This window comes from Lysobacter sp. M15 (assembly GCF_022662515.1).
In the GTDB taxonomy this organism is placed as follows: domain Bacteria; phylum Pseudomonadota; class Gammaproteobacteria; order Xanthomonadales; family Xanthomonadaceae; genus JAKPBU01.
This window is the reverse complement of sequence record NZ_JAKPBV010000001.1, coordinates 1-57,671: the sequence shown is the minus strand read 5'-3', so window position 1 is coordinate 57,671 and position 57,671 is coordinate 1. Positions and strand designations below refer to the sequence as shown.

The window sequence follows — 57,671 nt, the reverse complement described above, 5'->3', positions numbered from 1 at the left end:
GGCTGAAGTTTCCGCTGACGGTTTCGCCGCGAATCTCGCCGCCATTGGCCAGGCCGACCCGCGCACCGATGTCGCCGGACACGCTGCTGGCCGAGAGGCGACGCACCGCTTCGCCGCGACTGTCCACCTCGACGTTGCCCGAAACGGTCTCAAGATCCAGGGCGCCCTTGAGGCGGCCGCGCAACGTGACATCGCCGCTCACGCTCTCGCTGCTGACGTCCCCGTCCGAATTAAGCGTCAGGGTCTGGTTGCCGCTGACGCTGTCGATGTCGGCAGCACCAGGCGCGCCGGCGAACACGATGTCGCCGCTGACGCTCTGGATATCCAGCTGCGGCGGGGCCACGCCGTCGACATGCACGTCAGCCGCGACCGATTCGATGTCGAGCGATGCCTGTAGCGGAACCTGCAGGATCAGCGTGGTCGGGCCGGTCCGGTCGTTGCGGCCCCAGCCGCCGCGCTCGGGATACTTGGCCTTGACCCGCAGGTTGCCGCGATCGCCGTCGATCTCGAGCTTCTCCACGCCGTCACCGAGCGTGCCGGTCACCTGCACCTCGTTGCGGTTCCAGGCATGCACCTCGATGCGGCCTTTGACGTTTTCGATCTCGACCTTGCCACGCGCATCCAGCGGCCGGGTCTGGTTGATGGGCGTGACCGCGAAGGCCGGGGCGGCAATGCCGGCCAGCAGGGCCATGGCGAGCAGGTGGAAGCGGATCATGTCGGTTCTCCGGAAATCGGGCGGGTCGGCGCTCAAGGCGCGTCAACTCAAGGTGGCGCGCTGGGTGAGTTCCAGGCGTTTTTCGTAGGTGCGGCGCAGCTGGTCGAGCAGGAAGCGCGCATCGGGATCGCGCGTCAACGCGGTGCGGATCTGCGCGGCACTCTGGTCGAGCTGCTGCAAGGCGTTGCCAGCCGGCGCGGACGGCGTGCCGGCGGCCTGCAGCTCTCGCAGTGCGGCATCGTATTCGCGGGTGAGCGCATCGGCTTCCCGGTGGATCAGGCGACCGGTCGGGTCGACTTGTCGGGCGCCGAAATCCGGACGCTGCTGCCAGGCCACGCCGACTGCCAGCACCAGCGAGGCGGCCAGCGCAAACGGCGCCAGTCGCGCGCCGCGGCGGCGCAGCGGCACCACGTTGCCGGCATCGCCGGATGGCCTGCCGTGCTGCGCGATGCGCGCGGCGATGCCGGGCCACAGATCGTTCGTGGGCATGGTCTCGCGGCGCAGGCCGCGCAGCTGCCACAGGAGTTCCTGGTCGTTGTGATTGGTGTTCATGCGTGTGCTTCCAGTCTGGCGCGCAGCAGGCCGCGCGCGCGATGCAGCTGTGCCTTGGAACTGCCGACCGCCATGCCGAGCTCGTTGGCGATTTCCTCGTGCTTCCAGCCTTCCACGTCGTGCAGCACCAGCACCGCGCGGGCGCGCGGCGGCAACGTGGCGACGGCGCGCTCCAGGTCCAGGCCCAGCGCGGTGGCATGGCCGGCCGAGTCGGCGCTGCCGAGGGCGTCGAAGACATCCTCGCCATCGTCCTGCTGCGGCCGGCTGCGGCGCGAACGCAGTTCCATGAGCGCGGTGTTCACCGCCAGCTTGTGCAGCCAGGTGGAGAAGCGGCTTTCGAACCGATAGCCCGGCAGCGCCTGCCAGGCGCGCACGAAGGCTTCCTGGGTGAGATCCTCGGCCCGTGCGCTGGCGCCGCCCACCAAGCGCGCGATGACGCCATGCACGCGACCGGTATGACGCCGGTACAGCGCTTCGAAGGCAGACATGTCGCCTGCAGAGGCCAGCCGGGCCAGGGCGTTGTCGGGATCGTCGGCGCCCTGCGGGGCGTCGGTGTCGGCGGGCCAGGTGGTCACGGCGAGAGTCAGCATAGTCCTTGTGATGCGGAGAGACCCCGCAAGGTTTAACCGCGTGCCCCGGGGACGCCATGCCTGCGATCGCCCACCTGCTCCCACATTCCGCTACGACCCAGGCGCGCCGGTTCCACCACGGAACCGCGACCCGCCAGACCGGTCACCGCGTCTGCCAGCGCGTCCGCACCCGGGCTGCCCCAGGCGCACGCGCCGCCAGCCGATCACGCGACGGCCGCTGTCCCGCCACCGGGCGCGGTGCGCCCCTCGACCCTGCGCGCCAGGCGGACGCCGACCACCCCGGCTGCGGCAAGCGCCATCGCCCCCACCACGCCGAAGCCGCCTACCGTCACCCCCAGCGCGCGCAGTGCATTGATCGACAGCGCGCAGACCACGTCGCCCGCACGCCACACGGCGGTATCCACCGCGTTCTTGCCCTTGTAGCGCAGCTCACGCGGCACCCGGGTGTACAGGCTCTCGCGGGCGGGCATGACCATGCCGTAGGCCAGGCCGCGGGTGACGATCATGACCAATGCCACCCAGGGGAAGGCGCCGACGAAGGGCACCACAATGGCCTGTGCATGCGGATCTGCGGACAGCGCCATTGCCAGGCAGGCAGCGATCCCTGCCGCGGCCCAGGTGGCGATCACCGGACCGGCGCCATAGCGCATCAGCATCCAGCGGGTCAGGGTGAGCTGGACCACGATCTGCAGGCCATTGGTGGCCAGATCGATGGTCGCGGCGAAGCGGGTACGGTCCACCGCATTGTCGAACGTGGCCCCCGAGTAATCGGCGATCAGCACGTAAGCCACCGTGCCGATCGCATCGCCCAGGACCATCAGCACTGCCATGGCGCGCATGAACGGGTCGGCGAAGATCTGCTTGAGCCCGTCGAACATGCCGCCGCCGAGCGGCGTACCCTGCTGTGCCTGCTCGCCCTTGGCGCCGTGTCGCTGCACCCACCGCCCCAGCACCAGTACGCAGGCCAGCGCCACGCCCAGCAGACTGGCCGACACCAGCAGCAGCGCCGAAACGCCGATCATTTCCACCAGGCCGCGGGTGAGCAAGGGCCCGGCGATCGCCCCGGCTACGCCGCCGATGCCGATCAGCGGGAACAGGCGGCGCGCCTGTTCGGCGTTCCAGATGTCCGCCATGAAGCTCCAGAACACCGAGACCACGAACAGGTTGAACACGCTCAGCCAGACGAAGAACACGATCCCCAGGGTGCGCGGGCTGAGCACATCGGCGTTGGCGAACAGCGGCAGGAAGCTGACCAGGCAGCCGATGAAGAACAGATAGACCAGCGGCACTACGATCCGCCGCGGAAAGCGCGACACCAGCCAGGCGAATAGCGGCGTGAGCACCAGCATGGCGGCAAACGAGGCGGCGAAGAACCAGGGCAATTGGGTGGAACCCACCGCGGCGGAGAGCTGCTCGCGCACCGGGCGCAGCATGTAATAGGCGGCCAGCACGCAGAAGAAGGCCAGGAACGACCAGCTCGCAGCGCGCCATTCGCCACCCTGCACCCGTTTTCCGGTCGATGGTTCCATGCCGTGCCCGCCTCATGTGCAGCGGGCACGGTAGCCGATCGGGATGTCCGTCGCCATGACGCGCACGATGCCCGGCGCCGTTCGCTGCTCACCGCCCCATCCAGGAAGCGCGCTGCCTCCGCGCCGGAGCATTTGCTCTACCCTCGCCGCCTACCTTCGCCCGACGGCGCTTCCGGAACAGGTCAGCAGTGGCTTTCGACTACATCATCATCGGCGCCGGCTCGGCCGGCTGCGTGCTCGCCAACCGCCTGTCCGAAGACCCCGACTGCAAGGTGCTGCTGCTCGAAGCCGGCCCGCGCGACCGCCACCCCTTTATCCACATGCCTGCCGGCCTGGCCAAGCTGGTCGGCAAGAAGGGCGTGAACTGGGATTACCACACCGCGCCCGAGCCCCAGCTGGACAACCGTACCCTGTGGTGGCCACGGGGCAAGGTGCTGGGCGGTTCGAGTTCGATCAACGCCATGTGCTACATCCGTGGCGTGCCGCAGGATTACGACGAATGGGCCGCCCAGGGTGCCGACGGCTGGGACTGGGAAAGCGTACTGCCATGGTTCAAGCGCAGCGAAGGCAACCAGCGCGTCCTTCGACAGGCTCAGGATGAGCGTGAATTCGATGCGCTGCATGGCGGCGAAGGTCCGCTCACGGTGTCCGACCTGCGCTACGTCAACCCGCTCTCCCATGCCTTCATCGAGGCGGGAACACAGGCGGGCTCCGCGCACAATGCCGACTTCAACGGACCCCGGCAGCACGGTGTCGGCCTGTACCAGGTCACCCAGCGCGACGGCGCGCGCTGTTCGGCTGCGACCGCCTACCTCGGTCCCGAGGTCAGGCAGCGGCCCAATCTGACCGTCCACACCGGTGCACTGGTCAACCGCATCACCTTCGAGAACGGCCGCCGCGCCAACGGCGTGACCTATTCGATGCTCGGCCAGGCCTTCCACCAGGAAGCCGTGCGGGAAGTGATCGCCTGCGGGGGCGCGATCAACTCGCCGCAACTGCTGATGCTCTCGGGCATCGGCCCTACCGACGAACTCGCCCGCCACCGGATCCCCGTGATCGCAGCTTCGCCCAACGTGGGCCGCAACCTGCAGGACCACCTCGACATCTGCACCCTGCAGCACTGCGCGCGCGGCGTGAGCTACGACCGCGTCAGCGACCTGAAGATCGCGTTCGACTACTACCTGCGCGGCCGCCGCGGCCCGGGGACCAGCAACATCGCCGAGGCCGGTGGCTTCGTGCGCTCGCGCCTGGCGCCGGACCAGCGCGCCGACATCCAGTTCCATTTCGTACCGGCGATGCTCGACGACCACGGCCGCCACCGCCTGCGCGGCGACGGCTACACCCTGCACGCCTGCTTCCTGCGGCCGCGCAGCCGCGGGCGCATCTCCCTGGTCAGCAACCGGGGCAGCGACAGGCCCCGGATCGAGGCCAACTACCTCAGCGATGCGGAAGGCTTCGACCTGCGGATGATGGTCGAATGCGCCAAGGTCTCGCGCGAGATATTCGCACAGAAGGCCTTCGATCCGTACCGCGGCGCGCCGATCTTCCCCGCCCGCAACGATCTGAGCGACGACGAGCTGGTCGAGTTCATCCGCGCCAAGGCCGAAACTGTGTATCACCCGGTCGGCAGCTGCCGCATGGGCGGCGATGATGAGTCGGTCGTCGACCCGCAACTGCGGGTACGCGGCGTGGAAGGCCTGCGCGTAGTTGACGCCTCGGTGATGCCGACCCTGATCGGTGGCAACACCAATGCTCCCACGATCATGATCGCCGAGCGCGCCGCACACCTGATCCGCAACCCATCCTGACCGGTTCAGCGAGGCGAATGGCCGCCGATCGTTCCCGCTTGCAGCCAGCGAAACTGAATACGGAGCGGCTGATCACGAACCTTTATGGCGCTTGGTCGAGAACCGTTTTCCTGTGACTAATCTGGCGCAAAATCGGCTCCCCGCTCTCCGCCATGAGGCTTATGCCGTGATCCGATCCATCCTGAGCTTCTCCCTGTTGTCCGCACTTTCCTTCGGCGCCCACGCCGCCAGCAACAAGCAGATCGGCGTGAACGTGCTGCTCAATACCGATGCCACGCCTGCGATCCTCGCCAAGCTCGGCAGCTACGGCACCGTGCGTGATGTCGTGGTCGAGATCGATGCGGTGACCGTGCGCACAACCGAAGCGGGCCTGGCAACCATCCGCACGCTTCCGTTCGTCGTCGCCGCCAGTCCGGACGCCGTGCGCAACGGTGCGCCGGTGGACACGGTCTCGGCAACCAATTTCAGCAATGGCATCAATACCTGGGACCTGGATGCGGTCGACGTCACCAACCGCGGCGTTGCCGGCCGCGTGACGCCCTACGACGGCAGCGGCGTCTACGTTGCGGTCCTGGATACCGGCCTGCTCGACAGCTGGCGCCAGTACTTCCCGCAGCAACGCATCGCCACCGAATTCGCCAAGGCCTTTGGCGGCGGCGGCGGCGAGGCGGGCAACGTGTCCGACCCCACCAACAAATGGGAACACGACCAGAACTCGCACGGCACCCATGTCACCAGCAGCATCCTGGGCTACAACCTCGGCGGCACCAGCGTCAACGGCGTGGCACCGGGCGCACGCGTGATCCCGGTCAAGGTGCTCAACCAGAATGGGTCGGGCTGGTCGTCGGTCATCGCGCGAGGCATCGTCTATGTCGCCGACCTGAAAGCCGACGGCGCACTGGGCCAATGGCCGGTGGTGATCAACATGAGCTTGGGCGGTTCGCGCCTGGATGCGGTGGAGAAGGCCGCGATCGACTATGCCATCGGCAAGGGCGTGGTGATCGTTGCCTCCGCCGGCAACTCCGGCACCGCGGGCATGGGCTATCCGGGCGCGTACGCGCCGGTGATCTCGGTCGCCGCCAGTGGCTGGAACGGGCAGTGGAAGCCGGGCAGCGACGGCAATCCGGGCAACTGGTGGAACGCCGACGATGTCGCCGATCCCACGACGGCCTCCGATTTCCATATCGCCGGCTTCTCCAGCCGCGCCAAGACCGGACAGGACCTGGACGTCGCCGCGCCGGGCTCGTGGGTCGTCGGCCCCTATCAGGTCAACAGCGGCCAGACGTCGTATTACTACCTCAGCGGCACCTCGATGGCCGCGCCACACGTGGCGGGCATCGCCGCGCTGATGCTGCAGAAATCGCCCGACCTGGTGCAATCCGACGTCGAAGGCCTGATGGAGGCGTCGGCGATCGCGCTGCCTGCCGGCTGCGCGATGCTTTCCCAGCCATCGGGACCGGCCACGCAGACCTGCTGGGGCGCCGATGCCACCGGTGCCGGCATCCTCACTGCGGAAGCCGCGCTCGCCAACACGCCCTGAGTGGGACCGCTCGATGAACGACCGCCCGGCGCAAGCCGGGCGGTTTCGTTTATGCGCCAAGCCGCGCGGAGCTCGGCATTCCGTAACCCACTGCGCTCGACACCGGGCATTTTTGCGAAAGACTGACGCGACTTCGTACGTCATCCCATATCGGGTGACCGTCCACTCCCTGTCGATCCCGTTGGGCCACCTGCTCACGGAGCACTTCGCCAGCACGGCCTCGCAACTGTCCAAAAACCCGCATCCTGCGCCGCTCCGGGCGCACACCGCCTGGCGTTGGCAGCCCCGACATGCGTGTTTCAGGCTGTGGACATCGAGTTCGATGGCATTGGGTGATCTCACGAGACGTCTGCTCTCGTGACCCCAACCAGGCGGCTTCACCGGACGAGCGCGCGCGTCCACTACCATCCAGGGTCCGATCCTGCCGACCACCCTGATGCCGCTTTCCCTGACGCGTGGCCTGCGCCGGTTCCTGAGGCGGCTGACGCTGCCCGAGGAGGGGGATCGTCAGGAACCCCCGCTGCGCTCCCAGCTGTTCAGCGCCGAGCAGATGCAGCGGCACGGCCGTGCGTTGGCCAAATCCCACTGCCTGCGCGAGGACACCGCGCGCGACCAGCTGCTGGCGCGGCTGGCCGACAACGCGCTGGTGCTCGACCGTGCCTCGGGCCTGCTCACCGGCGCGGTGCAGTCCGGCCGCAGCCTCACGCCCGCAGGTGAGTGGCTGCTCGACAACTACTATCTGATCGAAGAGCAGATCGGCATGGCGCGCCGGCACTTGCCGCCCCGTTACAGCCGCGAACTTCCGCAGCTTGCCAACGAGAACATGTCCGGCCTGCCGCGCGTCTACGACATCGCGCTCAATGCCATTTCCCACGGCGATGGGCGGGTCGATGCCCCCGGGCTGAGCCGTTACCTGACCGCTTACCAGACGGTGACACCGCTCACCCTGGGCGAATTGTGGGCGGTGCCGATCATGCTGCGGCTCGCCCTGATCGAAAATCTGCGGCGGATCGCCGTGCGCCTGATCGACGATCGCCACGACCGCAACCAGGCCGACCTGTGGGCGGACCGGTTGACCGCGGCCGCGGAGAGCGATCCCAAATCGCTCGTGCTGGTGATTGCGGACATGGTGCGCTCCGAACCGCCCCGCACCAGTTCGTTCGTCGCCGAGTTCGCGCGCCGCCTGCAGGGCAAGAGCGCCGCGCTTGCGTTGCCGCTCACCTGGGTGGAGCAGTGGCTGGACGATTTCGACCAGAGCATCGAACAGCTCGTCCAGGGCGAAAACCAGCAGCAGGCGGCGGCACAGGTGTCGATGAGCAATACCATCGGCAGCCTGCGGTTCCTCGCGACGATGGATTGGCGTGAATTCGTCGAAACCCTGAGCGTGGTCGAACAGACGCTGCGCCAGGATCCTTCCGGCACCCACGGCGAAATGGATTTCGCCACCCGCGACCACTACCGGCACATCGTCGAGCGGATCGCGCGCCGGGGCGGACTGAGCGAAATTGCGGTAGCCGAAAAGGTGGTGGAATTCGCGCAGGCGCGCGCGGCCCTTGCCGGAAAGGACGATCTGGCCGCACATGTGGGCTATTACCTGATCGACGACGGCCGGCCGGCGATCGAGCAGGCCCTGGGCCTGCGCGGCGCGTTGCCGAGAATCCGCCGCACCGCGCGCCGCGTGCCGTTGTTGGCCTACATCGCACCGGGCGTTGTGATCGTGGCGCTGTGCACGCTGGGACTGTTCACGCAGGCACCTACGGCGCTGGGCGCGGGCTGGCTGTGGCTGGTGGCGGTACTGGCGGTGGTGGCGTACAGCGACCTGGCAGTCGCGCTCGTCAACCGCGCTGCGACGATGTTCATGCCGCCTCGGGCATTGCCCCGGCTCGACTTCAGCGCGGGCATCCCCGCGCAGATGCGCACCCTGGTCGCTGTGCCCACCCTGGTCGGCAGCGTCGAAGGCGTCGAAGCGCTGCTCGAGGCCCTGGAGGTGCGCTTCCTCGCCAATCGCGACGACAACCTGCACTTCGCCCTGCTCAGCGACTTCTTCGATGCCGACGCGGAAGTCCTTCCCGAAGACGCGGCGGTGCTGCTCGCCGCCGAGCAGGGTATCGCCTCGCTCAATACACGCTACGCGCCGGAGCACAGCGATCGGTTCTTCCTGTTCCACCGCGCACGCGAGTGGAATCCGCGCGAAGGAGTATGGATGGGATCCGAGCGCAAGCGCGGCAAGCTCGGGGCGCTCAACGCATATCTGCGCGGATCGCGGCGCGACCAACACGGACACCCCCTGTTCCTGCGCACCGCCGGCAACACCGAAGTGCTCGGCAACGTGCGCTACGTGATCACCCTGGATACCGACACCCAGCTTCCGCGCGATGTCGCGCGCGAACTGGTCGGCACCCTGGCGCATCCCCTCAACCGTGCCCGCTTCGACGAACGCCGCCGCATCGTCACCCGCGGTTACGGCATCCTGCAGCCGCGCGTCGGCGTGAGCATGAGCGGCCAACGCCGTTCCCTCTACGCCAGCCTGTACGGTAGCGAGCCGGGCATCGATCCCTACACGCGCGCGGTATCGGACGTCTACCAGGACCTCTTCGGCGAAGGTTCGTTCGTCGGCAAGGGCATCTACGACGTGGATGCCTTCGAGCATGCGCTGGAAGGCCGGATGCCGGACAACCGGATCCTCAGCCATGACCTGCTCGAGGGTTGTTACACGCGTGCGGGCCTGGTGAGCGACGTACAGCTCTACGAGGACTATCCCTCACGCTATGCGGTCGATGTGAAGCGCCGCCACCGGTGGATCCGCGGCGACTGGCAGCTGCTGCCGTGGCTGCTGCCGAGTGTGCCGCTCCGGCGTCCAGCGGATGCGGACGGGGCGCACGTCGCTGCCGGCCGCGCGCCGGGCCGCCGCCGCGAGCGCAATCCGCTGTCGCTGCTTTCGCGCGGCAAGATCTTCGACAACCTGCGACGCAGTCTGGTGCCGGCTTCGCTGACGACGCTGCTGGTCGTTGGCTGGGCCTTCGCGGCCGATCCGCTGGCATGGACGGCGTGGCTGCTGGCGATCGTGCTGGTACCACCGCTGCTGGCCTCGCTGATCGACCTGGCCAACCATCCCGCCGACATCCCGCTCGGAGCGCATCTGCGGCACGCAGCGAGGTCGGCTGGCCGCAACGTGGCGACGGCCCCGCTGGTCATCGCCTGCCTGCCCTACGAGGCGTTCTTCAGCCTGGATGCCATCGCGCGCACGGTGTGGCGGATGGCAGTCGTTCGGCGCCGGCTGCTGCAGTGGAGTCCGTCGAGCGAGGTCGAGCGCACGCTGGGCGATTCGCTGGCCGGATCGCTGCGGACGATGTGGTTCGCGCCTGCCTTCGGTTCGGCGGTCGCAGGCTGGCTCGCATGGATGCGGCCGGACGCCCTGTGGGTCGCCGCCCCGGTCCTGGCGCTGTGGCTGATCTCGCCGCCGTTGATGTGGTGGCTCGGGCGGCCCCGCCCGCGCGCGCATGCATTGCTGGACGACGCGCAGCAGCGTTTCCTCGGTCGGCTGGCACGCCGCACGTGGGCGTTCTTCGAAACCCATGTCACCGCGGACGACCACTGGCTGCCGCCCGACAACGTGCAGGAACACCCTACCCTGCTGGTGGCGCGGCGCACGTCGCCGACCAACATCGGCCTGTCGCTGCTGGCCGACCTGGCCGCATTCGACTTCGGCTACCTGCCCGCAGGTGCGGCGATGCGGCGCAGCGCCAATGCGCTGGCCACGCTGGAAAAGCTGCAGCGTCACCGCGGGCATTTCCTCAACTGGTACGACACCCAGACCCTCGCGCCATTGCCGCCGCGCTATGTCTCGGCGGTGGACAGCGGCAACCTCGCGGCCCACCTGCTCACCCTTCGCCAGGGACTGCTGGCGATGCGTACAGCGCCGGTGATCAGCCACGACGTGTTCCGTGGCCTGTCCGACACGTTCGGGCTGGTGCGCGAAACGGCGCTGCCTGGAGCGCCAGACGATGCCATCGCGGGATTCGCGCAGGTACTGGAGGCGGCGTGCCTGCAGCGGCCGGTAGGCGCCAATGAGGTCATGCGGGCGCTGGCTGCGCTGCAGGCGCATGCCGAAGCGATCGCCGAGGCAATGCCCGCGGCCCAGGAAGAAGCGTGGTACTGGGCACAGGCCCTGGCCTCGCAATGCACCGCGTTCAGTGCCGATGTCCTGCACCTGGCACCATGGCTGGCGAACCCGGCGCCACACCCTCCCGCAGGTCTCGGCCCAGGCATCCCGACCCTGCAACAGCTCGCCCGCCTGGACGGACCGGAAGCCTCACCTGCGCGCGCGCGCATCCGCGAACTCGAGCGGCTGGCGCACGTGGCCGGCCAGTGCGCGCAGATGGACCACCGCTTCCTGTACGACGTCACGCGCCACCTGCTCTCGATCGGCTACAACGTGGACGAACAGCGCCTCGACGCGGGCTACTACGACCTGCTCGCCTCCGAGGCCCGCCTCGGCAACTTCGTCGCCATCGCGCAGGGGCAACTGCCGCAGGAGAGCTGGTTCGCGCTGGGACGCCTGCTGACCGAAGTCGACGGCGCGCCGACCCTGCTTTCGTGGAGCGGGTCCATGTTCGAGTACCTGATGCCGCAGCTGGTGATGCCCAGCTATCCCGGCACCCTGCTCGACGAGACGGCGCGGCATTCGGTCGAACGCCAGATGGAATACGGTCGCCAGCGCGACGTGCCGTGGGGCATTTCCGAATCCGGCTACAACCTGGTCGATGCGCGGATGAACTACCAGTACCGCGCTTTCGGCGTGCCCGGGCTCGGACTCAAGCGTGGACTCGCCCAGGACCTGGTGATCGCACCCTACGCCAGCATGATGGCGGTGATGGTGGCGCCCGAAGCGGCGTGCCAGAACCTGCAGCGGCTGTGGCAGGAAGGGTTCGGCGGACGGCTCGGCCTGTACGAGGCGATCGACTACACGCCCTCGCGCGTGCCACGCGGCCAGAGCTACGCGCTGGTGCGCTCCTACATGGCCCATCACCAGGGCATGGGGTTGCTCGCCCTCGCCTACCTGCTGCGCGACCAGCCGATGCAGCGCCGCTTCGCGGAGGATCCGGAGTTCCGCGCGACCCTGCTGCTGTTGCAGGAACGCATCCCGCGCACGGGCGTGTTCCATCCGCATTCGGCGGAAGTCGCCACCGCCGGTCCGGTCAGCGAGGTCGAAACCGCCCCGTTGCGGGTCTTCCGCAACGCCGACACGGTGCGACCTGCCGTACAGATCCTGTCCAACGGCCGCTACCACGTGATGCTGACCAATGCCGGCGGCGGATACAGCCGCCGTGGCGACATGGCGGTCACGCGCTGGCGCGAAGATGGCACCCGCGACGCATGGGGCCAGTTCTGCTTCCTGCGCGACGTGGACAGCGGCGAATTCTGGTCGACCGCGCTGCAACCCATCGGCATGGTCGTGCCCGGATACGAGGCGATCTTCTCGGATGCCAAAGCCGAATTCCGCGGCCGCCACCGCGGCTACGAATCGCATCTGGAAATCGCGGTTTCGCCCGAGGACGAGATCGAGCTGCGCAGGCTGCACATCTCCAATCGCAGCCGGATCGCGCGTACCATCGAGGTCACTACGTATGCCGAAGTCGTGCTGGCATCCGCGCTCTCCGACGAGCTGCACCCCGCCTTCAGCAACCTCTTCGTGCAGACCGCGCTGGTGCCGGCCAAGCAGGCCATCGTATGCACGCGCCGGCCGCGCGCGCATGACGATGCCGTGCCATGGATGTTCCACCTCGTGGCCGTACACGGCGCCGACATCGACGCGATCTCCTACGAAACCGACCGCGCGCGCTTCATCGGTCGTGGCAACACCTTGCGTGAACCGGATGCGCTGGTGCGCGAAGCGCAGCTGTCCAACTCCGAAGGTTCGGTGCTCGACCCGATCGTCGCCGCTCGCTGCCGCATCACCCTGGGTCCGGGGCAGACCGCGATCATCGACATGGTGACGGGCGTTGGCGATTCGCGCACGGACTGCGACGAACTGATCGACAAGTATCGCGACCGCAGGCTCGCCGACCGCGTGTTCGACCTCGCATGGACCCACAACCAGGTGGTGCGTCGCCAGATCGACGCGAGCGAGGCGGATGCGCAGCTGTACGAACGCCTCGCCGGGATGATGTTGTTCTCGCATCCCGCGCTGCGCGCGGAGCCGACGGTGCTGCTGCAGAACCGGCGCGGCCAGTCGGGACTTTGGGGACAGTCGATCTCCGGCGATCACCCGATCGCGCTGGTCCGCATTACCGATGCCGCCAATATCGGTCTGGTCCGGCAGATGGTCCAGGCGCATGCGTACTGGCGGCTCAAGGGTCTGCCCGTCGACCTCGTGATCTGGAACGAAGACCACGCCGGCTACCGCCAGCATCTGCAGGACCAGATCATGGGACTGGTGGCCGCAGGGGTGGAAGCGCACGTCATCGACCGCCCGGGTGGCATCTTCGTGCGCCAGGCGCAGCAGCTCTCGCAGGAGGACCGGATCCTGCTGCAATCAGTGGCGAGGGTGGTCATCGCCGACAACAACGGGAGTCTGACGGAACAGGTCGGGCGCCGATCCCCTCCGGCTGCGCTGCCGCCCCTGCTCTCCGCTGCCGCAGCGCCGACAGCGCTGCCGCCGGACGACCTCGCTGCACAGCCCGAGCCGCATGTCGACCCGAATGCCGGATCGCGCACGTCTGTGCCTGACGTTGCCGACGCAGATCCATGGCCGTTCGAGCATGCCGCGGCCGAACTGATCCTGGACAACGGTCTGGGCGGCTTCTCCGCGAACGGACGCGAGTACATCATCCGCAACGAGCCGGGCGAGTCGACTCCGGCACCCTGGTCCAACGTATTGGCGAACGCGCAGTTCGGCTGCGTGCTCAGCGACAGCACACCGGGCTATACCTGGTCCGAGAATGCGCACGAGTTCCGTCTCACGCCCTGGCACAACGACCCGATCGGCGACACTTCAGGTGAGGCGTTCTATCTGCGCGACGAGGACACCGGACGCGTCTGGTCGCCGATGCCGCTCCCGGCGCGCGGTAGCGGCGCGTACCGGACCCGCCATGGTTTCGGCTACAGCGTCTATGAACACGTCGAAGACGGCATCGAAAGCGAGCTGTGGATCTACGTGGATCTGAAGGAACCGGTGAAATACAGCGTGCTCAAGCTGCGCAACCGGTCCGGGCGCCCGCGCCGGATCTCCGCCACCGCTTACGTGGAATGGGTCCTGGGCGATCTGTATGGACGCACGCACATGTACCTGATCACCGAGGTGGATGGCGACAGCGACCTGCTGACCGCGCGCAATACCTACAACGCCGAGTTCGGGCAGCGCGTGGCGTTCCTGGACGCCGACGTGCATCAGCGAGCGCGCAGCTTCACCGGGGATCGGACCGAGTTCCTCGGCCGCAACGGCACGCTGCGGGCGCCGGCCGCCTTGTTGCGCGAACGGCTGTCGAACCGCACCGGGCCCGGTCTGGATCCGTGCGCGGCGATCCAGCTGCCGGTCGACCTGGACCCGGAGCAGTCGTTCGAAACGGTGTTCCGGCTCGGGGTGGGACGGGATTGGGGCGACGCCGTCGCCCTCGCGAAGCGATGCCGCGGTAGCGAGGCGGCGCACGATGCGCTCGACGCAGTGCGCCTGCACTGGACACGCACCCTGGGCACCGTGCAGGTGCAGACCTCCGACCCGGCGGTCGACGTTCTCGCCAACGGATGGCTGCTCTATCAGACCATCGCGTGCCGCTACCTGGCGCGGAGCGGCTACTACCAGTCGGGCGGCGCCTTCGGCTTCCGCGACCAGCTGCAGGACACCATGGCCATGGTGCACGCGCAGCCGACGCGTGCGCGCGAGCACCTGCTGCTCGCCGCGGCGCACCAGTTCCCCGAGGGCGACGTGCTGCACTGGTGGCATCCGCCGCTCGACCGCGGCGTGCGCACGCGGTGCTCGGACGATTTTCTGTGGCTGCCGCTGGCGGCGGCGCGCTATGTCGAGGTGACCGGCGATGCCGGCGTGCTGGATCAGCGCGTGCCGTACATCGAGGGGCGGCCGGTCGCGGCCGACGAGGAGTCCTATTACGACCTTCCCACCCGCTCGGCGCTGCGCGAAAGTCTGTACCGGCACTGCGTCCGCGCGCTGCAGCGCGGCATGTCGCGGTTGGGCGAGCGGGGTCTGCCGCTGATCGCCACCGGGGACTGGAACGACGGCATGAACCGGGTCGGAGAGGGCGGGCGCGGGGAAAGCGTGTGGCTGGGCTTCTTCCTGTTCGAGGTCCTCAACCGGTTCGCGCCGCTGGCGCGCGCGCGCGGCGAGATCGTGTTCGCAGAGACCTGCGAGGATGCCGCGGACGCGCTGCGCAGCAACCTTGAAGCCCACGCATGGGATGGCGCCTGGTACCGGCGCGGATGGTTCGACAACGGTGCGCCGCTGGGGTCGAGCGAAAGCGACGAATGCAACATCGATTCGATTGCCCAGAGCTGGTCGGTGCTTTCGGGTGCCGGGGATCCGCAGCGCACGCGCCAGGCCCTGGCCTCGCTGGACCAGCGGCTGGTGCGCCGCGAGGCTGGTCTGATCCAGTTGCTCGATCCGCCCTTCGACAAGACCGCGCAGGACCCGGGCTACATCCGCGGCTACCTTCCCGGCGTCCGCGAGAACGGCGGCCAGTACACCCATGCTGCCATCTGGGCCGTCATGGCATTCGCGCGCATCGGCGATGGCGACAAGGCCTGGGAGCTGCTGCGCATGATCAATCCGGTCAACCACGCGGCGGATGCCGATGCAGTCGCCACCTACAAGGTGGAGCCCTACGTGGTCGCGGCCGACGTCTATGCGGTCGCGCCGCATGTCGGGCGCGGCGGCTGGACCTGGTACACCGGGTCGGCAGGATGGATGTATCGCCTGGTCGTCGAATCCCTGCTCGGCCTGCAGCGGACCGGCCATCTCCTGCGCATCGCACCATGTCTGCCCGCAGAGTGCTCGGGTTACCGGATGCAGTACCGATACGGGGACACCACATACCGGATCGACGTGCGCCGCGATCGCGACGCGGCTGCGACACAGGTCATCCTCGATGGGCAGGAATGCGCATTCGGCGAGATCGCGCTCGTCGACGACCTGCGCGAGCATCAGGTCGACATCGTGCTCGGCCACTCGACGGCGAAGCGCCCTTAGTCCACCGGAGCGGTACATTGCCCGCAGTCGCTATGTCCGCTCCAGCATCGGCGGCAGCGGGCAATGCAGCGCGCCACAGACGGTGCGCAGCAGCTCGGCTTCGGCGATGGAAACGCGGCCGTCGTGGCCGATGGTTGCGACCAGGCCTTCCACCAGCGCCTGCTTGGCCAGTGGATCGAGCGCATCCAGTGGTTCCCACACCGCGTCCAATGCCAGTACGCCTTCGCGGCGCGGCTGGTACGGAAGATGATCGCTGGGCAGTACGCGCTGCATGCCGGCGAGATAGGCGTGGCGGGCGGCGTCGGCCCCGTCGTGACCCGACTGCGCCACCACGCATAGCAGGGTGGCCAGCTCGCTGCGCACGTCGTTGAGCCTGCGCCGGCCGAAGCGCGTGTACCGGCCGGGGTCCAGCGATTCGCGCACCTGCACCTGCAGCAGCCGTCCCAAGCAATATTCGAACAGCGAGACTTGGTTGTCGGCATGCACCAAGGCGAACACCGTGTCCATGAAGGTGTCCAGCTCCGGGCGGGGCCGCATCCGCAGCACCGGGAACGCCATCGCCGCCAGCGGCAGGCGCAGCATCGGATGCAGGTCTGCGGTCAGCTGCTGGTGGATCTCCAGCGCGTATTGCGCCAGCGACACGTCCAGGCGCGCGCGGATCTCAGCGACCTGTTTGTCCTGCACCCTGCCCTCGTTCGCCAGCAGCAGGCCGAGCAGCAGCGGAACCACCGTGTCGCGACGGCTCGCGAGTCCACGCAGCGCCTCGGGGACGCCCGCGGCAATCGCATCCGCGCGCCGGTAGTCGTCGCTGTTCGGATGCGCGACCTGGGCCACCACCATCGGCGGGGTCACGCTGACCTGGGCCGAGGAATCCGGCAGCGCTCCGGCAGCATGCCCGCGCAGGCCCATGCGCAGGTCCTCGTCGAGCCCGTCGGGCGGCGATGCGTACCACTGCGCGCGCAGGCGTTCGAGTTGCTCGCTGCGGAACTGCGGTTCCAGCGCCTGGATGCGCTTGAGCAGCGGAGGATGGGTGGCGAACCACCCGGCAAAGCCGACGCCGTCGCCGAACAGCATGTGGCTGACTTCCTCGGCGTTGCCGCGATCGGCCAGGCGCGAGCCTTCGTTCACCCCGCCGATCTTCTTCAGCGCGCCGGCCAGACCTTGCGTCTGCCGGGTGAATTGCACCGCCGAGGCGTCGGCCAGGGTTTCGCGGCTGCGGCTGACCCCGGCCTTGATCATGCGCCCGAAGAACAGCCCGACGTAGCCGACCACGGTCGCGATCAGCGCGGCGATCACGATCGCTCCCGCGCCCCTGCCGCGGCCGCCGACCCGGCCGTGCTGGAGGATCTTGCGGCCGATGATGCCGAGCATGAGGATGCCGAACAGCACGCCGATCAGGCGGATGTTCAGCCGCATGTCGCCGTTGAGGATATGGCTGAACTCGTGCGCGACGACGCCCTGCAGTTCGTCGCGATTGAGCCGCTCGAGCGCACCGCGGGTCACTGCGACCACCGCATCGGATGGCGAGTAGCCGGCGGCGAAGGCATTGATCGCCGCTTCGTGTTCCAGCACGTAGATCTTCGGCACCGGCACACCCGAGGCGATCGCGATTTCCTCCACCACGTTGCGCAGCCGGCGCAGGCCGAAATCGCGGGTGTCCTCGGGCACGGGCACGCCACCCATCTGCAGCGCCACCGGCTCGCCGCCTCCACGCAGGCTGGCGATGCGGTAGAGCGAGCCAATGCCGATGATCGCGGCGGTCACGATGCCGCCAAGCAGCAGCGCGCCCGGATTGGTGCCCCACACGACGGCAACGGCCAGGTCCACCGCGGCGATGATGCCGGCCACCGCCAGCGCGAAAAGCACCACCAGGCGCACCGACGTGCGCCGTGCCTCGGCCTGGCGTTCGAAGAAATTCATGTAAGGGCGGGATTCGGGATCAGGGATCAGGCATTCGGAATACGGCACCCGGGATGCAGGGCAATGTCCTGCGAATCCCGAATGCTGATTACCAAATCCCGGCTTCTCAGAACTCCACCTTCGGCGCCGCGCGCACCGCCGCCTGCTGGTCGGTCGGGATCTCCAGCAACGCGGCCTGTGCGAAGTTGAACATGCCGGCGACCACGCTGGACGGGAACACTTCGCGCTTGTTGTTGTAGGCCATGACCGAATCGTTGTAGGCCTGGCGGGCGAAGGCGACCTTGTTCTCGGTGCTGGTCAGCTCCTCGGTGAGCTGCATCATGTTCTGGTTGGCCTTGAGGTCGGGGTAGGCCTCGGCCACCACCAGCAGTCGGCCGAGCGCCCCATTGAGCGCGCCCTGGGCGTTGGCCAGTTCGGCCATGGCCGCCGGATCGCCGGGGTTGGCCTTGGCCGCTGCCAATCCGGAGACCGCGGCGCCACGGGCGGCGATCACCGCTTCCAGGGTCTCGCGTTCATGGGAGAGGTAGCCCTTGGCGGTCTCCACCAGGTTCGGGATCAGGTCGAAACGGCGCTGCAGCTGCACATCGATCTGGGCGAAGGCATTGCGGAAGGCATTCCGGGCCCGGACCAGGCCGTTGTAGACGCCCACCACCAGGAAGCCCACTACCACCACAATTGCGAGCAGGATCAAGAAACTAGACATGGAACCTCCCCTTGTTCATGCAAAGACCGGATCACTGGGTTTAGTATCCGGGCAACGAGACGGCACGAAGCCGCAGCATACGAAGGGGGATGACCGATGGAAAGCCGACACCGCGGTTTTCGCAGCCTGATGCGCCCGACCCTTCTTGCCACATTGCTGACACTGACCCTGGGATCCGCTGCGCAGACACCGGTGCAGTGGCAATCGCCTTCGGCCGCGCGCACCACGGCGGGCACGCCCGTGCCACCGCGCACCTTCGTCAACACCGCACAGCGCGCGCCGGTCGTCGACCACGGTCTCGCCTATGCCCCGCCACCCGCTCAGGTCCAGCCGCTGGGCGTGGGCTTCGATGTACGCCGCTTTGAACTCATGGCCCAGGCACTGGTCGCCAACCAGCGGATCCCCGGCCTTGCGGTAGCGATCGTGCAGAACGGACAGATCTTGTCCGCGCGCGGTTACGGCATCACCGACGTCCGCGCCGCCGAGCCGGTCGATGCCCATACCGTGTTCCGTCTGGCATCGCTGTCCAAATCCTTCGCCGGCACGCTCACCGGCATGCTGGTGTCCGAAGGCGCATTGCGCTGGGACAGCAAGGTCGCCGACTTCATGCCGAACCTGCGCTTCGCCGACCCGGCAGCGGCGCAGCAACTGACGGTCGCCGAGGTGTTGAGCCACAGGGTGGGCCTGACCCACAACGCGTTCGACCGCGACATCGAAGGCTATGCCGACTATCGCGACGTGGTGCAGCGCTTCGCCAACGCGCCGATGAAGTGCCGGCCCGGCGAGTGCTATGCCTACCAGAACGTCGCCTTCAGCCTGATCGGCGATGTCGTCTATGCCTCCAGCGGGCAGTTCTACAACGAGGCCGTCGCCAGCCGCATCTTCAAGCCCCTGGGCATGAACGACGCAAGCGTCGGACTGGAAGGCATCCAGGCCAGCGCCCGCTGGGCCAGGCCGCATGTGCGCGGTCGCGGCGGATGGGCGTCATTGGCGCCGAAGCCGACGTACTACCGCGTCTCGCCCGCCGCCGGCGTCAACGCCAGCATCAGCGACATGGCGCAGTGGCTGCTGGCCCAGACCGGCCATCGCCCCGACGTGCTGCCGCAGCCGCTGCTGGCCACGCTGCATGCGCCGGTGGTGACCACGCCGGGCGAACTGCGCGGTTCGCCCTGGCGGCGTGAACGGCTCAATGGCGCAGGCTATGGCCTGGGCTGGCGCGTCTACGACTACGCGGGACATCGCGTGGTGTTCCATGGCGGCGCCGTGCAGGGCTATCGCGGCGCGGTGGCGCTGCTGCCAGGACGTGACCTGGGAATCGCGATCCTGTGGAACAGCGAGAGCTCGCTGCCCTCGGGCCTGGTGCCGACTATCCTCGACAGTGCGATCGGTCTGCCCTATCAGGCATGGCTGGATCTCGACCTGCCCGAACAGATCGATCGGCCCGAGACGATGTATGCCGGCCAGACGCCGGCCAGCGGCATCGACGGCTCGACCGCCACCGCCGCTCCCGAATAAATCGCTGGCGCTGCCGCTGGCGCGTCGCGCTTCCTCGCCGACGACCCGGCGCGACCTGTGATGGGTCGATATGAGTGCTCGTTGCGGGTTGTGTGCCCGAGATCGGGCACGCGAGCCATCGGGACGGCAGCGCGAGGGCAGCGCGAAAGTGCCCATGCCGCGCTGCGGCGCGCTGGGTTGGCATCGCGCCCGGCCTAGGCCGCGGCGCCCCATAAAAAAACTCCTTCTCCGCCTGGGCAACGCGGAGAAGGAGCTTGATACGGCTAATCGGGTTTTTCTTGTTGTTACATCATCGGTGCGGGGGCCGAAGGCATGGCGACTGGCGCCGCCTTCTTTGCCCGCTTTGCCGACTTTTTAGCTACTTTTTTTTTAGCAGCCTTCTTCGCCGCCTTCTTGGCCGGACGCTTCTTGGCGGCCTTCTTCGCCGCCTTCTTGGCTGGACGCTTCTTGGCTGCCTTCTTCGCAGTCTTCTTCTTGGCGACCTTCTTCTTGGCGGCCTTCTTGGCAGGACGCTTCTTGGCTGCCTTACGCACGGCCTTCTTGGCTACGCGCTTCTTGGCGACCTTCTTCTTGGCGACCTTCTTCTTTGCGACCTTCTTGGCCGCCGTCTTGCGCTTGGCGACCTTCTTCTTCGCCGCCTTCTTGGCGGCGGGGCGTTTCTTTGCAGCTTTCTTCATGGCCATTTGATGGCACTCCTCGTCAGTGGACTTCAGGTACAGCAGCCCAGTGAAAACCCCCGCGGGTATCGGACCCGCGGACAACCGCCAACGCGCCAGGCGCGTCGGTGCGGATGCAGTACGCCGGCCTGGAGACCGGCGGATTCTGATGGCGCCGACCCCGGCTCGGGAGCCGGTGCTGGCGCATGAAAAAGCCCGCATCGCCAGGCGATGCGGGCCGGTGTCCGTGAGTGTGCCGCGCTTTTTCGAGGGAGACGACGCCTGAGTCCACCGTTGAATCCATCCGGGCGGAGCACGTTGTTATGCGGTGCGCTGTCTGTTTGATCGAACCCACTCGTTGAGGCGGTTACCCGTTTATGGGGCGAAACCTAATCACGGTTTTTTCCACTGTCAACACTTTGGCGCAAATATTTTTACGGTACCGAACGCGCGTCTGCCGGCCCCAGCCCGGTGCGCGTCGGCGCCGGCGTCGGGCGTGCGCACCGCGCCATGCCGCGCACGCATGCACATGCGCGACGCAAACGGCTTGTTTTAAGCAGTTTTTCCGACACGCATGCGCGCGCGTCGTGCACACCGCTCGCCGCGCAAGCACGGCAACCTTGCGTCGACGGCGCGCCATCGCGCGACGTCGACGTGCCTGAATCCGGTCCGCAGCCGGCCGGGTTTTTCGCGCCGCACAAGCGCCGATTGCGCGGAACTGCGCAGGATTTCGGGTCGTGTGCAGACGCCACGAACCCGGCTGTGACGCGTCGTGCGAGCGTTTTCGCCGGCTCGCAATCGGCAGATCTGCACGGCTACGAAGCCTGGCGGCTTCGACCAGAACACGCCGACGCGGCGGTGGCGTCAAAACAAAACCGGCCGCACGTGGCGGCCGGTCGGCAATTCGCAGCAAGCGACGCGGGGCGTCAGTGATCGTCGTCCTCGAGCAGCTCGGCGTAGTCGTCCGGTCCGAGCAGTTCGTTGAGCTGGTCGGGCTCTTCCGCCTCCACCACGAAGATCCAGCCATCGCCGTAGGCGTCCTCGTTGATGGTCTCGGGCTTGTCGGCCAGCGCCGAGTTGACCTCCACCACCGTTCCGCTGATCGGCGCGTATACGTCTGAAGCCGCCTTCACCGACTCCACCACGGCGCAGGCGTTGCCGGCTTCGACCCGGTCGCCGACGTTGGGCAGTTCGACGTAGACCAGGTCGCCGAGCAGGCCCTGTGCGTGGTCGGAGATGCCGACTGTGACCTTGCCATCGCCTTCGACGCGCGCCCACTCGTGGGATTTGAGGAATTTCAGATCGCCGGGAATATCGCTCATCGTGGGCTCCGGAAGTGCAGGCAGGGAAGGCGTGGATAGTGTATCCAAGCGCGGCGGGTACGGATCAAGCGCATGGCGATCAAACGCCGTCCTGCACCCTGCCCTCGCGGACGAACGGGAACTTCACCAGGCGCACCGGCACTTCGCGGCCGCGGATGTCGACCCGCACATCGCCGGTGGCGCCGGCGGGAATGCGCGCGAAGGCGATCGCCTTGCCGATGGTCGGGGAAAACGTGCCGGACAGGATCTCGCCTTCGCCCGCATCGGTCAGCACTTTCTGGCCATGGCGCAGCACGCCCTTGTCGTCCATCACCAGGCCGACCATCTGTCGCGGGGCGCCATCGGCGTGCTGGCGTTCGAGCGCTTCGCGGCCAATGAATGCGCGCGGTCCGGATTCCGGGCCGCCATCCAGCGCCACGGTCCAGCCGAGCGCGGCTTCGTAGGGCGATACGGTTTCGTCCATGTCCTGGCCGTACAGGTTCATGCCCGCCTCGAGCCGCAAGGTATCGCGCGCGCCCAGCCCGGCCGGCTTCACCCCCGCCTGCAGCAGCCCATTCCACAGCGCGACCGCGTGCGGCTGCGCGACGACGATCTCGAAGCCGTCCTCGCCGGTGTAGCCGGTGCGGGCGACGAACAGCGGCGTGCCGTCGCGGGTCATGGCTTCCGCCGCCGAAAACCGGGTGAGCTTGCCGGCGGCCTTGGCGCCTGCCGCATCGAGCAGGCCAAGCACGCGCTCACGCGCGTTCGGACCCTGCACCGCGATCATCGCCAGCTCGCTGCGCTCGGTAACGTTGACATCGAAGGCCCTCGCCTGCGCCTCGATCCATGCCAGGTCCTTGTCGCGGGTGGCCGCGTTCACGATCAGGCGGAACTTGTCGCCGTGCCGTCCGCCCTGCTCGAGGAAATAGACGATCAGGTCGTCGATCACCCCGCCCTGGGCATTGAGCATGCAGGTGTAGAGCGCCTTGCCGGGCTTGACCAGCTTGTCGACCGAGTTCGCCACCAGGCTGCGCAGGAACTCGCGGGTACGTGGCCCTTCCAGGTCGACCACGGTCATGTGGCTGACGTCGAACATGCCCGCGTCGCGCCGGACCTGGTGATGCTCCTCGACCTGCGAGCCGTAATGCAGGGGCATGTCCCAACCGCCGAAGTCGACCATGCGGGCGCCGAGTGCGCGGTGGGCTTCGTTGAGGACGGTCTTCTGGGTCATCGGGACGGCCTGTGCGTGCGGAAAGCGGCCATTATCCCGCGCCGCGCAATTCCCCGCTCGTCATGGACACCCAACGCCCGGCACGCGCCGCGGCGGTGCGTTCAAGGGACGAAGTCGAGTGCTGCTTCCGGTCGTCCGCTGCGCACCCTCAACCGTCGTAGCCGTAGCCCTCGTTGAGGCAACGCACGCCGGTGGGGGCAATCGGCTGGAAGCGGCCGCTCTCGTCCAGCCGCCACACACCGTCGAAGCGGGTGTACCACTCGGTGTCCACGTCCGGGCGGATGACCGCCACGATGCGGCTGTCCGGCTGCGCGTCGCTCTGGCACAACCCGATCGACACGTCGTTGCGCGCATCGTCCAGCGCCTCGGGCTCGAGCGCGTCGGTCACCAGCCCCAGCGGCCTGTCGCCGCCGACCGCGCTGCCGTCGAAGTGATGGAGCCGGCGCATTGCGACGACGGTCCGCGTGCCGCTCTGCTCGTCCTTGAGCACGGCGACCGAGACCGCACACATCGCATCGCCGGAAGTGCCCTGGCCGATGCAGCTTCCGCCCAGTTCGTGCACCCCACTGGGATACGGTGGCACCACCACGTCACGCCACTCCGCGGCCGATTGCGCCTGCGCCATCGGCACCGCGCCCACCACTGCGCAAACCAGTACCCCTGCCGTGATCGTGCGCATCTTCATTGTCCTCAGGCCGGTTCCACCAGCAGCGTCATGCCCTCTGCCCCGGTAATGCGCACCGGCGTACCGGCGGGCAGCTCCGGGCCGCTCACATCCCAGAACGCATCGGCGATCTGCACCCGTCCCCGGCCCTGCACGATCCCATGGTCGAGCCGCACCACGCGTCCGACCAGGGCCGCGGTACGGCGATTGAGCGCCGGCTGGTCGCTCTGGCGCTCGCGTCCGCGAAACCATTTCCGGTACACCTGGATGGAGATGAAGCTGAGCACGATGAAGGCCGCCGCCTGCGCCAGCACCGGAATCCCCGGCACCAGCAGCACCGCCAGGAACACCGCGACCGCGGCGAACCCCAGCCACAGCATGAACGCGCCCGGGGCGAGCGCTTCGGCTGCGAACAGCAGCAGCGCGATCGCAGCCCAGGCGAACACGTCCCAGCGCATGGCTCAGGCTCCCCCGCTCTTGGATGGACTGGTCGGCGTGGTCGCCAGCACCCGGCCGCCGCCCGACTGCCGCTCCAGCGCTTCCTTCGCCAGCTCGGCGATGCCGCCGAGCGAGCCGATCACGCCGGCGGATTCCATCGGCATCATCACGAACTTCTGGTTCGGCGCCTCGGCCAGGGCCTTGAACGCTTCTATGTATTTCTGCGCCACGAAGTAGTTGATCGCCTGCACGTTGCCGGCCGAGATCGCATCCGAAACCATCTGGGTCGCCTTGGCTTCGGCTTCGGCCAGTCGTTCGCGCGCCTCGGCTTCGCGGAACGCGGCCTCGCGCTGGCCTTCGGCTTCCAGGATCACCGACTGCTTCTCGCCCTCGGCCTTGAGGATCGCCGCCTGGCGGAAGCCTTCGGCCTCGAGGATGTTGGCGCGCTTCTCGCGCTCGGCCTTCATCTGTCGCGCCATCGAGTCGACCAGGTCGCGCGGTGGCTGGATGTCCTTGAGCTCGATGCGGTTGACCTTGATTCCCCACGGATGGGTCGCCTGGTCGACGGCCACCAGCACCTTGGCGTTGATCTCGTCTCGCTTGGACAGCGATTCGTCCAGGTCCATCGAGCCGATCGCGGTGCGGATGTTGGTCATCACCAGGTTGAGGGTGGCGATCTCCAGCTGTGCGACCTCGTAGGCGGCCTTGGCCGCGTCGAGCACCTGGAAATAGACCACGCCGTCGACCTTGACCACGGCGTTGTCCTTGGTGATGACGTCCTGACTCGGCACGTCCATCACCTGCTCCATCATGTTGATCTTGCGGCCCACGCCGTAGACCACCGGCACCAGGAAGTGCAGTCCCGGGGTCATGGTGTGGGTGTACTTGCCGAAGCGTTCCACCGTCCACTCGTAGCCCTGCGGCACCATGCGCACGGTCTTGAACAGGATGACGATGCCGGCGACCAGCAGGACCGCGGCGAGCAGTGTTCCAGGCATCTTGGTGTCCTCCCCTGACGATGAACGGAGTATAGGGGGGCGCGGGCCCGTCGGCCCCAACGGAGTTGTCGCGCAACCCGCACGGCCGGCGGCGTAAAAATGACACCGCCGCTGCGACCCTTTCCCCGCCTGCGACATCCAGAGGTAGGAATGCCCGCCACCTCGAGCCCTTCGACTTCGACTTCGACGTCGCCTGCGGCGCCTGCTCCGCTCAGGACAGGCTTCGCGATCGATGTTCCGGCCACCCTGCTCGCACGTGCGCGGGCGGGCGACCGCGCCGCGTTCGAGCAGCTCTACCGCTGGTTCGAGCGGCCGGTGTTCACCCTGGCCCTGCGCATGCTCGGCGGCAGGCACGGCAACGGGCGGGACGAAGCCCACGAAGTCTTGCAGGACACGATGCTCAAGGTGATCGACAGGATCGGGGAATTCCGGGGCGAGGGCGCCGGCGGGCAGAGCCCGTTCTGGGCGTGGCTGCGCAAGATCGCCATTAACGAGGCGCTGATGCGGCTGCGCCGCGGGCGCCGGCTCGAGGCCGAGGTGTGCACCGGCGATGAAGCCGATTTCGCCGAGGACCACGGCCCGCTGCCGCCGGCCGCTGCCGACGCCGCGCTGCTGCAGAGGGCGCTGGCGGCGCTGCCCGCCACCACCCGCAGCGTGCTGTGGCTGTACCACGCCGAAGGCCACACGCATGAGGAGATCGCGACCCTGATGCACAGGACCCCGAGTTTCTCCAAGTCGCAGCTGGCGCGCGGCACCCGCCGCCTGCGCGGCCTGCTCGATCCACAACAGCTCATGGAACGCGAGGTGGCCAATGCCTGATGACCGCAGTCCGTCGCCCGCACCGCCGGCCAGCTGGAGCGAGGCCTTCGCTGCGCTGCCGCTGGAAACGCCCGATGCCGGCGGCTGGCAACGCATCGAGCGCGCGCGTCCGCGACCGAAACGGGCCCGCTGGCCGGCATGGACGGCGGCCATCGCCGCGGCGCTGGCGGTCATCGCACTGTTGCCCATGCAACTGTCGCGGCAGGAGCGGTCTGTCGGTCCTCAGCAGGTTGCGCCATCGCCCAGGCACATGACATCGGTGGTGCGGAGCGAATCTGCAGACGCAACCGGCGACCAGGCGGCGATCCGCACAACTCCCGTCGAGTCGCGTGCCGCGACCGTTCCCGCGCAGCAGTCCGGAGCGACGAGTCCTGCACGCCGTGTGGACGCCGGCTCGCGCGCCAGCGAAACCACGACATCCGCAACCGGTACGGAGGCGGCGATCGCTAGCGCCCAGGACAGCGCGGAGACATCGACCAGCCAGCCGGCGGTCAGTGCCGGCAGCGCGACCCAGACGGCCGCCACGGACGAACTCGAGCGGCTGTATGCCGAATCGGCGCAATTGGAGGCGTTGCTGAGTCTGGCGCGCGACGAACGCGTCTCGAGCGGCACCGCGGCGGCGCTGGCCAGCGACTTCGACGCACAGGTCGCGGGCATCGATGCGGAGTTGGTCCAGCCGGGGATCACCCGGGATCGACGCACGCAATTGTGGCGCGAGCGCGTCGACGCCCTGCGCCAGCTGACCGCCTTCGAATCCACCCAACGCCTGCTCGCCGCGCAAGGCGAACGCTACGACGCCAGGCTGGTCAGCATCGACTGACCGGCCCCCACCACACAGCAGCCTCCGAGGAACATCTGATGAAATCCCTTCGTTACCAGGCCCTCGCCCTTGCGGTGCTTGCCGGCCTCTCCCTTGCCGGCGTCGTCGTCGCGCAATCCGCCGCCCCGACACCCGCGCAGCAGAAGGAACTCGATGCCGCCCGCGCCGAACTCGACCGCGCGGCGAAGCGCTACGGCGAACTGGCGCGCAAGTATCGCGGCCTCGACGGCAAGCCGATGAATATCGAACACCATCTGCTGCGCAGGCCGGTGCTGGGGGTGTTGCTGGCACCGGACGCGACCGCCGGCGTGCGCATCGCCGGCGTGACGCCCGAAAGCGCGGCTGCGGAAGCCGGGCTGAAGAGCGGCGATCGGCTGTTGGCCATCGACGGCAGGCAGATCCTCGGCAGCGATGCCGAACTGCGCGTCGACAATGCACGCAGCTTGCTGCGCGCCCTCGAGTCCGGAAAGCAGGTGAAGCTGGACTACCAGCGCGGCTCGGGCAAGGCCAGCGTGAGCGTCGCCCCGCGGCCTGGCAGCCGCATGCTGTTGCTCCCAGAGGGAGATGCCAGGGACCTGGCCATGGGGCAGTTCGACGTCGAGATCGATCACGAGGCGATTCGCAATGGCGTGGACGACGCCATGCGCATGGTGTCGATGCAGGGGCCGCATCTCGACAAGGAGCTCTTGCGGCTGGGCCAATGCAAGGACAAGGACGGTGATTGCGACTTCCCAGTGCTGACCGAGGCCTTCCGCTGGAGCGGGCTGAATCTGTCCTCGCTCGATCCGGAGCTGGGCCGTTACTTCGGCACCGACGATGGCGTGCTGGTGCTGAGCGCCGGCGATGAACTGCAAGGCCTGCGCGCCGGCGACGTGGTGCAGAAGATCGATGGCAGGAAGGTGGAAACGCCGCGCGAGGCAATGGCCGCGCTGCGCGCCAGGCCCGCCGACAGCAGCGTGCGCGTGGATTATCTGCGCGACCGCAAGCCGGGCACCGCGCAGGTCAAGGTGCCCAAGGTCACGCCGTTCCGCATCCCCATGCCACCTGCTCCTCCCGCGCCGCCCGCACCGCCCGCCGCTCCACCGTCACCCTCGACATCGGCCATACCGCCTGCGCCGCCCGCCGCACCGCCACCGCCCGACGCACCACGGGCCATGCAGCAGCGCCGGATCGTGTTGCTCGACGATGAAGCCATGGCCGGGCGCGAGGTCGAAATGCGACGCATGGTCTTCGTCGATCGCGACGGTAAGACCACGGTGCTGGAAGGCGACGATGCGCCACCGCCGCCGCCGGCTCCCGCACCGCCGCCGCCGCCAGCCCCTCCTGTCCTGGACTGAAGCTGGCGAATACGCTGCGGTGCGCGTCGTGGGCAGTCACTCTCCTGCGAATTCTCCGGCGCGCAACGTCTCCGCCTGGCGTCTGACCCAGGCGGTGACCTCGGTGTCGGGCACCAGGCCCCGGCCGTCGGCGACGTACTCCAATCCCTGCAGCACCTCGGCATACGGGCCGAAACCCTGCACGCGGAAGGGAATCACGATCGCGCGCCCGCCTTCGCTGGCCGCACGTTGCACGTAGCTGCGGATTCTGGCGGTGGCCGCCGCGCGCTTGTCAGGCCAGTCCTCGCGCAAGGTCATGACCTGGACGCGCCGGAACGGCAGCGCTTCGCGCACCGCATTGGCGCGCGCGTCGATCCGCGCCAGCCAGCGCTCGTTCTCGGCATCGTCCTCCGGGCCATGCGCCAGCACCAGCACATCCTCCTGCCCGGGCTCGCGGCTGAGCGCGCGGGCACGCTCCACCAGCACGGCGCCCATCTCGGGCGCGTCGGCCAGACCATCCCTGCTGACAGCGAAACTGGCGTCGCTGTCCAGCCGCCACAACGCCATGCTGTGTCCGCCGTGCTGCGCATGCGCCGCATCGTCCGCTTGCGGCTTCGGCGGTGCGCCGGGCTCCAGGCCCAGGATCTGCCGGGTGCGCTGGTACCAGCTCTCGCCGCTGATGAACAACCGCACCACGCCGATCCGCTTCACGCCCTGCCGCTCCAGCGCATCGACTCCCGTCTGCAGACTCGCCGCATCCGCCATGCCGAAAGCGATCCGCATCGGAAACTCGGCCTGCAGCGGAGCCAGGGCCTGGGTGACTTCGCTGTTCCAGGTGTCGCCGCCACCGTGCGCCATCACCAGCACACCGTATTCGTCTGTCTCAGCTGTGGCTGGCAGGACGGCCGCATCGGTCGCACGGGGAGCGGACGCACAGGCGCCAAGCATCGCCGCACCAGCCAGTGCGAGCAGGGCGCCGCGCATGCGCGATGCGCTCGCAGGTCGTCGCCTATCTGAAGTCATGAGGTTCTCCTGCCCGGATGACAGCCGGGGTGGGTGGGCGTTGGATGCGGGATCGATGCCAGGCTGATCATTTGTCGTCACCACTCCACCGCGACGCTGAGCGCGAGATTGCGTCCCGCTGCGGTGTAGCGATCCAGCTGGACGCTGTCCGCAGCCACCAGCGGCACGTCGCCGGCATAGAAGTATTTGCGGTCGCCAAGATTGAACAGGCCGGCATCCAGGCGCACACCGGGCGCAAAGCGCCAATGCGCATACAGGTCGAGCACGCCGTAACCCGGGCTTTCGAACGCGCGCACCGGTTCCGCACCCGGTTGCGGATCGGACGCCGACGGCAGGCGATCGCGGCGACCCACGAACCGCGCTGCCAGCTCCGCACCCCAGGCTTCGCGCTGGAAGGCGATGCCCAGCGAGGCGGTCGGCGGCTCGACTCCATCCAGCGGCACGTCCTCGGTCTCGTTGTCGCCACGCGACCAGGCCGCCGCGCCACGCAGCGACCAACCCTGCAGCGCGCCCGACAGCGCACCCAGATCGAGACCGGCCCTGGCCTCCGCGCCGTAGATCGTCGCTTCGGCGACGTTGCGCGACTGGAACACAAGCAGCTGACGCACCGGATCGAAGCCGACCACGGCCATCGATTCGATGAAATCGTCGTATCGGTTGTAATACCCGGTCAGTTCGGCAAAGAGGACGCGGCTGCCGTAGCGCAGCCCCGCTTCCAGCCCGTCGCTGGTTTCCGGACGCAGGTCGGGGTTGGCGATCGCGGTATAGCCGAACTGCACGTTGGTGAAGCCGATATTGACGTCGTTGTACGGCGGCGCACGGAAACCGCGCGCATAGCCGGCGAACAGCGACCAGCCGGGCGCGAAGCGCCAGACCGCGCCGAGCTTGGGCGACACGCTGGTCTGGCTGATTTCCGCGACCGCGACACCGGGATTGTCCTCGGCGAAGATCGCGTCGACCTCGGGCTGCAGCTGGTAGTGATCGATGCGCAGCGCCGGGATCAGCCGGAACGCGCCGCCTGCGAACCCGACTTCGTCCTGCAGGTACAGCGCCGCATTGCTGGTTTCGCTGATCGGGAAATCGCGCACCGGAAACGCGTCCGGCAGCATCACCGGCGTGGTCGCGCCGGTGTCGAGGAAGGTGCGCAGGCCATCGCGCTTCTGCCGTATGCGCGTGCGCGACAGATCGATGCCATAGGCCAGGTCGTGACGCACGGCGCCTTCGAAGGCCTTGCGGAAATTCGCCTGCAGCCCGTACACGCGCTGATCGAAATTGAAGCGGCGGTCGCGCCGGTCGCGCAGCGCCGGCGAGAACAGCGATGCGGGCACCTCGCGCACTTCGCTGGTGTCCTGGGTGGTCTCGCTGTCCTGGCGATAGACCTGCCAGTCCAGGCTGTCGGCGAAGCCGGCGTCGACCATGTCCATTTCGTGCACCACGGCTACGCGGGCGCGCGTCTGGTGGTCGTCTGCGGTCACCGACAGGTTGTTCGCGCCGGTCATCGGCTGCAACCCGCGCAGGGTCAGCAGGTCGGTATCGGCGCCGTCCTCGTTGCCTTCGACGACCAGCTTGAAGCGCTGGCCTTGGTCCGGTGTGTACACCAGCTTCGACAGCAGGCTGCGCCCGTCGCGCTGCTGCGGATTGGGTCGGGTGCGCGCGGCGCCGCTGCTCCCGACTTCGCCCTGGTTCTCGGTTTCGGTGCCCTGGCGATGGCCCACCGCCACCAGACCGGACCAGCGTTCGCCACCGAGGGCCGCGGTGGCGCCGCCGAACAGGCCGTTCCAGTCGCTCTCGAAGCCGAGCTTGAAGTCGAAGTAGGCGTCCTTGCCGTCCTTCAGATAGTCCGAAGGGTCCTTGGTCAGAAACGAGACCACGCCGCCGAGCGCGTCCGAGCCGTACAGCGAGCTGGTCGGACCGCGCACCACCTCGACCCGCTTCAATGTGTCGAGGTCGACGAAGTTGCGGCTGGCATTCGAGAAGCTGCCGATGGCGAAGGCATCGGGCACGGCGATGCCATCGGTCTGGATGCGTACCCGGTTTCCGCCCAGGCCGCGAATGCGGATGTCGCCGATGCCGAAGCGGCCGATGCTGCTGCCCACACTGATGCCCGGTTCGTGGCGGAACAGATCCTTGAGATCGCGCACGAGCAGCTCGTCCATGCGCTCCCGACTGATGATGTCGACGGTATTGGGCACGTCGGCGAGCGCCCGCTCGGTCCGCGTTGCGGTGACCGTGATGCGGTCGAATTCGGTGGCCGTGGAATCGGACGGATCCGCCGGATCCGCCGGATCCGCAGGATCCGGATCCGGCGATCCTGCATGCACGGGCAGCAGCCCGGTCAATGCCAGCGACAGGGCGGCACAGAGCAGTGTGGGACGCATGGAAGACTCGACGAAAGAAGAAGGCTTTCGGCGGGCTGGCTTCCGGTGCGACCGGGACGGCTGGCAGCCGGGAGAGAGGGTGCGGTCCGACTATTGGCCGGGCCGGATTACTTGGTGAGGATCAGCTTGTCGTTGCGGGTATGACGCAGCCGGTAGCACTCGCCGCCATGACGGATGAGCAGTTCGCGCTGGCCTTGCAGGAGCCGGGTACTGTCGACTTCGGCAACGCGGGCATCCGCTGATCCGACGCTCGACCGGACGGCCACGCGATCGTCGGAGAATGAATTGGACGGGACATGCAGCATCGCGGCGGGCTCCGGTGTCGACTGGATCAAATGATATTGATTCTCATTTGAAAGTCAATCGCATCTAGCCATCGGCGCAGGCCATGCCGCCGTCTCCCTATAATGTCCGCCACCCCTCCTCCGGGGAGTAGCCCGAAGCGGATTCGCCGAATCCACCGGTGGCGCGTCAACACACTTGGCCGGCAGGCCATGGCGCGCGAACGGCCGCACAGCGGCCGTGGGCAAGACCGAAGGCAGGCACTGCGCAACCCGGGCCGGGCGACGCAGCGCCTTGCTTTCGCGTCCACCGCTCGTCCGGCCCCGGAATCCCCAATGCTCGACCTGTTGGCAGGACGCGACTTCCCCTTGGCCGCGGCCCTGGTGTCGGCCGGCGCCGTCGCGCTGGCGGAGATCGGCGACAAGACCCAGCTGCTCGCGCTGCTGCTGGCTGCCCGCTTCCGTCGCCCGTGGCCCATCATCGCCGGCATCCTGGTCGCCACCCTGCTCAACCATGCGCTGGCCGGATGGCTCGGCGCGCTGGTCGCGGATTGGCTGACACCGGGCGTGCTGCGCTGGATCGTCGCGGGCAGCTTCGCGGCCATCGCGCTATGGACGCTGATGCCCGACCGGATCGACGAGCAGCAGCCATTGCCCGCACGCGGCGCCTTCATCGCCACCACATTGGCCTTCTTCGTGGCCGAGATCGGCGACAAGACCCAGGTCGCGACGGTGTTGCTGGCCGCGAAATACAGCCCGCTGTGGGAGGTGGTCGTCGGCACCACCGCAGGAATGCTGTTGGCGAATGTACCGGTGGTCCTGCTGGGCAGCCGTTTCGCGGATCGCCTGCCGCTGAGCACTGCGAGAGTGGTGGCGGCTGTGGTGTTTGCGGCCCTGGCAGTCTGGGTGGCACTGCGTGGGGTGGGATGAGCCACGCGCGGGTGTCGAGTCAGTGAGGACGTTGCCGGCGATCGTGCGCCACCGGCGCGGACAGGCCCTACACTGCGCCCGGACCCGACCAGGGATAGCCGATGCGGTGGTTGTCGATGCAATGGCTGCGCGAACTCTATGCGCGTGCGCTCGCACGCCCGGACGAGTTGATGCTGCAGGTCGGCGCGGATGGGGAGCTGCTGGTGGCGCGCGTACGCGCGCTGATGTCCGCCCTGATCCTGCTGCTGCCGCTGGTACACGGCCTGAGCGGCGGCAAGACCAGCGAGATGCTGATCGGTCTCGGCGCAGCGGTGGTCGTGAACATCGCGGCCCAGATCTGGCTGGCGCTGGCACGGCGGCGGCGCATGTACCGCTGGTTGCCGTACGCCACCGGCACCTACGATGTGACCGTCACCACCGGGGTGCTGGTGTTGCTGGCCTTCGGCGACCGCGCTGCGGGCCTCAACAGCATGGTCGTGTGGGGCTTCTACCTGCTCGCGGTCGCGATGACCGCGCTGCGCAACGACGGGCGCCTGACCGTCTACGTGGGCGGGCTGGCCATCGCCCAGTTCGGCCTGCTGGCCCTGGTCGTGCTGCAGGGCGCGCAATCGCCCGAACAGCTGATGTCGATCGATTACGGAACCGCATCCGCTTCCAACGTACTGCAGCGCCTGATCCTGCTGCTGCTGATGACGCTGCTGACCGGCGCCGTCGTGTTCCGGATGCAGCGATTGATCGAGCTCTCCGGCAACGATGGCCTCACCGGGCTCCCCAACCGCTCGTGGTTGCTGCAGCGCATGCCCGGCCTGTACGAATCGCTGCGCAGGGACGGCGGATCGTTGACCCTGGCGCTGCTGGACATCGACAACTTCCGCCGCGTCAACGACGCCGCCGGGCATCTCGATGGCGATCGCGCCATTCGCCACGTCGCCGCGCTGCTGCGCGGCATGCTGCAGGAAGACGAGCACGTGGTGCGCCTGGGCGGCCAGGAGTTCGTGCTGGTGCTGCGCTGCCCGATCGGCAGCGCCTGGGAGCGCGTGGAGCGAACCAGGCGCGAACTGGCGACCAAACCGTTCGCAGTGGAACGCGGCAACGACAGCTTTACCCTGACCTACAGCGGCGGTCTGGCCAGCTGGCCGCAGGACGGCAGCGACACGGCAGCGCTGCTCGGTACCGCCGACCGGCGCCTGCAGGGGGCCAAACATGCCGGCCGCAACCGGGTGCTGGCGCGCGATCTCTGATCGTGCGCGCGGACTGGGCCGCGACGGTCGCGCCCGCTTCCGGCTGAAGGTCAAGAGCAGGCGCGGCGTCCGCTCCCCACACACGTCTGCAGCCCCAGCCGCGCAGCGGAGGCGGAAAGCGCGTCGCGCGCGGTTGCCCGCCTTGGACGGGTGCCCTACCCTGCGCCGGACTACGACGAACCGGCAGGCGGGGATCGATGGAAGCTCTTGGACGGATCGGCTTCGGCCTGTTCGGATTGGCGGTGCTGCTCGGCATCGCCTGGTTGTTCTCGAACAACAAGCGTGCGGTCGACTGGAAGCTGGTCATTGTCGGGGTCACCCTGCAGGTCGCCTTCGCCGCGCTGGTGCTGCTGGTGCCGGGCGGACGCGAAGTCTTCGACGCGCTCGGGCGCGGCTTCGTCAAGCTGCTCGAGTTCACCGGCGTCGGCACGGCGCTGGTGTTCGGCGACCTGTCATTGCCGGCGAAGTTCGGCTTCATCTTCGCCTTCCAGGTGCTGCCGACGATCATCTTCTTCGCCGCCCTGATGGGCATCCTCTACCACCTGGGCGTGATGCAGTGGATCGTGCGTGGCATGGCCTGGGCGATCACCAAGGTGATGCGCGTATCAGGCGCGGAAACCACCAGCGTGTGCGCCAGCATCTTTATCGGCCAGACCGAGGCGCCGCTCACCATCCGGCCCTATATCGGACGCATGACCCAGTCGGAACTGCTGACGATCATGGTCGGCGGCATGGCCCATATCGCGGGCGGCGTGCTGGCCGCCTACGTGGGCATGCTCGGCGGCACCGACCCGGTGCAGCAGGCGTATTACGCCAAGCATCTGCTGACCGCATCGATCATGGCCGCGCCGGCGACGCTAGTGATCTCGAAGATCCTGGTCCCGGAAACCCAGGAACCGCTGACCCGCGGCCAGGTCAAGATGGAAGTCGAGAAGACGACCGCGAACGTGATCGACGCCGCAGCGGGCGGGGCCAGCGACGGGCTCAGGCTCGCGCTCAACGTCGGCGCCATGCTGCTCGCCTTCACCGCACTGATCGCACTGATCAACGCGCCGCTGATCTGGCTGGGAGATATCACCGGCATCGCCGCGATGCTCGGCCGGCCAACGGATCTGGGCAGCCTGCTGGGCTACGTGCTGGCGCCGCTGGCCTGGGTGATCGGAGTGCCCTGGCAGGATGCGACGGTGGTCGGCGGGCTGATCGGACAGAAGATCGTGCTCAACGAATTCATCGCCTACCTGCAGCTGTCCGACATCATCCAGGGCAAGGTGGCGGGCGTGACCCTGAGCGAGCACGGGCGGCTGGTCGCGGCGTATGCGCTGTGCGGGTTCGCGAACTTTTCCTCGATTGCGATCCAGATCGGCGGCATCGGCGGCCTCGCCCCCGAACGCCGGCACGATCTGGCCAAGTTCGGGCTGAAGGCGGTACTGGGCGGATCGATCGCCACGTTCATGACCGCCACCATCGCCGGCGTGCTGAGCCGCTTCGGGGCCTGACGCCATGGGCGGGCGCGTGGTCGTCGTCGGTTCGTTCAACGTCGACCATGTCTGGCGCTGCCAGGCGCTGCCTCAGCCGGGCGAGACCGTGAGCGGTGCGTACGCGACCGGACCGGGCGGCAAGGGCTTCAACCAGGCCATCGCCGCGCAGCGCGCGGGCGCGCCCACCTCATTCCTGTGCGCGCTCGGCGAAGATGCCGGCGCACAGCTGGCACGTTCTCTCGCCGAAGCCGACGGGCTGGACCTGCGCGACCGCCGCAGCCACGCGCCGACCGGCAGCGCCGGGATCTATGTCGATGCGCAGGGCCGCAACAGCATCGTCATCGGGCCGGGAGCGAACGATGACCTGGATCCGGCATTCATCGCCGACAGCGCGACGTTGCTCGCGTCCGCGTCGGTGGTCCTCGCCCAGCTCGAAGTTCCCGCTTCCACGGTGCTGGCCGCGTTGCGCGCGGCGCGCGATGGCGGGGCGACCACGGTACTCAATCCCGCACCGGCCAACGTCGCCTGCGATGCGCAGCTGCTGGCGCTGGCCGACGTGCTGACGCCCAACGAGACCGAATTCGCCGCGCTCGCACGCGTCCACCTGTCCGAACCGCTCCAGGCGGACGCGGTCGCAGGCCTGCCCGGCGCGCAGCTGCACGCGCTGTGCCGCGCGTTGCTTCCCGCCGGCAGCGTGGTCCTGACCCTGGGCGCGGCGGGCAGTTTCGTATCCCACGCGCCAGACCGCACGCATGGCGACGATGCGCCCTGGTACCGGGTGCCGGCCGAACGGGTGGCGACGGTCGACACCACGGGTGCGGGCGATGCCTTCAACGGTGCGCTTGCGGCTTCCTGGGCGACCCGCGCACAGGCATTCGCCGAACACGTGCGCTTCGCCGGGCGTTTTGCCGCGCTGTCGACGGAATTGCACGGCGCCGCGGCCGCCATGCCGCGCAGGGCCGAGGTCGAGGCGCGCTTCCCTGGCTGACGGACCGTGCGCTCCGACCCGAGTCCGGCCTCGGTTCAATTGTTAATGCGAATAATTCGCATTAACATGACGGGCTTTCCGAACAACCCTGGCCCATGCCCCGTATCCGCCTGCTTGCCGCCGCCATCCTCGGCGCCTTCGCCCTGCCCGCCCTCGCCGACGACCCCGTCAACACCCTCGACAGGGTGACGGTCTCGGCCAGTACCAGCCGCATACCGGATTCGGCATCGGCGCTGCCCAGCACCATCACCGTGATCGACCAGGAACAGCTGCAGCAGCAGCTCGCGGTGACCCAGGACATCTCGCAGGTGCTGGCGAACCTGGTGCCTTCGTTCGCGCCATCGCGGCAGAAGCTTACGAACAGCGGCGAAACCCTGCGCGGTCGCAAGCCGCTATACCTGGTCGACGGCGTGCCGCAGTCCACGCCGCTGCGCGACGGCGGCCGCGACGGCCACACCCTCGATCCGGCGATGATCGAGCGCATCGAAGTCATCCACGGCGCCAATGCGCTGCAGGGCCTGGGCGCGTCCGGCGGCATCATCAACATCATCACCAAGCGTGCGCCTCGCCAGGATGGCAACAGCTTCCAGGACGTGAGCATCGCCGCCAGCACGGCACTGCCGCACGAGAGCGACAGCACTGGCTATCGCGCTTCGTACCTGTTCGGCACCCGCAGCGGGGCGTTCGACTTCGTGGGCGGCGCGTCCTACGCCAGCGAGGGCCTGTACTACGACGGAGACGGCAAACCGCTGGCCATCAACGCCGTGCAGGGCGACCTGATGGACTCGCGCAGCTACAACCTGTTCGCCAAGGGCGGCTGGAACATCGACGCAGACCGTCGCCTGCAACTCACCGCCAACCGTTACCAGCTGCAGGGCAACAACGATTACGTCGTGGTCGAAGGCGATGCCGTCAGCGGCATCCCCGCCAGCTCCGAACGCGGCGATCCGGAAGGCGAAGGCCCGCGCAACCGCACCACCTCGGTGGTGCTGGACTACACCGACAAGTCGCTCGCCGGCGGTTACCTGCAGGCGCAGGTGTACTGGGTCGACTTCGCGGCGCTGTACGGCGACAGCGACTGGGGCGACTTCTGGGGCGACGGACGCGACCCGGATTGGCACGACCAGTCGCAGAACCTGTCGGAAAAGACCGGCGGGAAGTTCAGCTGGTCGCGCGGCGATCTGTTCGGCCTGCGCCTGCGCGCGACGCTGGGCCTGGACCTGGCCCGCGACACCACGTCGCAGGAACTGATCCGCGCAGGCCTGGACTGGGTGCCGGAAACCACCTACGAATCCCGGTCGCCATTCGTGCAGGCCGAGTGGTGGCTGACCGACACGCTGATGCTGACCGGCGGACTGCGCCACGAGCGCGGCAAGCTGCAGGTCGACGACTACACCACGATCCCGGCCAACGCCGGCGGCAGCCGCTTCGTCGAGGGCGGTTCCCCGACCACCAGCGAAACCCTGCCCAACATCGGCCTGGTCTGGGAGGCCACCGATGCGCTGAAGTTGTATGCATCGTATTCGGAGGGCTATACCGTCGCGGACATCGGCCGCGTGCTGCGTGCGATCAACCAGCCCGATCAGCGCGTCGACAGCCTGGTCGACCTGTCTCCGGTGGTTGCCGACAATCGTGAGATCGGCCTGGACTACGGCGATGACCGTTGGCTCGCCCACCTCGCCGCCTACTGGTCGGATTCCGACCTCGGCTCGCGCCTGGCCTTCGATCCGGCGACCGCGACCTACAACGTCGCGCGCGAGCGCACCGAAATCCGCGGCATCGAAGGCAATCTTGCGTTCCGCTTCTCCGAAGCCGGGCGCATCGGTCTGGGCTACGCCACCACCCACGCCCGCTACGACAGCGATGGCGACGGCCACGTCGACAGCGATCTGCCCGGCATCAACGTCAGTCCCGACCGCGTGACCGCGTTCTGGACCCAGGCCTGGACGCCCGGATTCGATACCCGGCTGCAGGCCGGTCGTGCGTTCGATCGTGATTTCGACAGCTCCGACAACGACTTCGACGGCTACACCACGGTCGACCTGCTCGGCCGCTTCAGGCTGCCGCTGGGCACGCTCAGCATCGGCATCGAGAATCTGCTCGGCGAGCAGTACATCGCATACAACTCGCAGACCACGCCGCCGCGCGACGACACCTATACCGCCGGGCGCGGCCGGGTGCTGACGCTGGGCTGGTCGCACCGGTTCTGATCCGGGACGCCATGCGCGCATGACGGCATCCGCATCGCCCCGATCCCCGCGCCGCCGCCTGCGGGCGGCGTTGTCATGGCTGCACCTGTGGTGCGGGCTGGTGGTCGGCAGCGTGTTCGCGCTGGTCGCGCTGGCGGGCACGGTGTTGGTGTTCCATGTCGAGCTGCTGCGTCTGCAGCATCCGCAGATCACCGCTCACCAGCCAGTCGCCGACGGCCGGGTATTGGCGCGCATCGTCGAGGAGTGGCGGCCGCACGGCCTGCGCTCGCTCGACCTGCCGCGCACGGAACTACCGGTCTGGCAGGGCTATTTCGAGGATGGACACCGCGGCTACTTCTCGCCTGAGGACGGCAGCCTGCTGCTGGCGCGCAGTCACCGCGACGACTGGCTGCTGTGGCTGCACGAGCTGCATGTCGAACTGCTCGGCGGTGAGGCCGGCAAGGAGGTGCTCGGCATCGCCGGCTGGATCGCGCTCGGCCTGCTGCTGACCGGCCTGTATCTGTGGTGGCCGAAGCGCAACTGGCTGGCGCAGCTGAAATTCCATGCCGGCCCGCCGACCCGACGCTGGCTCAGCTGGCACCGCAGCAGCGGCGTGGTGCTGTTGCCGCTGGTGCTGCTGATCGCGCTGACCGGGGTCGGCATGGTCTATTCGCAGGGTTTCCGCACGGCGCTTACCGCGCTGTTCGGCGGCGCGACCCACGACACACCCCTTGCCGTCGGTACTGCCCACGCGCCCGATTGGAGCCGGGTGCTTGGCGAAGTCCAGGCCGCACTGCCCGGCGCCCAGGTGAATCGGCTGTCGGTACCCACCCGCGGCGACGGCATCGTTGGCTTCCGGGCACGCGCCCCCGGCGAATGGCACCCGGTCGGCCGCAGCGAGATCCACCTAGATGCGACGGGATCGATCCTGCAGGTCGTCGACGCCACCGCCGACCCGTTGGGCACGCGCATGCACCAGGCGATCTATCCCCTGCACATCGGCGCGGTTGGTGGCTGGCTGTACCGGATCGCGGTTGCGATTTCGGGACTGGTGCCGGCGTTTCTGCTGTGCACCGGCTTCCTGTTCTGGCGCCGCCGCCGCGGCAAGCACTGAGCCAGTACGCGTTCGTCAATCCGACAGCGGTATGGACGACTGCGCGAAGCTGTACTGCCAACCCGTCGGCGTGCACAGGTATACATCGCTGAACCAGAGCCGGTAGTCCACAGGCTGCCCGCGTTCACGGCCCTTGACATGCAGCAGCGCGCTGATTACGGCGATCTCTCCGATGAAGCGCACGCTCTGTTGCTTGTCGTGCTGACGTTCGTAGTGTGCGGCCTGGGTGCGCGCCTCCATGACCAGGTCGGCCTTGCGCGCCTGCTTGCCACGACCGGTGACCAGGGCGAAGTCGTCGGGCAGCAGCCGTTCGATCGAATCGGCATCGTTGCGTAACACGGCATCCTGGTACTGCCGGTCCAGTTCGATGATGACCGCGGCGTCGCGTGGACACCCGGCCACCGCCTGCGCGGTCCATAGCACGGCCATGGCCGCGGCGATTAAGCGTTGAGGCATCACGATGCTCCCGATCCATATCGGCGCCAGCCTGCCTCGTGGGAGCAGCGAATGCTCGCTGTTTTCGGACTCCGTAGGCAGATCCGAACCGATGTTTCGCACGCGGGCCGTGATGGCGCGCATTGCCGATCGGCCGCCTCTACAATGCGCAGCATGCGCATCGGCACCTATCGCATTGAGCCCAGAGTGATCCTCGCGCCCATGGCGGGCGTCACCGACAAGCCGTTCCGGCAGCTGTGCAAGCAGCTGGGCGCGGGGCTGGCCGTGTCGGAGATGACCACCAGCGATCCGCGCTTCTGGAACACGCGCAAATCGCTGCACCGGATGGATCACGCCGGCGAACCGGATCCGGTCAGTGTGCAGATCGCCGGCACCGTGCCCGCCGTCATGGCCGCGGCCGCGCGCTACAACGTGGAGCACGGCGCACAGCTGATCGACATCAACATGGGCTGTCCGGCGAAGAAGGTCTGCAACGCCTGGGCCGGCTCGGCGCTGATGCGCGATGAAGCGTTGGTGGCGCGGATCGTCTCGGCGGTCGTGGCTGCGGTGGACGTGCCGGTCACGCTGAAGATCCGCACCGGCTGGGACACCGACCACCGCAACGCGCCGTGCATCGCGCGTATCGCCGAAGACTGCGGCATCGCCGCGCTCGCGGTGCATGGACGCACGCGCGACCAGCAGTACACGGGGACCGCCGAGTACGACACCATCGCCCGGATCAAATCCGAACTGTGTATTCCGGTCATCGCCAACGGCGACATCGGTTCGCCGGAGAAAGCTGCGTTCGTACTGCACCACACCGGCGCCGACGCCGTGATGGTGGGCCGCGCCGCGCAGGGAAGGCCGTGGATCTTCCGCGAGATCGCGCATTTCCTCGCCACCGGCGAGCACCTGCCCCCGATCGCCGCGGCCGAAGTGCGCGACATCCTGCTCGGCCATCTGCGCGCGCTGCACGCGTTCTACGGCGAGCCGGCGGGTGTGCGCATCGCCCGCAAGCATCTGGGCTGGTACGCCAAGCAAGCGGAAGGCCCTGTCGATCAGCAGATGGCCTTTCGCAACGTGGTGAACCGCGCCGACAGTGCGCAGGCGCAGCTTGAACTGACGCGGCATTACTTCGACGGTCTGATCGCCGGCGACCACGGCCTCCGGGCGGCCGCGTGATCGCAGCGATGCTGCCACGGCGCCTCTGGTCGCGTTACCCCAACGCATGAAGGAACACTGCATGGCCCGGTCTTCCCGCCCCGTCTTCCGCGCGGGCATTTCGCTGCTGCTGGCATTCCTGAGCCCCGCGTTCGCGCAGGGACAGAACGTTGCGCCTGCTGCGCCCGAAGCGCGGGCGGCGACGCTGGTCGCCCGCATGACCCGCGAGGAAAAGATCTCGCAGCTGGTCAACGCCGCGCCGGCGATCCCGCGACTGGGCATCCCCGCCTACGAATGGTGGAACGAGGGTCTGCACGGCATCGCGCGCAACGGCCATGCCACGGTGTTCCCGCAGGCGGTCGCGCTCGCAGCCACCTGGAACCGCGACCTGATCCAGCAAGTCGGCACCGTCGTGTCGACCGAGGCGCGCGCCAAGTTCAACCTGGCCGGCGGACCGGGCAAGGATCACCGCCGTTACGAAGGCCTGACCATCTGGTCTCCCAATATCAACATCTTCCGCGATCCGCGCTGGGGCCGTGGGCAGGAAACCTACGGTGAGGATCCGTACCTCACCGGACAGCTGGGGGTGGCGTTCGTGCGCGGCCTGAAGGGCGCCGATCCGCGGCATCCACGCACGATCGCGACGCCCAAGCACTTCGCGGTGCATAGCGGTCCGGAACCGGGCCGGCATGGCTTCAGCGTCGCCGTCTCACCGCACGATCTGGAGGCGACCTACACCCCTGCATTCCGCGCCGCGGTCATCGAAGGCGGCGCCGGCTCGGTGATGTGCGCCTACAACGCCCTGCACGGCACGCCTGCGTGCGCGGCCGAGTGGTTGCTCGACGGGCGCCTGCGCGGCGACTGGGGTTTCACCGGGTACGTCGTGTCCGACTGCGATGCGGTCAGCGACATGACGGCATTCCACTACTTCAGGCCCGACAACGCGGCGTCGGCCGCGGCGGCGCTGCAGGCCGGACTGGATCTCAACTGCGGTTCAGCCTACCGCGCGCTGGGCGAGGCGCTCGCACGCGGCGACATTGCCGAAGCGCTGCTGGACCGGGCCCTGGTGCGGCTGTTCACCGCGCGCTACCGGCTGGGTGAGCTCGATCCACAACAACCCGATCCGTATGCCGCACTCGGAGCGGCCGACATCGACAGCCCCGCGCACCGCGCGCTCGCGCTGCAGGCGGCCGTGCAGTCGATGGTGCTGCTAAAGAACGACGGCGATACGCTGCCGCTGCGTCCGGAGACGCGCATCGCCGTGATCGGACCCAACGCCGACGCACTGGCGGTGCTGGAAGCCAATTACCAGGGCACCTCCCGCGACCCGGTCACCCCGCTGCGCGGCCTGCGCGAGCGCTTCGGCGACGCGCGGGTCCGTTACGCGCAAGGCGCGCCGCTGGCCGCCGGCGTGCCGACCACCATCCCGGAAACCGCGCTGCGCCACGGCGATGCCACCGGACTGAAGGGCGAGTACTTCGCCAATCCCGACCTGCGCGGCACCCCGGCACTCGTGCGACAGGATCGCGTGGTCGGCTTCAACTGGGACCGGGTCGCGCCGGCCGACGGCCTTCCGAGAACCGGATATTCGGTGCGCTGGACCGGCAAGCTGCTCCCGCCCGGGCCGGGCGAATACACGCTTGCGGTGCGGATGGCGCGCTGCTTCGACTGCAGCGGGCACGACCCGGTCAGGCTGTACGTCGACGACAGGCTCGTCATGGCCGGCGACGCCAATGGCAAGCGCACCACGGCCGTCGCCCACGACACCGGCGAGCAGAGCCTGGAGACGGTGCTGCGGTTCGACGACACGCGCCCCCGGAACATCCGCCTGGAGCTGGAACATCGCGGCGAGGACCAAGGCCTGCGTCTGGAGTGGATCGCGCCGCCCGAGCCGCAGCTGGCCGAGGCCGAACGCGCGGTGGCGCAGGCCGACACGGTGGTCGCGTTCGTCGGCCTGTCGCCGGATGTGGAAGGCGAAGCGCTGCAGATCGACGTGCCCGGCTTCGACGGCGGCGACCGCAACGACATTGCACTGCCGGCGCCGCAACGCGCGCTGCTCGAGCGCGCCAAAGCCAGCGGCAAACCGCTGGTGGTGGTGCTGATGAGCGGCAGCGCGGTGGCCCTGACCTGGGCGCAGCAACATGCCGATGCGATCCTGGCCGCGTGGTATCCAGGCCAGGCCGGCGGCACGGCGATCGCGCGCGTGCTGGCGGGCGACGACAATCCGGGCGGACGTCTGCCGGTGACGTTCTACCGGTCCACCCGCGATCTGCCGCCCTATGTCAGTTACGACATGAAGGGCCGGACCTACCGCTACTTCACCGGCAAACCGCTGTATCCGTTCGGCCACGGCCTGGCCTATACGCAGTTCGCCTACGAGGAGCCGCGCCTTTCCATATCGGCGCTGAAGGCCGGCGACACGTTGCGCGTAAGCGCCCGGGTGCGCAACGCCGGCGCGCGCGCGGGCGACGAAGTAGTGCAGGTCTATCTGGAATACCCCGACCGGCCGCTGTCGCCCAGGCGCGCACTGGTCGACTTCGCCCGGGTCAGCCTGCAGCCGGGCGAATCGCGCGAGCTGAGCTTCGAACTGGATGCACGCCGTCTCAGCGACGTCGACCGTGCGGGCAAGCGCGCGGTGATGCCGGGCGACTATCGCGTGTTCGTCGGTGGCGGCCAGCCGGGAACCACCGCGCCTGGCGGCATGGGGGCGTTCTCGATCACCGGCGAGGTGACGTTGCCACGCTAACCAAAACCAAGCCGGCGCAGGTGCGCGAGTCCTTTCATGCTCGGCCATCTGCAGACGCTGGACGACGCCGACCCGGGACTGCTTCGATGCGCTGATCGCACGCGTCGTATCGGAGCTTCGCATCGCATAAAGCACGGACGCAGTTCTCGCCCGCGCTCTAATGCGAACGCGGGGCAAGCAAGGCGCGGACCACCTCTTGTCGGAAAGGCGCCAGGACAGGCAAAAAAGCATGTCGAAAGTCATCGCATCCAATGGGCGATGCGCGAATCCTTCTCACACGCTGCAATGCATCTCGCCGGATGCACCCGAGTCGATGCAAGTCTTTGCAACCGCCGTCGCCGCCTGCCGTAAGTCATCAGTACCGACGACACGGCCGCCTCCCGGCCCGCACCGGCATCCACTGAGGAGAACGCCATGAACCCCCGACATGCTCTTGCCCTCATCCTGTCGTGCGTTGCCGCCCCGGCCGTTGCTGGCGACGACACGCTCCAGGCCCTCGCCCACCACTCCGGACTGACCGAGCACAAGGTCGCCATCGTCCTTGGCCAACCGATGTCGCAGCTCGACCAGCGCTATGTCTACAAGGAAGCGAAGCATCGTCTGGAACGCGCGATCGGACGCGACACGGTCCGTCAACTGCAGGATGGCGAAACTGTGGCGATCCGGCTCCCGACCGAAGGCCAGGTCGGCGAAGTCATCCCGATCGCGGCGCGTTGACCCGTTGCGCCGCGGCGCGACTTCGCGCATCGACACGAACCCCCACGGCTGCCAGCGGGTGGCGCAATGACCACGGCATGAAGGGTCCCGGGACATGCAGTTGATGCGCGGCGTCCCTGGCTCCTTCCGCCGCTTATGGAGAAAGGTAGGGTGGAGGCAGCGAGGCGCGTGGTGCCGAGCTCCCGGCCGAGCGCCCCCTCCCCAGCCCTCCCCCGCAAGCGGGGGAGGGAGTCGGAGAGCTAGCACGAACGAAAGAACCTCTTTTGAAACCTCGCAGTTAGGGAGCGGGGCGCCGCTCTGCCGGCGCGTTCCAGATCCGGGACCACGTCGTCCGCCACAGCGCGCCGGCATCGCGGGAAGCTGGCAGTTGCCGCGGCGCGATGGCATGCCAGCCGCTGCCGTGCCGTGCCACCGCGAAACGAAAAAAGTACTCCGGCTCGCTGCCCATGCGCAGGTCGCTGAGCACGAGCTCGTCGCCGACCACGCGCGCCTGCTGAAAGCCATGGTTGAACCAGGCGAGGCGGCGCACGGCGGGTACGTGACCGGCCTCAGCCAGCGCTTGTGTGTTCGAAGCGTAGCCGCGGAACTGCATGGTGCCGCGATCGGCCGCCAGCGAGCGATAGCCTTCGACATAGCCACCCGGCGTCATTGCCACCACTCGCCAGAGCAGCGTATTGAGCGGCATCGGCACGGAGAAGCGCGGCGCGCCCTGCAGCCCCATCGCCGCCAGGGCGCGATCGGCCTCGCGTTCGACCATCGACTTCGCCAGCAGCGACCAGCCCAGGTAGGCCGTGCTCAGCACGAGGCCCGCGACCAGTGCGCGCTGCGCCGCGATCCGCTCGCGCAGGAAGAACGCCGCGATGCAGGCCAGCAGCAGCCAGAGCGTGTACAGCGGATCGATGATGAACACGCTCGACCACATCACCGGCCGCAGCGGCAGCGGCCATAGCAGCTGGGTGCCGTAGACGGTGAAGGCGTCCAGCAGTGGATGGGTCATCAATGCCAGCAGGATCGCCCACCACCAGCGTCGCGGCGCCTGCGCAACCCGTTTGCCGCGCGACCGGCACCACGCCCAGATCGCCCACGCCAGCAGCGGCAGGACCAGCAGCGAATGGCTGGCGCTGCGGTGCCAGGTCATCAGTGCGACCGGATCATCCGTGAGCAGCGCGATCGGGATCGAATCCAGGTCGGGCAGCGTGCCGAGCACCGCGCCCGCCGCCAGCGCCGCACGCCGATGGCGCGCAGGCGCGATCGCAGCCGTCACAGCCGCACCGAGCAGGATCTGGGTCAGTGAGTCCATCGGCCGATGCTAGCAGCCCATGCGGGCGCACCTGGGGCGCGATGCGCTTCGCAACCGACGTAAGCGGCGCGCGGAGCAGCGCTCGTGCAACCCGTCAGGCCGCGCGACGCACTGCGTCCTGCTGCACCAACCGCAACCGCGGAGGCACGTCCGCCAGGGTTTCGCCCCGATGCGACAGCAAACGCAGACCGCCGTCGTGGCCTTCGGCCAGCGCGGTCAGGCTTTCGACCCAGTCGCCGTCGTTGGCATAGACCAGGCCGTCGCGCTGGATCAGCGCAGCGCGATGGATATGACCGCAGACGATGCCGTCAAGTCCGCGCTGCTTCGCATCGTCGAGCCCGGCCTGCACATAGCGCGCGATGTAGCGCTCGGCCGCACCGCTGCGGCGCTTGAGGAACTCGGCCAGCGACCAGTAGCGCTGGCCCAGGCGCTGGCGCAGCAGGTTGAGCCAGCGGTTGCCGCTGAGGATGCGGTAGTAAAGCCAGTCGCCGAACCGCTCCTGCAGGCTGCCGAAATGGGTGATGGCGTCGTAGTCGTCGCCATGCGTCACCAGCAGGCGGCGACCATCGGCAGTGGTGTGGACCGCGCGTCTGCGCACGCGCATCGCCGGCAGTACCAGGCCGCAGAAGCGGCGGATCGGGCGGTCGTGGTTGCCCGGAACATAGACGATGACGGTGCCGGCGCGGCGCAACGCATGCAGCGCCTCGACCACGCGGTTCTGCGCCTGTCCCCAAGCCGCGCGCCGCTGCGCCATGTACCACAGGTCGACGATGTCGCCCACCAGGTACAGGCGCTCGCACGACGTCGCTTCCAGGAAGCCTGCGAGCTCGGCCGCGTGGCAATGGCGCGAACCCAGGTGGATGTCGGAGAGAAACAGCGTCCGGTGCTGTTTCGTGCTCATGCCAGGGTCGCTCCGGGTTCCAGATAGCGCCTGCGCTTGCGCGGCTGCAGACGCCCGAGGTCGACTTCGATCAGGCCGTCGATGCTGTCGCTGAAGGCCGGATCCACGCCGAAGGCGAGGAAGCGCGCGCCTCCGGGCTCGCACAGCTCGGTGTATTGCTTGTAGAGCATCGGCACCGCCGTACCGAGCGCGGCCAGGTTCGCTTTCAGCACGTCGAAAGCAGTCCCGGCATCCATGTCGCCGAAGCGCGTCAGGGCGGCGAAATAGGCGAACGGACGCAGCGCGCTGGCGTAAACCGCCTCGCAGCCGTAGTAGCGCTGGTAGTAGGCGACGATCTGCTCGCGCGCCTGCGCCGGCAATGCCGCGCTGATCGAGACCGCGCCGAACAGGTAGCGCACGCCCGGGTAGCGGCGAAGATAGGCGCCAATGCCCTGCCACAGGTAGTCCAGGCTGCGGCTGCCCCAGTAATCGGGAGCGACGAAACTGCGGCCCAGTTCCATGCCCTGCGCGATGCGTGGAATCGCGTCATCGGCGTAGCGGAACAGAGAGGCGGTGTACAGCCCCGCCAGGCCGCTACGCGCCAGCACCCGCGCACCGCGCGCGAGGCGATAGGCGCCGGCGATGCAACCTGCGTCTGCGTCCCAGACCAGCACGTGCTGGTAGTGCCGGTCGTAGACGTCGAGGTCGCGGCTGCGTCCGGTGCCCTCGCCGACCTTGCGGAACGCGTATTCGCGCAGTCGCCCCAATTCCTGCAGCAGGGCTTCGCCCAGCTCCGGCGCGCAGGCTTCGGGGTCCAGCAGCCGGATCTGCTTGCCGTCGCTGGTCCCGCCCAGCAGTTCGGTCGCCGCGATGGCCCGCCGCAGGATCCGGTCCTGGATCGCATCTGCGATCGGTTCGGGCCAGGTCGTCTGCCGCTGTCCTAGGCCCAGCCGATACAGCGCCTGACGGACGCTGCGGACCGCTGTCGCGATGTCGGCTCCATCCTCGAGCCTCATCGGCTTGCCGATATGCAGACGCAGGGGCCGGTTGCGGCGCGCGAACATTTCCCGTGCCAGCAGCGCGGTGCCCGCAGGCTTGAAGATCGCCGACGTGCCGTAGAACAGGGCCGAATTGCGCGCTGCGATCCGCACCGGCAGGACCGGCGCGCCGGTCCTGCGCGCGAAATGGGCGAAGCCCTTGCGCCAGCGACGGTCGCGCACGCCGCCCGGCCCCAGCCGCGAGACTTCGCCCGCAGGGAACACGATCACGCATTGCCCGTCGTGCAGCGCCTGCTCGACCGCGCGCAGGCTGTCCGGATCGGCGCGCCCGCCGAACACCCGCACCGGCAGCATCAGGCCGGCCATCGGCGCCAGCATCGACAGGACGTCGTTGGCGACGATGCGCACATCCCGCCGCACGCGGCCGACCGCATGCAGCAGGGCCAGGGCGTCGAGCGCGCCGGACGGATGGTTGGCGACGATCAGCAGGCGTCCGCGGGTCGGAATGGCCGCCAGGGCCGTCGGGTCCACCTCATAGCGCAGCTGCAGAAAATCGAGGGCGGCATCGAGGAAGGCGGCGTCGCGCAGATGCCCCGTCCGCTGCAGGAAGGCTTCGATCGCGTCGAACCTCGACCAGCGCGCGACCCCGCGCAGCAACGGCCCGGCCATCCTGCCGCGATGGCCGCGAAACCAGTGCGGGAAGCGCTGTTGCAGACGGTCTTCGAGCAACGGCATGGCTAGGGCCTGTCCGGCGTACTCCAATAGCGTTAAGAGGCCTTGTGGGTCGGCCCCGGTTGGCCGGCAGCCTGCGCCGGCCCGGCGACAGGTCCGTTGCGAAATTCGGGCAGTTACGTGACAGGCCCGGCGCTTGTGGGAGCGGCTTCAGGCGCGAATGCAGTTCACCGGAAGTCGGCCCGGGGCATTCGAAACCAGGAACCTGCCCAGGACTTGATTCGGGGCGCTCCCTACCAGACAGCGCATTCGCGACCGAGGTCGCTCCCACAGCCCGGTCGCGCGAGGGTTTAACCGCCCGGAAACGGGCGGGCCGGCACTATGCGAGCCCTGCCTCGGCCTGTATCATTCGCGGCCATCTTTTCATCCAGATTGAAGGATATAGCCGATGTCCAGCTACCTGTTCACCTCCGAATCGGTGTCGGAAGGCCATCCGGACAAGATCGCCGACCAGATCTCCGATGCCGTGCTCGACGCGATCCTGGCCCAGGACAAGCGCGCGCGCGTGGCCTGCGAGACGATGGTGAAGACGGGCGCTGCGATCGTCGCCGGCGAGGTCACCACCAATGCCTGGGTCGACATCGAAGAGCTGACCCGCAAGGTCATCAACGACATCGGCTACGACAATTCGCGCGTCGGTTTCGACGGCCATACCTGCGCCATCATCAATATGCTCGGCAAGCAGTCGCCGGACATCGCCGCCGGCGTGGACGGCACCAGCAAGAAGGCCAAGAAGCCCGAGGAACAGGGTGCAGGCGACCAGGGCCTGATGTTCGGCTATGCCTGCAACGAGGCGCCCGAGTACATGCCGGCGCCGATCTATTACAGCCACCGCCTGGTCGAACAGCAGGCCAAGGTGCGCAAGAACGGCAAGCTCAAGTGGCTGCGCCCGGATGCCAAGAGCCAGGTGACGCTGCGCTACAACGACACCGGCAATACCATCGTCGGCCTGGACGCGGTGGTGCTGTCGACCCAGCACGATGCGGACATCAAGCAGAAGGACCTGATCGAGGCGGTGCGCGAGCACATCCTCAAGCCGGTGCTGCCGAAGAAGTGGTACGAGTCGCTGCCCAAGAACAAGGTGCACATCAACCCGACCGGCATCTTCGTAATCGGCGGCCCGGTGGGCGACTGCGGCCTGACCGGGCGCAAGATCATCGTCGACACCTACGGCGGCATGGCCCGCCACGGTGGCGGCGCATTCTCGGGCAAGGATCCGTCGAAGGTCGACCGCTCGGCTGCCTACGCCGCGCGCTACGTGGCCAAGAACATCGTCGCCGCCGGCCTGGCCGACAAGTGCGAGGTGCAGGTGTCCTACGCCATCGGCGTCGCCGAGCCGACCTCGATCTCGGTCACCACCTTCGGCACCGGCCATATCCCGGACGACCAGATCGAGAAGCTGATCCGCAAGCACTTCGACCTGCGCCCGTACGGCATCGTCAAGATGCTCGACCTGATCCACCCGATCTACCAGCGCACCGCCAGCTATGGCCACTTCGGGCGCAAGCCGCAGGAAGTCAGCTACACCGACGGCTCCGGCAAGAAGCACACCGCCACCGCGTTCTCGTGGGAGAAGACCGACAAGGCAGACGAGCTGCGCAAGGCGGCGAAGTTGAAGTAAGCGTAGGGCGGGCCCAGGCCCGCCATGCGTGCGTAATGAAACAGCGTCGGGCCCAGGCCCGACCTACGCCCGTCGAGGGGCGCTGCAACTCCGGGGCCATCGCGTTCCGGAACCAGGCTCGGCGAGGTCGACGCACCAACGGCGCCCGTTAATGCAAGTCCCCGATGCGCGGACTTCCAACAACGGAGCAACACTGATGAACGCACAGCTGAAGACCTTCTCCCAGGACGGCGACTACAAGGTTGCCGACATCTCCCTGGCCGACTGGGGCCGCAAGGAAATCGACATCGCCGAGCACGAGATGCCCGGCCTGATGTCGATCCGCCGCAAGCACGCCGCCGCCAAGCCGCTCAAGGGCGTGCGCGTGACCGGCTCGCTGCACATGACCATCCAGACCGCGGTGCTGATCGAGACGTTGAAGGACATCGGCGCCGACGTGCGCTGGGCCTCTTGCAACATCTTCTCGACCCAGGACCACGCCGCCGCCGCGATCGCCGCCTCCGGCACGCCCGTGTTCGCATGGAAGGGCGAGTCACTGGAGGAATACTGGGACTGCACGCTCGACGCGGTGACCTTCCCCGGTGGCAAGGGCCCGGAGCTGGTCGTCGACGACGGCGGCGACGTGACCTTGCTGATCCACAAGGGCTACGAGCTGGAACAAGGCTCGAAGTGGGTGGATGAGCCGGCCGCCTCGCACGAGGAAGGCGTGATCAAGGCCCTGCTCAAGCGCGTCGCCAAGGAACGCCCCGGCTTCTGGACCAATGTGGTCAAGGACTGGAAGGGCGTGTCGGAAGAAACCACCACCGGCGTGCATCGCCTGTACCAGATCGCCGAGCAGGGCAAGCTGCTGGTGCCGGCAATCAACGTCAACGATTCGGTCACCAAGTCGAAGTTCGACAACCTCTACGGCTGCCGCGAGTCGCTGGCGGATGGCCTGAAGCGGGCGATGGACGTGATGCTGGCCGGCAAGGTCGCGGTCGTGTGCGGCTATGGCGACGTCGGCAAGGGTTCGGCGCATTCGCTCAGGGCCTACGGTGCGCGCGTGATCGTCACCGAGATCGATCCGATCTGCGCGCTGCAGGCGGCGATGGAGGGCTTCGAGGTCAAGACCGTCGAGGACACCCTGGGCACCGCCGACATCTACGTCACCACCACCGGCAACAAGGATGTCCTGACCTTGCAGCACATGCAGGCGATGAAGGACCAGGCGATCGTCTGCAACATCGGCCACTTCGACAACGAAATCCAGGTCGATGCGCTGAACGCGTCGGGCGCCACGCGGCTCAACATCAAGCCGCAGGTCGACAAGTACACCTTCGCGGCTCCAGATGGGAGTGCAGGTAACTCGATCTTCCTGCTGGCCGAAGGCCGCCTGGTCAACCTGGGCTGTGCCACCGGCCATCCCAGCTTCGTCATGTCCAACAGCTTCTCGAATCAAACGCTGGCCCAGATCGACCTGTGGGCGAACAAGGACAAGTACGAGAAGACCGTGTACCGGCTGCCCAAGGCGCTGGACGAGGAAGTCGCGCGGCTGCACTTGGAAAAGATCGGAGTGAAGCTCACCAGGCTCACCAGTGAGCAGGCCGATTACCTGGGCGTAGCGGTGGAAGGCCCGTACAAGCCGGATCACTACCGCTACTGAGTCACGCCTCGGCAGGGGCCGTTGCCTGCAACGGCTCTGCGGCCGCCGGGACCGCCTCGACGCGGTTCCGGCCGCCGACCTTGGCCCGGTACAGGGCCGCATCGACATCGCGATACAGCGCGTCGCCATCGGCATGGCGTCCTGGGTCGAACGCCCCGCATCCGATGCTGACCGTCACCGCGGCTTGCCCCCCTTCCGGCAGCGGCAGCGGCACGCGCTCCAGGTCATGGCGGAAGCGTTCGCCCCGCACGCACGCGGCGGCTCCGTCGGCTTCCATCACCACACCGAACTCCTCGCCGCCCAGACGCACGCACAGGTCGCCATCGCTGGCGAAATGCTGGCGCAGCCTGTTCGCCACCGCGACCAGGCAGGCGTCGCCGGCGTGATGGCCGAGGCTGTCGTTGATCCGCTTGAAGTGGTCGATATCCATGATCAGCAGCGACACTGCCCGCTGGCCAGCGCGTTCGACTCCGCGCGCCAGCGTGTCGGCGAATTCGCGACGGTTCGCCAGGCCGGTCAAGCCGTCGATGCGGCTCTGTTTCTCGAACAGATCGCGCTGCTGGCGCAGGTCCTCTTCCAGTTCCAGGCGCGTGCGGTACTCGCCGTGGCTGCGACGCATGACCAGCAGCATGTACGCGGTATAGACCGCCCACATGCCCGCCACGCTGGGCGCGACATCGCGCCATAACAGCACCAGGCTGGGCAGCATCACGCTGGCGATGGCCAGCACGGCGGGCAGGCGCCGCATGCACAGCGTATGCGCGACCGCCATGCCGAACGCGCCTGAGAACAGCAGCGCCACCAGCGGCGCAGGCTCGGGCAGCTTCGCGGAGGCCCAGACGCTGAAGATGCCCCAGGCAATGGTGGTCGCCAGAACGACTGACCAGATCTTGCGCAGGCCGTGAAGGCTTGCGGCTTCGTCGCTGGATGCGGGCGCTCGTACTGCAACGCGCAGCAGCGCAAGCGCCACAAACGCCGCAGTCGCCACCATCGCCGCGACGCCATGCCCAGGCCCGCCGGCGATGAAGGTCAGCGCGACCGCGACCGGATAGAAGAACCCGCCCAGCCGGGCGCGCTGCCGCGTTTCCAGCGTCTCCTGTGCGAGCAGGTTGCGCGAACGCAGCGCGGCGCGGGCCTGGATGAATGCGTCGAGTGGCATCGTGAAAGAACAGAGCGTGGTCGGTGGCCTGTGAACCAAAGCAAGAACCACGCCAAGGCCTCACTGCCCTGCCCGCGCAGGGTGCGCAGGCAGGCCGCCGAAGTGTTTCTATTCATCGCGATGAAGAGATAGACTATGGCCATATTCCGGGCAAGGCGCCTGCATGATCCCGATCAGTTTCGAGTTCTTCCCGCCCAAGACCGATGAACAGCGCGCCCAGCTCGACAAGGTGGCGCAGAAGCTCAAATCGATCGGGCCCGAATACGTCTCCTGCACCTTCGGCGCCGGCGGCTCGACCCTGGACTACACCCCCGAGACCATCGACCGCCTGCACAACCAACACGGCCTGGACGCAGCGCCGCATATCTCCTGCGTGGGCGGTACCCGCGCCGAGCTGGGCGCGCTGCTCGACCGCTACCGGCAGATGGGATGCCGGCGCCTCGTCGCGCTGCGCGGCGACCTGCCGTCGGGCATGGGTCATGCGGGGGAATTCCGCTATGCCAGCGAGCTGGTGAGCTTCATCCGCAAGGAGCACGACGGCTACTTCCACATCGAGGTCGGCGCCTATCCGGAGACGCATCCGCAGGCCGAACACGCGATGGCGGACCTGCAGGCGTTCAAGGCCAAGGTCGATGCCGGTGCCGATGGAGCGATCACCCAGTACTTCTACAACGCCGATGCCTACTTCCGCTTCGTCGACGACGCACGCAAGCTGGGCGTGGCCATCCCGATCGTTCCCGGGATCATGCCCATCTCCAACTTCATCCAGCTGCGTCGCTTCTCGGAAGCCTGCGGCGCCGAGATCCCGCGCTGGATCGGCAAGCGCATGCAGGCCTACGGCGATGATGTCGATGCCATCCGCGAGTTCGCCGCCGACTTCGTCGCCCAGCTGTGCCAGCGGCTGATCGACGGCGGTGCACCTTCCCTGCACTTCTACACCCTGAACATGTCGAAGCCGACGCTGAACGTCCTGACGCGACTGGGCTGAATCGTGGCGCGAGGCGCCTGCGACGCCTACTTCCTCTGCCGAAGCCGCGGCGCTAGGCTGCGGCAATGCCGCCACCGGAACTTCTGCTGCGCAGCCTGCTGCTGCCCTTGCTGCTGGCGGGAGCGTTGTGGCCCGCGCATGCACACGCCCAGGTACGCCGCTGTGCAGGCCAGACGGGCGAGGCGATCTATACCGACCGCAACTGCACCGATATCGGCGCCGTCGATCGCCTGATGCGCGCACCCGGCGCAGGCTATGCGCCCAGCGCCTATCGCGGCGGCTGCTCACGACGGCTAAACGAACTCGTCTACGGCCTGAGCAGCGCGATCGATGCGAAGGACGTCAACCGCCTGGCCCTGCTGTACGACTGGGCGGGCATGTCCACGCGCCAGGGCTACGCCGTCATGGGGCGGCTGGAAGGGATCGTGAGACGCCCCTTGGTCGACATCCTGCCGATCTATCCACGGCCGCCGCCGATCATGGCCGAAGACGGCACGGTGTTCGACACCAACGCCGATGGCTATTTCCCGCAAACCAGGACACACCAGGCACCAGTCGGCCTGCGGCTGGAACAGACCTTCGGCAATGGCGTCACGCCATCGCGCACCGTATTCGGCCTGCGCAAGCGGCTGGGGTGCTGGTGGCTCAGCCTGTAGCGCACGCTCACAGCAGGGACACCAGCCGGTCGAGCGCTACCTGCGTCTCCTTGCGCTCGAGATGGGCCTCGGCAGTGCGGCGCAGACCCATGAGGTTGGTCTGGTCGACGCTGTCGAAGTCATCGTAGCCGCGGGTGAGCGGTGTCTGCAGGCGGAAGTAGGCCCCGTTGCCGAGAATCTGGCCGGCGATGTAGTCGACCGAATCGGCCGAACCGTCGAACAGCACGTCGATGATCGGGATCGCCCATTCCAGCGGCCCCCAGCTCGTCGCCTCGCGCTCGGAAATCGGCCGCGTGGCCTGCCCGGTACCCACGGACAGCAAGACGATGTCCTTGAGGCTGGCGTCGTCGTTCAACCGCACCGCCTCGGCAATGGCGCAGGCGGTCGGGTTGTTGGCGACCACGCCGCCGTCGATCAGTGCACGCCGCCTGCGTTCGATCGTGGCTAGGTGCGCGGGAAAGTAGGTCGGTGCGGCGGTCGCGGCGCGACACACTTCCCACAACGGAATGTCCGCATGCTCAGGCTTGAAACTCTTGAAGAACAGCGGAGTGCGCGCGACCGTGTCGTAGGCAATGGCCATCGCGCGCGGGGCGACGCTACCAAGGGTGCGATCGGAGAACACCCGCTTGAGCACCCGTTCCAGGCCCTTTGGTGAATAACGTGGCGCGGACAGGCCCTGGGTAAAGCTGCGGGTCACGCGCGACCACAGGCGTTCGGCAGCGCCGGGGAACACGTCGTCGCCGAAGTGCTCGTAAAGCGTCGTGATGTCCTTTGCAGGCATGCCGCTCGCCAGGCCCATCGCGATCAGGGCACCCGTCGAAGAACCGGCGATGAGGTCGAAATGTTCGTGCAAGGCCCCCTTGCCTGCCGCGTGCAGTTTCGCCTGCAGCGCCTCCAGCCAGATCGCGCTGACCAGGCCGCGGATGCCACCGCCATCGAGGGTCAGGATGCGTTGCACGCGCATCGTCGGGGTTCCGGCTTGCGTCGTTTCCGGGGTTCTGGCTTGCATCTTTTCCATGGATTCGAGTCTAGGGCTCGGCCGACGCACGGACTGAGACGCAAGCTAGAATGTCGCGCTCACGTGAGGAGGCTCCATGGCCCAGCCCTACCCCGAGAAGATCTGGCATAACGGCTCGATCAAGCCGTGGGCGGAGGCCACCACCCATGTGATGGCGCACGCGCTGCATTATGGCTCGTCGGTGTTCGAGGGGATCCGCTGCTACCAGACGCCAGAAGGCCCGGCGATCTTCCGGCTCAGCGACCACAACCGGCGCCTGTTCGCCTCGGCGAAGATCTACGACATGGCGATCCCCTATTCGCTCGACGAGATCAACGCCGCCTGCCGCGAAGTGCTCAGGGCCAACGACTTCAGCACCGACTACCTGCGCCCGGTGGCATTTCGCGGACTGGGCGGATTCGGACTTTCCGCCGATACACCCACCGACGTTGCGGTGGCCACCTGGAAAATGGGTCAGTACCTGGGCGCCGGCGTGCTGGAGGAAGGCATCGACGCCTGCGTCTCGAGCTGGCAGCGCTTCGCACCCAATACGATTCCGGCGGGTGCCAAGGCCGGCGGCAACTATCTGTCCGGGCAACTGGTCGCGCGCGAGGCCCGCCGACTCGGCTTCGGGGAAGGCATCGCGCTGGCCTCGACCGGACTGCTGAGCGAAGGCGCCGGCGAGAACCTGTTCCTGGTATTCGACGGCGCACTGCACACCACGCCGGTCAGCGCGGCCCTGCTCAACGGCATCACCCGCAACAGCATCATCGCGCTGGCGCGCGACGCCGGCATCGAGGTGATCGAACGCGACCTGCCGCGCGAATATCTGTACCTGTGCGAGGAATTGTTCATGTGCGGCACGGCGGCCGAGATCACCCCGATCCGCTCCGTCGACGGGCGCCAGGTCGGCGCCGGCCGGGCCGGGCCGGTAACCCAGCAGCTGCAGCGGCTGTTCTTCGGTCTGTTCGACGGTACGACGCCGGACAGGCATGGCTGGTTGGAGCCGGTCTAAACCGCTTCTCGAGGTCCGTGATTCGGTAGGTCCGAGGTTGCTCCGCTCTGACGATCGTGCCACTGGAGATCTGAGGCTTTCGCCTTACGGCGCCCTGCTCTCTTTGCTGGTGCACTGCGCCGAAGGCGCAAACGGCGAAGCCGGGCCGAAGGACGAGCACCGCAAGTGCGTCAAGAAAGTAGGCAAAGAAATCCGGCGGCCAAAGACGTAACTCTGCGCTTACGAAACCAGCACAATTCGGCCTTCGGGCTAAGAGCTTTCGCCTGAAGGCGACCTACTTTCTTTGCTGGTGCCAAGAAAGTAGGCAAAGAAGGCACCCAGTGGATCCAGGACGCTCAAGGGATGTGGATGCCGAAGGAATTTTCGGACTCGCCATCCTGGCCCGATCCGAAAACGGCGGCCATCCATGGCCGCCGCCCCTCCGGGGTTTCGAACGTTAGTGGCGACTGGCGGAGCAAGAAAGTCAAAGGCTGAAGAGCCGAAACGACTCGCTCATCAAAACGCGCCTGCGGCTCATGGCTCTACCATGCTTTTGACCTTCCCAACGCTGCGCATGCGACCCGCATCCGAACACCCGGAGGGCGGCCGGCATGGATGCCGGCCGTTTTCGGATCGAGCCATGGATGGCGAGTCCGAAAATGGCGATGGGTTCCGGCCGGCTTGAATGAAGTGGATCCACCTGGGTGCT

43 protein-coding genes and 1 riboswitch (1 of these 44 running past the window's edge) are annotated in these 57,671 nt (G+C 67.8%); of the genes, 22 read left to right on the top strand and 21 right to left on the bottom strand.

What is annotated here, in order from left to right; translation table 11 throughout:
* The 4 genes from MC380_RS00220 to MC380_RS00205 form a co-directional block, all read right to left on the bottom strand.
* On the bottom strand, positions 1–715 hold the 5' portion of the coding sequence (locus tag MC380_RS00220; protein WP_242162364.1) for a DUF4097 family beta strand repeat-containing protein. 191 nt of this gene lie to the left of the window's left edge; the window shows 715 of its 906 coding nt (coding positions 1–715); the start codon lies at positions 713–715; its stop codon lies off the left edge, out of view.
* 42 nt (positions 716–757) lie between these two features.
* A complete protein-coding gene (locus tag MC380_RS00215; protein ID WP_242162362.1) occupies positions 758–1,267 on the bottom strand; it encodes a hypothetical protein in 510 nt (169 codons plus the stop codon).
* Positions 1,264–1,857, bottom strand: a complete 594-nt coding sequence (locus MC380_RS00210) for a sigma-70 family RNA polymerase sigma factor (protein WP_242162361.1) — start codon at positions 1,855–1,857, stop codon at positions 1,264–1,266. Before MC380_RS00210 ends, MC380_RS00215 begins: the two co-directional genes overlap by 4 nt.
* A 203-nt stretch (positions 1,858–2,060) precedes the next feature.
* Positions 2,061–3,386 carry an MFS transporter gene (locus MC380_RS00205; protein WP_242162359.1) on the bottom strand — a complete coding sequence of 442 codons (1,326 nt, stop codon included), beginning with the start codon at positions 3,384–3,386 and terminating at the stop codon, positions 2,061–2,063.
* A 188-nt stretch (positions 3,387–3,574) separates the two neighbouring features.
* Between MC380_RS00205 and MC380_RS00200 the strand changes: the two genes are divergently transcribed.
* From MC380_RS00200 to MC380_RS00190, 3 genes are all read left to right on the top strand, one after another.
* Positions 3,575–5,194, top strand: a complete 1,620-nt coding sequence (locus tag MC380_RS00200; protein ID WP_242162357.1) for a choline dehydrogenase — start codon at positions 3,575–3,577, stop codon at positions 5,192–5,194.
* Positions 5,195–5,360: 166 nt separating this feature from the next.
* Positions 5,361–6,734: a S8 family serine peptidase gene (locus MC380_RS00195; RefSeq protein WP_242101284.1), complete on the top strand. Its 1,374-nt coding sequence runs from the start codon at positions 5,361–5,363 to the stop codon at positions 6,732–6,734.
* A gap of 436 nt (positions 6,735–7,170) precedes the next feature.
* Positions 7,171–15,933, top strand: a complete 8,763-nt coding sequence (locus tag MC380_RS00190; RefSeq protein ID WP_242162355.1) for a glycoside hydrolase family 94 protein — start codon at positions 7,171–7,173, stop codon at positions 15,931–15,933.
* A gap of 30 nt (positions 15,934–15,963) precedes the next feature.
* Here MC380_RS00190 and MC380_RS00185 read toward each other — a convergent pair whose 3' ends face one another.
* On the bottom strand, positions 15,964–17,853 hold the full coding sequence (locus MC380_RS00185) for a M48 family metallopeptidase (protein WP_242162353.1): 1,890 nt from the start codon (positions 17,851–17,853) through the stop codon (positions 15,964–15,966).
* A 106-nt stretch (positions 17,854–17,959) separates the two neighbouring features.
* Entirely contained in the window at positions 17,960–18,556 is a 597-nt protein-coding gene (locus tag MC380_RS00180; RefSeq protein ID WP_242101287.1) for a LemA family protein, read from the bottom strand.
* A gap of 129 nt (positions 18,557–18,685) precedes the next feature.
* On the opposite strand from MC380_RS00180, the gene MC380_RS00175 reads away from it, so the two are divergent.
* Positions 18,686–20,071 carry a serine hydrolase domain-containing protein gene (locus MC380_RS00175; protein ID WP_242162351.1) on the top strand — a complete coding sequence of 462 codons (1,386 nt, stop codon included), beginning with the start codon at positions 18,686–18,688 and terminating at the stop codon, positions 20,069–20,071.
* Between the two features lie 284 nt (positions 20,072–20,355).
* Here the strand turns inward: MC380_RS00175 and MC380_RS00170 are convergent, their stop codons facing one another.
* The gene (locus tag MC380_RS00170; RefSeq protein ID WP_242102996.1) at positions 20,356–20,754 is read right to left on the bottom strand and encodes a hypothetical protein; all 399 of its coding nucleotides are present in this window, start codon (positions 20,752–20,754) and stop codon (positions 20,356–20,358) included.
* A 483-nt stretch (positions 20,755–21,237) separates the two neighbouring features.
* On the opposite strand from MC380_RS00170, the gene MC380_RS00165 reads away from it, so the two are divergent.
* Positions 21,238–21,660: a hypothetical protein gene (locus tag MC380_RS00165; protein ID WP_242101289.1), complete on the top strand. Its 423-nt coding sequence runs from the start codon at positions 21,238–21,240 to the stop codon at positions 21,658–21,660.
* On the opposite strand, the gene gcvH is transcribed toward MC380_RS00165, so the two are convergent.
* From gcvH to MC380_RS00140, 5 genes are all read right to left on the bottom strand, one after another.
* Positions 21,654–22,049: a glycine cleavage system protein GcvH gene (gene gcvH, locus MC380_RS00160; protein WP_242101290.1), complete on the bottom strand. Its 396-nt coding sequence runs from the start codon at positions 22,047–22,049 to the stop codon at positions 21,654–21,656. The two genes, MC380_RS00165 and gcvH, sit on opposite strands and share 7 nt — an antisense overlap.
* Positions 22,050–22,128: 79 nt before the next feature.
* Positions 22,129–23,259 carry a glycine cleavage system aminomethyltransferase GcvT gene (gcvT, locus tag MC380_RS00155; protein WP_242162349.1) on the bottom strand — a complete coding sequence of 377 codons (1,131 nt, stop codon included), beginning with the start codon at positions 23,257–23,259 and terminating at the stop codon, positions 22,129–22,131.
* A 148-nt stretch (positions 23,260–23,407) separates the two neighbouring features.
* Positions 23,408–23,938 (bottom strand): hypothetical protein, encoded by a 531-nt coding sequence (locus tag MC380_RS00150; RefSeq protein WP_242101292.1) that lies wholly within the window; start codon positions 23,936–23,938, stop codon positions 23,408–23,410.
* An 11-nt stretch (positions 23,939–23,949) separates the two neighbouring features.
* A complete protein-coding gene (locus MC380_RS00145; protein ID WP_242101293.1) occupies positions 23,950–24,381 on the bottom strand; it encodes an NfeD family protein in 432 nt (143 codons plus the stop codon).
* A 3-nt stretch (positions 24,382–24,384) separates the two neighbouring features.
* Positions 24,385–25,359 (bottom strand): SPFH domain-containing protein, encoded by a 975-nt coding sequence (locus tag MC380_RS00140; protein ID WP_242101294.1) that lies wholly within the window; start codon positions 25,357–25,359, stop codon positions 24,385–24,387.
* A 150-nt stretch (positions 25,360–25,509) separates the two neighbouring features.
* Here MC380_RS00140 and MC380_RS00135 point away from each other — a divergent pair, with 150 nt between their 5' ends.
* From MC380_RS00135 to MC380_RS00125, 3 genes are read left to right on the top strand one after another with little or no spacing between them, the layout of a single operon-like run.
* Positions 25,510–26,178, top strand: a complete 669-nt coding sequence (locus MC380_RS00135; protein WP_242162347.1) for a sigma-70 family RNA polymerase sigma factor — start codon at positions 25,510–25,512, stop codon at positions 26,176–26,178.
* Positions 26,171–26,998 (top strand): hypothetical protein, encoded by an 828-nt coding sequence (locus MC380_RS00130; protein WP_242101296.1) that lies wholly within the window; start codon positions 26,171–26,173, stop codon positions 26,996–26,998. The genes MC380_RS00135 and MC380_RS00130 overlap by 8 nt, the downstream gene beginning before the upstream one ends.
* A gap of 38 nt (positions 26,999–27,036) precedes the next feature.
* Positions 27,037–28,335, top strand: a complete 1,299-nt coding sequence (locus MC380_RS00125; protein WP_242162345.1) for a PDZ domain-containing protein — start codon at positions 27,037–27,039, stop codon at positions 28,333–28,335.
* 36 nt (positions 28,336–28,371) lie between these two features.
* Here MC380_RS00125 and MC380_RS00120 read toward each other — a convergent pair whose 3' ends face one another.
* The 3 genes from MC380_RS00120 to MC380_RS00110 all read right to left on the bottom strand — a co-directional run bounded on the left by MC380_RS00120 (position 28,372) and on the right by MC380_RS00110 (position 32,020).
* Positions 28,372–29,337: a hypothetical protein gene (locus MC380_RS00120; protein ID WP_242162343.1), complete on the bottom strand. Its 966-nt coding sequence runs from the start codon at positions 29,335–29,337 to the stop codon at positions 28,372–28,374.
* A gap of 77 nt (positions 29,338–29,414) precedes the next feature.
* On the bottom strand, positions 29,415–31,715 hold the full coding sequence (locus MC380_RS00115) for a TonB-dependent hemoglobin/transferrin/lactoferrin family receptor (protein ID WP_242162341.1): 2,301 nt from the start codon (positions 31,713–31,715) through the stop codon (positions 29,415–29,417).
* 107 nt (positions 31,716–31,822) lie between these two features.
* Positions 31,823–32,020 carry a hemin uptake protein HemP gene (locus MC380_RS00110; RefSeq protein ID WP_242101300.1) on the bottom strand — a complete coding sequence of 66 codons (198 nt, stop codon included), beginning with the start codon at positions 32,018–32,020 and terminating at the stop codon, positions 31,823–31,825.
* A gap of 312 nt (positions 32,021–32,332) precedes the next feature.
* On the opposite strand from MC380_RS00110, the gene MC380_RS00105 reads away from it, so the two are divergent.
* From MC380_RS00105 to MC380_RS00075, 6 genes are all read left to right on the top strand, one after another.
* A complete protein-coding gene (locus tag MC380_RS00105; protein ID WP_242101301.1) occupies positions 32,333–32,926 on the top strand; it encodes a TMEM165/GDT1 family protein in 594 nt (197 codons plus the stop codon).
* A gap of 101 nt (positions 32,927–33,027) precedes the next feature.
* Complete coding sequence (locus MC380_RS00100; RefSeq protein WP_242162340.1) at positions 33,028–34,167, top strand: GGDEF domain-containing protein; 1,140 nt, start codon at positions 33,028–33,030, stop codon at positions 34,165–34,167.
* Between the two features lie 197 nt (positions 34,168–34,364).
* Positions 34,365–35,663: a nucleoside transporter C-terminal domain-containing protein gene (locus MC380_RS00095; RefSeq protein ID WP_242101303.1), complete on the top strand. Its 1,299-nt coding sequence runs from the start codon at positions 34,365–34,367 to the stop codon at positions 35,661–35,663.
* 4 nt (positions 35,664–35,667) lie between these two features.
* A complete protein-coding gene (locus tag MC380_RS00090; RefSeq protein ID WP_242162338.1) occupies positions 35,668–36,633 on the top strand; it encodes a ribokinase in 966 nt (321 codons plus the stop codon).
* A 95-nt stretch (positions 36,634–36,728) separates the two neighbouring features.
* Positions 36,729–38,843, top strand: a complete 2,115-nt coding sequence (locus tag MC380_RS00080; protein ID WP_277929811.1) for a TonB-dependent receptor — start codon at positions 36,729–36,731, stop codon at positions 38,841–38,843.
* 19 nt (positions 38,844–38,862) lie between these two features.
* Complete coding sequence (locus tag MC380_RS00075; RefSeq protein ID WP_242162336.1) at positions 38,863–39,936, top strand: PepSY-associated TM helix domain-containing protein; 1,074 nt, start codon at positions 38,863–38,865, stop codon at positions 39,934–39,936.
* A 15-nt stretch (positions 39,937–39,951) separates the two neighbouring features.
* Here the strand turns inward: MC380_RS00075 and MC380_RS00070 are convergent, their stop codons facing one another.
* A complete protein-coding gene (locus tag MC380_RS00070; RefSeq protein WP_242162334.1) occupies positions 39,952–40,392 on the bottom strand; it encodes a nuclear transport factor 2 family protein in 441 nt (146 codons plus the stop codon).
* Positions 40,393–40,545: 153 nt separating this feature from the next.
* Here MC380_RS00070 and dusB point away from each other — a divergent pair, with 153 nt between their 5' ends.
* The 3 genes from dusB to MC380_RS00055 all read left to right on the top strand — a co-directional run bounded on the left by dusB (position 40,546) and on the right by MC380_RS00055 (position 44,995).
* The gene (dusB, locus tag MC380_RS00065) at positions 40,546–41,553 is read left to right on the top strand and encodes a tRNA dihydrouridine synthase DusB (protein ID WP_242162332.1); all 1,008 of its coding nucleotides are present in this window, start codon (positions 40,546–40,548) and stop codon (positions 41,551–41,553) included.
* A 118-nt stretch (positions 41,554–41,671) separates the two neighbouring features.
* On the top strand, positions 41,672–44,278 hold the full coding sequence (locus MC380_RS00060) for a glycoside hydrolase family 3 C-terminal domain-containing protein (RefSeq protein ID WP_343223509.1): 2,607 nt from the start codon (positions 41,672–41,674) through the stop codon (positions 44,276–44,278).
* Positions 44,279–44,692: 414 nt separating this feature from the next.
* Entirely contained in the window at positions 44,693–44,995 is a 303-nt protein-coding gene (locus tag MC380_RS00055) for a hypothetical protein (protein ID WP_242162327.1), read from the top strand.
* Positions 44,996–45,272: 277 nt separating this feature from the next.
* Here the strand turns inward: MC380_RS00055 and MC380_RS00050 are convergent, their stop codons facing one another.
* The 3 genes from MC380_RS00050 to MC380_RS00040 all read right to left on the bottom strand — a co-directional run bounded on the left by MC380_RS00050 (position 45,273) and on the right by MC380_RS00040 (position 48,908).
* On the bottom strand, positions 45,273–46,295 hold the full coding sequence (locus MC380_RS00050; RefSeq protein WP_242162325.1) for a metal-dependent hydrolase: 1,023 nt from the start codon (positions 46,293–46,295) through the stop codon (positions 45,273–45,275).
* A 94-nt stretch (positions 46,296–46,389) separates the two neighbouring features.
* Complete coding sequence (locus tag MC380_RS00045) at positions 46,390–47,196, bottom strand: UDP-2,3-diacylglucosamine diphosphatase (protein WP_242101311.1); 807 nt, start codon at positions 47,194–47,196, stop codon at positions 46,390–46,392.
* Complete coding sequence (locus MC380_RS00040; RefSeq protein WP_242162323.1) at positions 47,193–48,908, bottom strand: GNAT family N-acyltransferase; 1,716 nt, start codon at positions 48,906–48,908, stop codon at positions 47,193–47,195. The genes MC380_RS00045 and MC380_RS00040 overlap by 4 nt, the downstream gene beginning before the upstream one ends.
* A gap of 385 nt (positions 48,909–49,293) precedes the next feature.
* Between MC380_RS00040 and metK the strand changes: the two genes are divergently transcribed.
* On the top strand, positions 49,294–50,526 hold the full coding sequence (gene metK / locus MC380_RS00035) for a methionine adenosyltransferase (protein ID WP_242101313.1): 1,233 nt from the start codon (positions 49,294–49,296) through the stop codon (positions 50,524–50,526).
* A 68-nt stretch (positions 50,527–50,594) separates the two neighbouring features.
* Positions 50,595–50,680: riboswitch (S-adenosyl-L-homocysteine riboswitch) on the top strand.
* Between the two features lie 42 nt (positions 50,681–50,722).
* On the top strand, positions 50,723–52,168 hold the full coding sequence (gene ahcY / locus MC380_RS00030; RefSeq protein WP_242101314.1) for an adenosylhomocysteinase: 1,446 nt from the start codon (positions 50,723–50,725) through the stop codon (positions 52,166–52,168).
* 1 nt (position 52,169) lies between these two features.
* Here ahcY and MC380_RS00025 read toward each other — a convergent pair whose 3' ends face one another.
* Positions 52,170–53,327 carry a GGDEF domain-containing protein gene (locus MC380_RS00025; RefSeq protein WP_242162321.1) on the bottom strand — a complete coding sequence of 386 codons (1,158 nt, stop codon included), beginning with the start codon at positions 53,325–53,327 and terminating at the stop codon, positions 52,170–52,172.
* Between the two features lie 163 nt (positions 53,328–53,490).
* On the opposite strand from MC380_RS00025, the gene metF reads away from it, so the two are divergent.
* Positions 53,491–54,315, top strand: a complete 825-nt coding sequence (metF, locus tag MC380_RS00020) for a methylenetetrahydrofolate reductase [NAD(P)H] (RefSeq protein WP_242162320.1) — start codon at positions 53,491–53,493, stop codon at positions 54,313–54,315.
* Positions 54,316–54,380: 65 nt separating this feature from the next.
* On the top strand, positions 54,381–54,971 hold the full coding sequence (locus MC380_RS00015) for a hypothetical protein (RefSeq protein WP_242101317.1): 591 nt from the start codon (positions 54,381–54,383) through the stop codon (positions 54,969–54,971).
* Between the two features lie 7 nt (positions 54,972–54,978).
* Here the strand turns inward: MC380_RS00015 and MC380_RS00010 are convergent, their stop codons facing one another.
* Positions 54,979–55,935, bottom strand: coding sequence for a patatin-like phospholipase family protein (locus MC380_RS00010; RefSeq protein ID WP_242162318.1), 957 nt, complete (start codon positions 55,933–55,935; stop codon positions 54,979–54,981).
* Positions 55,936–56,065: 130 nt separating this feature from the next.
* Between MC380_RS00010 and MC380_RS00005 the strand changes: the two genes are divergently transcribed.
* Positions 56,066–56,983 (top strand): branched-chain amino acid transaminase, encoded by a 918-nt coding sequence (locus MC380_RS00005; RefSeq protein ID WP_242162316.1) that lies wholly within the window; start codon positions 56,066–56,068, stop codon positions 56,981–56,983.
* Positions 56,984–57,671: the final 688 nt, after the last annotated feature.

Bases quoted from the DNA above. Each gene is read 5' to 3' on its own strand.
- MC380_RS00095 (WP_242101303.1), top strand. From the start codon at position 34,365: ATGGAAGCTCTTGGACGGATCGGCTTCGGCCTGTTCGGATTGGCGGTG.
- MC380_RS00135 (WP_242162347.1), top strand. From the start codon at position 25,510: ATGCCCGCCACCTCGAGCCCTTCGACTTCGACTTCGACGTCGCCTGCG.
- MC380_RS00025 (WP_242162321.1), bottom strand. From the start codon at position 53,327: ATGCCACTCGACGCATTCATCCAGGCCCGCGCCGCGCTGCGTTCGCGC.
- MC380_RS00090 (WP_242162338.1), top strand. From the start codon at position 35,668: ATGGGCGGGCGCGTGGTCGTCGTCGGTTCGTTCAACGTCGACCATGTC.
- MC380_RS00045 (WP_242101311.1), bottom strand. From the start codon at position 47,196: ATGAGCACGAAACAGCACCGGACGCTGTTTCTCTCCGACATCCACCTG.
- MC380_RS00165 (WP_242101289.1), top strand. From the start codon at position 21,238: ATGCCGCGCACGCATGCACATGCGCGACGCAAACGGCTTGTTTTAAGC.
- MC380_RS00210 (WP_242162361.1), bottom strand. From the start codon at position 1,857: ATGCTGACTCTCGCCGTGACCACCTGGCCCGCCGACACCGACGCCCCG.
- MC380_RS00205 (WP_242162359.1), bottom strand. From the start codon at position 3,386: ATGGAACCATCGACCGGAAAACGGGTGCAGGGTGGCGAATGGCGCGCT.
- MC380_RS00115 (WP_242162341.1), bottom strand. From the start codon at position 31,715: ATGCGTCCCACACTGCTCTGTGCCGCCCTGTCGCTGGCATTGACCGGG.
- metF (WP_242162320.1), top strand. From the start codon at position 53,491: ATGATCCCGATCAGTTTCGAGTTCTTCCCGCCCAAGACCGATGAACAG.
- MC380_RS00040 (WP_242162323.1), bottom strand. From the start codon at position 48,908: ATGCCGTTGCTCGAAGACCGTCTGCAACAGCGCTTCCCGCACTGGTTT.
- MC380_RS00010 (WP_242162318.1), bottom strand. From the start codon at position 55,935: ATGCGCGTGCAACGCATCCTGACCCTCGATGGCGGTGGCATCCGCGGC.
- MC380_RS00100 (WP_242162340.1), top strand. From the start codon at position 33,028: ATGCGGTGGTTGTCGATGCAATGGCTGCGCGAACTCTATGCGCGTGCG.
- MC380_RS00140 (WP_242101294.1), bottom strand. From the start codon at position 25,359: ATGCCTGGAACACTGCTCGCCGCGGTCCTGCTGGTCGCCGGCATCGTC.
- MC380_RS00015 (WP_242101317.1), top strand. From the start codon at position 54,381: ATGCCGCCACCGGAACTTCTGCTGCGCAGCCTGCTGCTGCCCTTGCTG.
- MC380_RS00175 (WP_242162351.1), top strand. From the start codon at position 18,686: ATGCGCCCGACCCTTCTTGCCACATTGCTGACACTGACCCTGGGATCC.
- MC380_RS00145 (WP_242101293.1), bottom strand. From the start codon at position 24,381: ATGCGCTGGGACGTGTTCGCCTGGGCTGCGATCGCGCTGCTGCTGTTC.
- MC380_RS00180 (WP_242101287.1), bottom strand. From the start codon at position 18,556: ATGTCTAGTTTCTTGATCCTGCTCGCAATTGTGGTGGTAGTGGGCTTC.
- MC380_RS00005 (WP_242162316.1), top strand. From the start codon at position 56,066: ATGGCCCAGCCCTACCCCGAGAAGATCTGGCATAACGGCTCGATCAAG.
- MC380_RS00070 (WP_242162334.1), bottom strand. From the start codon at position 40,392: ATGCCTCAACGCTTAATCGCCGCGGCCATGGCCGTGCTATGGACCGCG.
- MC380_RS00055 (WP_242162327.1), top strand. From the start codon at position 44,693: ATGAACCCCCGACATGCTCTTGCCCTCATCCTGTCGTGCGTTGCCGCC.
- MC380_RS00050 (WP_242162325.1), bottom strand. From the start codon at position 46,295: ATGGACTCACTGACCCAGATCCTGCTCGGTGCGGCTGTGACGGCTGCG.
- MC380_RS00130 (WP_242101296.1), top strand. From the start codon at position 26,171: ATGCCTGATGACCGCAGTCCGTCGCCCGCACCGCCGGCCAGCTGGAGC.
- MC380_RS00190 (WP_242162355.1), top strand. From the start codon at position 7,171: ATGCCGCTTTCCCTGACGCGTGGCCTGCGCCGGTTCCTGAGGCGGCTG.
- MC380_RS00125 (WP_242162345.1), top strand. From the start codon at position 27,037: ATGAAATCCCTTCGTTACCAGGCCCTCGCCCTTGCGGTGCTTGCCGGC.
- MC380_RS00105 (WP_242101301.1), top strand. From the start codon at position 32,333: ATGCTCGACCTGTTGGCAGGACGCGACTTCCCCTTGGCCGCGGCCCTG.
- MC380_RS00120 (WP_242162343.1), bottom strand. From the start codon at position 29,337: ATGACTTCAGATAGGCGACGACCTGCGAGCGCATCGCGCATGCGCGGC.
- ahcY (WP_242101314.1), top strand. From the start codon at position 50,723: ATGAACGCACAGCTGAAGACCTTCTCCCAGGACGGCGACTACAAGGTT.
- MC380_RS00110 (WP_242101300.1), bottom strand. From the start codon at position 32,020: ATGCTGCATGTCCCGTCCAATTCATTCTCCGACGATCGCGTGGCCGTC.
- metK (WP_242101313.1), top strand. From the start codon at position 49,294: ATGTCCAGCTACCTGTTCACCTCCGAATCGGTGTCGGAAGGCCATCCG.
- gcvH (WP_242101290.1), bottom strand. From the start codon at position 22,049: ATGAGCGATATTCCCGGCGATCTGAAATTCCTCAAATCCCACGAGTGG.
- MC380_RS00185 (WP_242162353.1), bottom strand. From the start codon at position 17,853: ATGAATTTCTTCGAACGCCAGGCCGAGGCACGGCGCACGTCGGTGCGC.
- MC380_RS00080 (WP_277929811.1), top strand. From the start codon at position 36,729: ATGCCCCGTATCCGCCTGCTTGCCGCCGCCATCCTCGGCGCCTTCGCC.
- MC380_RS00215 (WP_242162362.1), bottom strand. From the start codon at position 1,267: ATGAACACCAATCACAACGACCAGGAACTCCTGTGGCAGCTGCGCGGC.
- gcvT (WP_242162349.1), bottom strand. From the start codon at position 23,259: ATGACCCAGAAGACCGTCCTCAACGAAGCCCACCGCGCACTCGGCGCC.
- MC380_RS00150 (WP_242101292.1), bottom strand. From the start codon at position 23,938: ATGCGCACGATCACGGCAGGGGTACTGGTTTGCGCAGTGGTGGGCGCG.
- MC380_RS00170 (WP_242102996.1), bottom strand. From the start codon at position 20,754: ATGGCCATGAAGAAAGCTGCAAAGAAACGCCCCGCCGCCAAGAAGGCG.
- MC380_RS00075 (WP_242162336.1), top strand. From the start codon at position 38,863: ATGACGGCATCCGCATCGCCCCGATCCCCGCGCCGCCGCCTGCGGGCG.
- dusB (WP_242162332.1), top strand. From the start codon at position 40,546: ATGCGCATCGGCACCTATCGCATTGAGCCCAGAGTGATCCTCGCGCCC.